The organism is Lentibacillus populi, assembly GCA_014642895.1.
GTDB classification, from domain to species: Bacteria; Bacillota; Bacilli; order Bacillales; family Amphibacillaceae; genus Lentibacillus_C; species Lentibacillus_C populi.
Map to the genome: position 1 here is coordinate 1 of BMJD01000019.1, position 56,362 is coordinate 56,362.

Below are 56,362 nucleotides of genomic sequence, written 5' to 3' on the forward strand. Positions count from 1 at the left end.
GACGGAGCCATCTTTGATTGGACTTTGACTTTTTGACAAAAATCACAGGAATGACATTTGCAGAAAATTATAAATATATTTATGCAACGCTAGTGATTATAAACCTCATCGGCGGTTATTTTTGATTGACTTTTCCTGTGCTGTTATTGTTGCTCTCCTGGAATTGGCTTTTCCGGTAGCTGTACAGTCATTTATTGACAAGCTGTTGCCAAGTGGCGACTGGAATCTGATTGTACTTGTCAGTATTGGGCTGTTGGCAGTTTATTTACTGAGCACATTTTTACAATATATTGTTACGTATTGGGGACATAAGCTTGGTGTCAATATTGAAACCGATATGCGGCAGCAATTATTCAACCATGTACAAAAACAGTCATTTCGCTTTTTTGATAATACAAAAACCGGACATATCATGAGTCGGATAACAAATGATTTATTTGATATTGGTGAGCTTGCCCACCATGGGCCGGAAGACTTTTTCATTGCAATCATGACGTTTGTCGGTGCCTTTTTACTAATGTTTAACATTAACTTTCAACTGTCGGTGATTATTTTAATCATTGTACCGATATTAATTTGGCTGATTGCTTACAGTAATATTAAGATGAGCAAGGCCTGGCGCAAGATGTATCACGATATAGCGGATGTAAACGCACGTGTGGAAGATGCGGTTTCCGGTGTTCGGGTTGTCCAGTCATTTACCAATGAGAAATTTGAGATGAAGCGATTTACAAAAAATAATTACAGTTTCCGCAAAGCAAAAGTCGGTGCCTATAAAGTAATGGCATTCGTCAACTCCAATATCTACATGATGATGCGTTTTATTGTATTAGTTGTTCTCGTTTTCGGGTCATGGCTAACATTTAATGACAAGCTGGAAATGGGTGAGTTGGTAGCATTTGTTCTGTTTGCAAACGTATTATTTAAACCGATTGAAAAAATCAGTGCCTTGCTTGAATTATATCCAAAAGGCATGGCAGGTTTTAAACGGTTTACCGATCTGCTGGCAATTTCCCCGGAAGTAGTTGACCGTGAAGGAGCTCAAAACGTCTCATTTTTAAAGGGCGATATTTTATTTGATCGTGTAACATTTGGCTATGAAAAAACGAAAGCACCGGTGCTAACATCACTCAGCTTTGCCATTAACGCTGGTGAAACGATTGCCTTTGTTGGGCCCTCAGGTGCTGGAAAGACAACCATTTGTTCCCTGATACCAAGGTTTTATGACGTTGACGCCGGCCGCATAACCATTGATGGAATCGATCTTCGCGATATGACCAAAGAGTCTCTGCGCCGCCAAATCGGCATTGTGCAGCAGGATGTGTTTTTATTTACCGGCACACTACGGGAAAACATTGCATATGGGAAGCTTGACGCAACGAACGAGGAAATTGAGGAAGCTGCAAGGCGGGCCCATATGGAAGAATTTATTAATGAACTTCCTGATGGCTATGAAACACAGGTCGGCGAACGAGGGTTGAAGCTATCTGGCGGGCAAAAGCAGCGGATTGCTATTGCCAGGATGTTCCTGAAAAATCCGCCAATCCTGATTTTGGATGAAGCAACATCCGCACTTGACACGGAAACGGAAATGATTATTCAGCAAGCACTAACAGAACTGGCTAAAGACCGAACAACACTTATCATCGCCCATCGTCTAGCAACAATTAAAAATGCGGATCGGATTATGGTTGTAACGAAAAACGGTATTGAGGAGGAAGGAAATCACGAAGAATTGTTAAAACGGGAAGGGATATTTGCGCATTTGCATAGAGTGCAGATGCAGTAATATTGATTGAGGATGCTCCGCGGATTAGGTGTGGAGCGTCCTCTTTTGGTTGGCAGGCTGGGGCGGGGTGGATGCTGAATTTTGTTTGTTGGTGCTTGAGCAATGCGAGAAGACATCACTCTGATTCGTGGCCTGGTCACGGAGGCCCCCTTTTTATGGTAATGGGTACGGTTCCTGGCTGGATACTGAAGTTTGTTCAAAAGGTACTGAAGTTTAGTCAAAATTCACTGAACGATCTGATACTTTCACTGAACTAGGAAGGAAAACCGCCGAATAACTTATAAAAATCACCGAACCCAAACTACATTTTAAAAAGTCATCGAATTAATCCTGAATTATATACGGTGAAAACTGATTTTTCCACACACTTATGCACAAATACCTGTGGATAAGGTGTGCATAAGTTTTTTCCGGTTGATTGGGAGTGATAAGGAGAGAATTTCGCATCTGGATTTGTTAAACTAAATGTAACAGCAACAGCAAGATCGAAACTATAAAATTAGAAAGGAGATGGAAATATGGAACGTTTGAATGAAGAACAAATTAAACAAGAACTTGAACAATTACCGAAATGGAAACGACTTGATGAAAAATGGATAGCCCGGAAATATCATTTCAAAAACTTCCTGGCAGGGGTACGGTTTGTTGACCAAATTGCCGAGTATGCAGAGAGCAAGCAGCATCATCCGTTTATTTCGATCGACTATAAAGCTGTCACATTGAAGATTACCTCTTGGCGGGCAAAAGGATTGACGGATTTGGATTTTGAAATGGTAAACCACTTTGATGTGTTATATGAAAAAGCAGAAAAATAGGAAATAGTTTTGTCGATATTTCCCGGGAAATGTCGACTAACAAAAATAAAGCTCGCTGCAAAGGCGAGCTTTATATATGCAGAACCATGCGGATTGTCTTTAAAATATGGCCATCAAAGTTATCCTCAAACTCGGAAATAATTTTGAACCCTTTTGCCAGATAAAAACTTTTTCCGATTTCATTGTCTTTTTCAACGCTGATATAAACTTCTTTAAAATTCTCCAGTTCCTCTATTCCCCCTTTTCAGCAATGCGGATCCTATGCCGTTTCCCTGGTGCGCTGGAAGTAAATAGATGGCACCAAGCTCAGCCTTTCCCTCTTCATTAACTGGAGAAAATTTTACAAAGCCAGCAATTTTCCCATCAACCTTAGCTACGTATAGAAAAGAACGTTGCAATCGCATTTCCATCCGATCGTCATTATAAGCTGCCTGCAGGAAATTTTCCTGAACTTTTCGTGGTATGATCCCTTCATACGTACTGTTCCAGCTTGTTTTCGCGACATGTTGAACGTAAGGAATATCTTCTTTTTGCATACTACGGATTACGTAATCCATACCATTAACCTCCCCCGAAAATTTCTAATAGTATACCATTGATTGCAGAGGATTTGGCTGTTTTTTCATAAATTATTGGAGGGAAGAAAGAAAATAATCGTCATAAGTGGAACGGTTACGAAATAATGGCGCCAATTGTTTTTCAAGTATAGTATCTGGCCATTGATAATACGTGAAATAATGACGAGTACCTCGACCGCCAATAACATTAACGTATGAACCGCAGTGAAAAGACATGCAATGCCAATTATAAGAAAACAGGTATGGATTAATATAAATAATAGTAATGATAAACTCTGTCTTTGTTGAAGATCCTTGAAATTTTCCCGGAAATAAATCAAATTTCCTGTTATACTAAGAAGAGAATACAGAATTATCAGGATGGTGTGAATCATTTGGTCACCTCCATTCGTATCATTAGCATACATAGTGGGGTCGACCCCATATCAAGAGAAATTTTCAGGAGTGATTTTCCAGTGAAAATTGGTGCATTTGTAAAGGCTGTTGAAGCAACAAAAGACACGGTCAGGCATTATGAAGAATGGGGCATGATTAAGCCGGCCTGGAGCAACAATAGAAGGATTTATGAGGAAAAGGATATCCAGGATTTCTATGCGATTAAAGAGATGCAAGGGCTTGGCATGACCTTAAAGGAAATCCGGCTTATGTTTGACATAAAACGAAACCATGGCTGCGGATCACCTGAGTTGCTGGCAGGGATGATGAAAAAAGTTCAGGAAAAAAACAGGAACAGCTGATAATGGAGGAACAGGCCATTAAGCAGTGGACGGAATATTGGCTGTGCTACGTGAAGTAAATAATAGCTGATACATCGATGCTTTGGAATAAGAATATCAAAAGGAGCACCATATAAAATGACGATAAATATTAAAAAATGCACCCTTGAGGATTTACGGCTGCTTCAGGAAATTAGTTATGAAACATTTCATGATACATTTAAAGATCAGAACTCGCCTGAAAATATGAATGCCTACTTGGAGAGAGCGTTTCATATAAAGGAAGTGGAAAAAGAATTATCCAATCCTTCTTCGAAATTCTTCTTTATTTATTTTCATGGAGAGGCGGCTGGATATTTAAAGGTTAATTTCGGTGATGCTCAGTCTGAGGAAATGGGTGCGGAATCACTTGAAATTGAGCGGATTTATATAAAGAACAAATTTCAAAAACAAGGGCTTGGTAAACTTCTGTTAAATAAAGCATTTGAAATTGCGCAGGAACAGAATAAAAGGAAAATCTGGCTGGGTGTATGGGAAAAAAACGAAAATGCGATTTCTTTTTATGAGAAAATGGGGTTCGTTCAAACGGGTGCCCATGCTTTTTATATGGGTGATGAAAAACAAACGGATTTAATTATGAACAAAACGCTCAAATAAAACTTAGGATGAACAACATACTTCTAACAGTGGCGCAGCAGGAATAACCTGATTAAAAGTGAAAGGGGGTTCTGACATGGGATTTGTCATGGCAATTGTGCCTGTTTTAATAGCGGGAGGGGTTGCAGTATTCGTAATCGGAAGGCTTAAACATAAGTATAATCAAGGCAACTTGGGCAGGAAAAAATCAAAAGGTGCTCAAGTCCTGTTAGATAGTTTCATACCAATGGGAATGCTTTTGGGTTGCACTGTTGGTATAATTCTAGGCATGTTTTTCTCTATTTCTCTACTATCTACAGTCAGCTTAGGAGCTAGTATAGGATATTTAGCTGGATATTTTGCTTATGAAATTTATAGTAAGGAGAAAACGGTTGGGGACGGGTAACCCCGATGAAAACGGAGCTGATTTTAAATGGGACACTACGGACTGCAACCAGGGTTTTGGAAGGAATTTTTAATTATTATGGCAGTAGTTGTTTTTCTCGTAGCTGTAATTCCAGCCTTTCTTCGCCGCTGGATGGGAGCCGATAAAAGGAAGTGGTTCTCGTATAATTATATTAATGAATTTCATAAAAAAGGTGATTGGACATTACGTGTGATTTTTATTTTTTCAGTTATAGCCTGCGGGGTTATTTTTATAGCAAGGCCGCTTATCCTGATTCTGATATCAGCCTTTTTTACGGTAATTCAACTTGGGTTTCAAACATATGTTGAATGGAGATTTTCGGAGAATCGCAGCAATTACAAACTAACGCTAATCGAAATTAGTTTAATCACAGTTACTGTTGTTGGGGTGGTATTATGGCTTGAATAGATAGATGGAACGACATACACTTGTAAGGATATTAAAAGAGAATATGTCATTGAAATACCTAATGAATTTAGCAAAGTCAATGGAAAAATATTAGTTACTGTGGGGCAAAAGAAAAAGGTATTATGGAAAAATCAGCAGTTGATATAGTGAATAATAACCCAAATTGTACTGGTGTAGTAATTTCCGGGGTTGGTCACGGAGTGCCGCTGGCAGAACCAGATTTATTTAATCAAATTATTGAAAAATGGATATACGATGTAATAACCGCAGGAGGAATAGATGGATAACTATAAATTTAATGAATTTTTAAGGATAACCAGAAAATTAAATGAAATTAAAATTACACCATTGCTAATGGGTTCAGTAGGATTAGAAATTGTCACAGAAAGAAATTGGGATGCTCAGGATTTAGATATCCATGTACCTGGTGATGAAAGGGGTTGGGAAGTACCTGCTGAAAAGGCTATTTTTAATTGGAATCGTATTGTGGAGGTTATGGGCTCCTTTGAATATCGTTTAGTAGATTTACATGAACATGAATTTTTTAAAAGAGGATTATCAGTCGGGTTTGGTATCATTGATACTTTACCATCTTTCGCAGGAGTATCGTTAAAGGATTTGGAAATACATCAAAAGGAAGATGTAAAATTTTACTTGTTAACGCCGAATCAATATTTGCAGGTATATGAAGCCTCATATAAGGACAGTTATCGGGCGGAAAACAATAATCATAAGGATATTCGTAAAATCGAGTATTTAAAAACAAAACCATGACTTCTATTCCAATATCGTTCTCTTACCCGGAATAAGGGTCAGAGTCTTACCTTTAAGAAAAGGGCCATTAATTAAGGGAAGCATATTGAACAAACAGGCAGGTTACTAAAAAAAGCCTTACAATGAGTACCTTGACTATCAATGAACTTCAATCCCAAATGGAAATCCTTGATGCTTTTCCGGTAATGAATCAATTACGTACGCATCTTGATGAAAAAGCTTATCTCGATTTGGTAACGGAGGCCAAAGAAAAAGATATGTATCAATTGTATGCTTTGAATGATCAAGGAGAAGTTGTTGCGGTTACAGAATTCAAGCCTATGATCACCCTTTACTACGAGCGCTTTGTTTGGGTATGTGATTTAGTTACGGATAAGAATAAACGTTCCAATGGGTACGGCCATAAGCTTCTGTCGTATGTTCATGAATGGGCTAAAGAAAATGGTTATGAAAGTGTTGCCCTATCATCGGGATTAAAACGTACAGATGCTCATCGATTTTATGAAGAAAAAGCTGGTTATGAAAAAGTAGGCTATGTGTTTAAAAAGCCTTTGGGGTCCTACTCTGTCTGCAACAGGGATAAGACGTGTGTTCTTTCCAAATTAATACCCCCATTTTATGGAAGGAGGTCTTTAAAACGATTAAGGATTCGTGGTTTACCGTTCAGGAAATCGATCGCTTTACATTTGCAATCAGCGAATATGGTCATTGGGAGAAAGTGCATTCATTTTTATTAATTGGGAAGGAAAAGGCAGTGCTAATTGATACGGGTCTTGGTATTGATAATATAAAAAGAATAACCGATCAGCTTACGGACTTGCCCATCACCGTTATTACGACACATGCTCATGCAGATCATATCGGAAGCCATAGTGAATTTAAAAGGATCTATGTCCATGAGAAGGATGCTGACTGGCTAATAAACGGCATTAAGGGATTACCTATAGAGCAAATAAGAAAAAATATAAACCGGGACATTACCATACCTCCTCCCGAAATATTTGACCCTAATACATATACGCCGTATCAAGGAGAGCCAGCGGGATTTGTAGCAGATGGGGATGTTATTGATTTAGGAAATAGAAAGTTGACCATACATCATACTCCAGGGCATTCACCAGGTCATATATGCGTTTTTGATGAGAACAACGGGTATTTGTTTACGGGCGATTTACTTTATGATGAAACTCCTGTGTATGCTTTCTATCCATCAACGAATCCTGTTGATTTAGTTCGTTCCCTGGAAAGAATAGCAGGGATGGGAAATGTTTCCATGGTGTACGGTTCTCATAACACCTTGGGCCTTGATCCGGAAATTTTAGAAGAAGTAAAACTGGCGGTTACGTTTCTAAAAGAAAGAGGCCTTGTTAAATTTGGCACAGGGATTCATCGGTTTAACGGGTTTAGTGTTCAGTTCTAACGCTGTATAACGGGACAATCAAAAAAATGTGGTTTCGGGTAACAAATAAAGTAATGAAGTGGGGGGATCGGTCGTTTATGTTTTGGTTACGTCTTTTATAATTATATTTATGCTTCACAATTTGGAAGAGATTATGACGATTGAAGGATGGTTTAAGAAAATTTATCCTCGGATTAGCAGGAAGATTCCTTCATTTGCACAAAAAGAAATGAAGAAGTTTGAAGACATTACCGCAGCACAGTTTTCTGCCGTTGTTTTTGTGTTTCAATTGCTTCCTCTATCCTGATATTGATAGCGGCGATAACACAATATTATTTTTTGTTTTTCGGGTTAAACCTTTTGTTTGCTATAAATATGTTTACACATCCGTTACAAGCTTTATATTTATTATTCCTGATCATCCCCTATAATATTGTATTTTTTAATTACTTTTCCAAAGCCGGATTTTTAACCATGAATACGATTTTAGGTTCATTATTGGTTATGTTATTTCTTATTTCAGTATTCTTTCTTAGTCATAAAGTTGGGGAGAAATGGGGTTAGACAGACTGTTAGAACCTTAAAGGGCGCTTTTCCCTAATTATAAAGAAAAGTGCCAATATCGTATGTAATGGTCATATTGTTCAGCTATTATCTTTTGGCTAGAAGGGAGATGTGATTTTTGAATTGGCCCCTTCCTACAGGTTTAACAATCGGAACTTTTATAGGTACTTATATAGTAACGCAATCTTTTGTGCAAGCACTCTTTGGAGCAATAGGTGCATTAGCTGCTGGAATCGTGATTTCATTTTTAATGCGAAACAAAAAACGAAATTAACCGCCTGACAATAATCTAGTGCTTTTAATAAGGGTATTAGAAGAAATCGGCACTTCCGATTTATAGCAGCTAATTAATGCGATGTTGAAACATTTCCCGTGTAAGAATCGTATCTCTACAGATGTTGGAACAAATATTTGGAGTAGAACAATTGATTGAATCTAAAAGTGGTTATGCAAGGTATGAACCTCATGATTCCCCGGAACATGACGTAAGTAAAGCCGCCGTTATAAGATTAACAACTTCCCTATCAGATACGCTGTCACAAGGATGAAGAGAAAGACAACTTTCAGGAAAAGGGGGTAAAAAAGGTTCCGATCATCAAAAAACGATAATCGGAACCTTTTTACGTTATTTTGGCATGTCCCAGCCTTTATGCGTTTTGCTATTTAATTTCTTGTACAAGTTGTTTACATTGTGACCACAGACAGCAGATAGATGCACGTACCAATTACAGCTGCGCCACCGGACATCCATAGAAATTCAGCTTTGTCCATTGTGCTTAGTTATTTTCCGGGTTTTCAGTTTTCTGAGTGCGGGGGGTTGAATGAATAGTTTCTTCTTTTCCGTTATGCAAGATTGCGACGTTATGAATGTGTCCTTCCATTTTGCATCCTCCTAATAGCTTATGTTAAATTTTATAATCATTATTACGAATTCGTTACAATATTACGATTATGTTACATTTATTATCTCATTTTGAAATAAATTTGTAAAGGTTTATTTGAAATTGATTGATAGAACGGAATAAATGCTATATTCGAATTGGATTAAATTGTGAAATCAATAGAATCGAAAAAGGAAGCACCTATTTAAGGGGGGTTTTTGAATGCTGAAATGGTTTAAAAGCGATGGACAATAAAATGGATATAGTTGTCAGTTTCGGGGGTGTCGGTAATTATCTGTTCATTGTCAACAGGATGTATAAAGCATCTTGTTGGTGAAAACGGCTTTTGAGTGGATAATCACATCAGGTTGTTTACCAGATAAAGATTGCCTTTCATATTCCATATGAGGGCTTTATTTGTTGAAAATTAAAATACTTCTTTAAACTCCCGAAACAAGTGATATAATGAAAACAAGCAATGATCGCGTTTTCCTCAAGGGAGGTCGGCGCATTCCTGACGGTTGTAGTGCCATACGATACGCTGCAACGAAAGGGGGTGTTGCCTATGTCTGTTTTTGAGACAATGGTTTTAATGATCGCTTTCGCAACACTCGTTGTGACGATTATAGACCATAAAAAATAGACCTCCCTCGGATTACCAGGCCAGTGAGGTCTATTCCTTACTTGCGCCGACCCCTCTTGAAGGGGAGCGATTCATTGCCGACCGAAGATATTCGCGTATCTTCGGTCTTTATTAGCTTATGCCTTTTTCTTGTGTCTATGTTTATTATAACACGAAAAAACGATTTGCAAACAAAAAATATGTTGTTGTATGTGTGTACGTTCTTAACAGCCACAATAAAGCTAGGAAATGGATTTTGAAGAAAATTTGTAATTTATCCTGACTTTTCTATAATTAATGGGAACTTTTTTCGGGCACGGACGTTATACAATTAATAAACTAAAATTGGACCAAATGCTAAAGTGGGTTTATCGGATATATTGTGACTGGTAAAGTAAAAAAGGAGATTTCATTATTATGTTTAAAAGGTTTTTAATGGTTTTTCTAACTTTAATCATTGCTGTTGCGGCGGTTTTGCTGGCTGCCAAACATCCCACAGGTCCTAACACAGTTTCATTCGATGAGCCTGCTGGTTTATGGATATCGATTGGAATGATCATAGCACTCTTTTTACCGCCATTGATTTTATCGTTATTCACCAATCGTATTGTGATAATTCTTTCTGCAGTGTATCAAGCATTTGTAGTGATTGCATTTTTGGGAATTATACCAATCGGATTTCTTTTTCCTAATAATCTTGGAGTGAGTATTATTGTGGTATTAGGAGCTTTAGTTAGTATAGCCAGTGTTGTTGTAACCTTAAAAACTAATTCGGGTAAAGCAGTCAAATTTTGAATTACCGTAAACAGGCGCAATAATGGGCTTTCCGGGCGGTCCGTTTTCTATATCCTGTATTATAGCGTCTTATATTCACTGCCATCGCTATTTGTTGGCTCAACAACAACGCCCTTTTGAAGGGAATCTCTCAACATGTGAAAAATACTGCACCCCAAAGTTTTGCAAAATTTGCAATGGAATGAACAGTAAACAATATTGGAGGTTTGTTTGGTGTCTAACGTGATAATATTAGAAAATGTATCGAAGAAGTTTGGTAAAGTTCAAGCAGTAAATAATGTTTCTATTTCCATTGAAAAAGGGTCAGCAGTAGCGATTCTTGGACCGAATGGAGCGGGAAAAACAACAACTATTTCGATGATGTTGGGACTGCTTGATCCAAATGAAGGAAAAGTGGAACTCCTTGGGAAAAGTCCAAAACAGGTAGCTGTTCGAAATAAAATTGGTGCGATGCTGCAGGAAGTAAGCGTAATGGATATGCTCAAGGTTCATGAAGTTTTAACAATGTTTCGGAGTTATTATTCATCGCCGCTCTCTATGGAAGAACTGATCGCTCTGACAGGACTGGAGAAAGCTGACCTAAAGAAAAAGGCGGATAAACTATCTGGCGGGCAAAAAAGGAGATTAGGTTTTGCGATTGCCCTTGCAGGAAACCCGGATGTCATTTTTTTCGATGAGCCTACTGTTGGATTAGATACAACGGCTAGAAGGAAGTTTTGGAATAAGGTAGAATCATTGAAGGAAAAGGGAAAAACGATCATTTTTACAACACATTATCTTGAGGAAGCGGATGATTTCTCGGAGCGGATTATCCTGTTTAATAATGGGGAAATCATTGCCGACGGTGAGCCGGAAGATATTAAGCGCAATCTTACGACAAGGAGCGTTTCCTTTGAAACAGAGGATCAAGATGCCATTGCGAAAATGGAAACAGTAGATACCGTTATGCGATGCTATGAAAAAGATGGCGTGGTCTATGTCGTCACAGAGGATACAGACTTTGTCTTATCGGAATTGTTTCGTTTAAACATTTCCGCTAAAAATATTCGTATTAATCAAGGCAGACTGGATGATGTTTTCGAGCAATTAACAGGAGATAAAGAGGAGGCGGAAGCAGGGTGAAAGGAATTCTGACACAATGCAGGTTTGAAGTAATACGTATATTTAGAAATCCATATTATGTATTTTGGTCCTTAATGATGCCGATCGCATTTTATTTTATCTATACGAATGTTTTCAACACGGAACTCCCAGATCAAGATGAATGGCAGGCACACTTTCTAATGTCTATGACCACCTTTAGTGTAATGGGTTCAGCGGTCATGAATTTTGGCATCCGTATGGTTCAGGAGCATACGCAAGGGTGGGCGAGGTTCATGAAAATCACCCCGTTTCCTTCCTGGGCATACTTTTCAGCAAAGATGTTCGGTCAAATGATCATGCACTTATTATCCATCATCGTCATTTTTACTGTTGGGTCTATTATCAATGGAATTGCGTTAACGGCAGGACAGTGGATAGCTGCGGGCGCCTGGATACTCATTGCCTCCATCCCATTTTTAGCATTAGGATCATTAATTGGGACAATGAAAAAGGTGGAAACCGCAAGTGGTGTTAGTAACATTCTGTATTTAGGTTTGGCTATTTTAGGAGGTATGTGGATGCCAATGGAAGCATTTCCGCCGCTCTTACAAAATATTGGTGAGTGGTTACCGTCCTATTACTTTGGCAGCGGCGCATGGGAAATTGTACTTGGAAACCCGCCAGAATTGCTTAGTATTGCTATGTTAATTGTATATATGGTTGTTTTTATGTATTTGGCTATATTTATCCGGAGGAAGCGGCAGGTGTAGGAGCGTTCACATGACTTATGGGATTATTTACATTGTTTTGGTAGATTAAGCCCTGCTTGTTTTAGGGCAACAAAGTACTGTCCTTAATAATTTGGATGTTGTGCTGCAGTGTTTAGTATTCCTTCCTACTATATATTCTTTGCCCATTTACATGCCTATTTCTAAATGAAAGGCTCATACGATAATAGAAATAAAACAGACCCTGAAATCCCCCAATCATATAGGATCTTCAGGGTCTGTTATGGAAATACTGTCTTAGTGTGGGTGTTTCGTCAAAATGTTGGCGAGACCCAAACTCTAATAATACAAATTTAATTTACGAAACTATCTAGAAATTTACTCGCCTCACTATTAAATTTCCACATTACACCAAATTTATCGACTAACATTCCAAAACTTGCTGACCATGGCGTAGAAGATAACGGCATGATCACAGTACCACCTTCTGAAAGCTTTTCAAAAATTTGTTTATTCATTTCTGGTTCAGCATCAATGATACTGATTAAGACGGTATTCCCCTTTGTGACTTCGCCTGTCACAGCTTGCATAGAAGGCAGTACATCAGAGAGCATTAAAATATTCCCTGAAAACTCAATACGAGATTCCATAATCATATTTTGTTCCTCTTCCGTTAATGGAGTGTTTGGATCTTGACCAAAAGCACCAAATCTCACCTTTTTTACACTTGTTACTTGTAATGCCTTTTCATAATAGGTTAACGCTTCTTCTGCCTTCCCATCAAATTGTAGATAAGCTATTGCTTTCATAATTTATTTCCTCCTTTTCATATTTGAAGTATAATAGAACATAGGCGACAAGTGTATGTCGTATATGGGAGGATAATATGAAAAAAATTGAGAGACTTGTCTCGATAGTTATGATCTTGCTACAAAAGGAAGTTGTTTCGTCATCAGAATTTAGTCGACTTTTTAATGTAACTAGACGAACGATTCAGCGTGATATGGAAACATTAAGTTATGCAAACATCCCTATTTATGCGAAATATGGTGCTGAAGGAGGATATGCGCTAATGGAAGAGTATAAATTCGATAAACGATTATTAAATAACAAAGATATTGAAAATATACTCATAGCTTTAGGTGGTTTTGAACAACTGATTACGAATCAAGAAATTCAAACCACTATTCAAAAAATCAAAGGAATGACCAGCGCAGATATTTCTCCAAAACTTGATTTAACTTTTTATGATTGGCCAGGAAGAAGTCAAATCAAAGAAGATATTTTATTTATCAAGCAAGCAATTGAGAATAATTGGTTAATAAAGTTTGATTATGTGGATCAAAAAGGAAACAAAACGTATAGAGTCGTAGAACCCTATAAGATACATTTAAGCGAGATGCATTGGTATCTATTTGGTTATAGTTTAGAACGGAAGGACTATCGAACGTTTAAATTGACGAGGATATTAAATATCCAAAAAGACGGTTTTTTTGTCCCAAGGTCTGATAAGGAATTTAAAGAAGAAAAACAACACAATGAACAACAAAATTTGGTTAGTGTACAGCTATTGGTAGATGTTGCTGTAAGAGATCAATTTATTGAGAGATACGGAAAAAATGCCGTTACAAAAGCGACTACAAGAAGTTACCTTACGACAATTGAATTGCCTAAGAATCAATTTGCCTACCAGTTTTTAGCCGGCTTCGGTAATAAAGTTAAAATTATGAAGCCAAAAGGTTTTATTGCTAAATATTTAAACTTTTTGGAGGAAGCAGCGAAGCTTTACAAATAAAGTGTTCATAGATCGGCTTCGAAGAGTACTAGATGGATATCAAACGTTCTAAATTCAATTCTCATTTCCTTTCCTCAATAATTGATTAGGCGCTTTTTGGCATAGGAGCAGCTGGTGTAATTGTTGCAGTTGTAGGATTTGTTATCCTTATTGCAGAAAAAATTATGAGCCAAAAAAAGTGATGCAACAAAAAGTTAACGATCTTGAAAAGGAAATTAAAACTTAAAAAATAATAAATGCTGAGGTGCTTGTACCGATCGAGTGCCATTCTAAATACGATCGAACCATATAATGGAATAATAACGTCAGATTTAAAAAAGGAATTAAGTTGTTCCATAACGAATTATGTTTAAAATGGGTTTTTTACGTTCAGATGGAAGACCCAATACGAGGGAGGAAATAATATGGGACAAGCAAAGCAAATGATGAATGAATGGTTGCAACATCGGCATGTGTTGGAGGAATTACTGGAATCCATCGATGACGAACATATTGACTTCAGGCCATGGGGAGGGGCAATGGCACTTGGTGAACTGGCATTGCATATTGCTGGATGGAATGACGTGTTCGTTTCAATGGTCAAAACAGAAGAGTTTGCTTCACCGGACATTCCTGAATGTAAGACGATGGGAGACGTGCGCAAAGCTGTAAAGGACTTCACGAAAAAAACAAAGCTTACATACGAATCATTGACTGATGCAGAGTTGGAAGCCGAAAATAATTCATCGCACCCGAAACTTCAAGGGTCTAAGAAAAGGTATCTTACTGCAATGTATGATCACGAGATTCACCATAAAGGCCAAATGTTTGTTTACGCACGCATGGCAGGAGTGAAAGAAGTCCCGTTTTTTCGCTAATTATTTTTAACCTGTAATTGGAAGGATGATTTGGTGAAGGAGATATAATAATTGAAGAAGAGAAAAGCGGAAATATTACTTTATGATTATGCGGGTTTTAGGTTTTGCCGACCTGGCTTGTGGGAGGTAAGCATGTGACCACGATCCTTATTATAGAAGATGATAACGACATTCACCGAATGCTGGCAGATCTGCTGTATAAAAATGACTATCGTACCGTGTCCGCGTTTTCCGGCACCGAAGCGTTAAGACTTTTTGAAACCAATTCCTTCGACCTCGTGCTACTCGATTTAATGCTGCCGGGTTTACCAGGGGAGGATGTATTACAAAAAATACGGGTTATCTCTAAAGTGCCGATTATCGTGATAACTGCAAAAAAGGATAAGGAAACGACCGTACATCTATTAAAATTAGGTGCCGATGATTATATCGTAAAGCCTTTTTATCCTGATGAACTGCTGGCAAGAATCGAAGTCCGCTTTCGGCAAATTGAATCGGTACACGATAAGGATAAATTGAGCTACAAAGATATAACGCTAGATCCTGAAACACATATCGTCACGGTGAACGGAACGCAACTTTCATTCACCCGGCGCGAATTTTTAATCCTTAAACTGTTTATGCAACATCCACATAAAGTCTTCTCCAAGGCTAATATTTATGAAACTGTATGGGGAGACGAGTACTTCGGCGATGATAATACTGTCAGTGTCCACGTTAGTAAAATTCGCAGTAAACTGGAGCAGGCAAGTCCTGAATCGGAATATATTAAAACGGTTTGGGGAGTTGGTTTCAAGCTGGCAGATGACATTTAAGACTTTTTTAAAGGTTTCTTTAAAGTGTTTTATAAAATTTCCCATATCTTAAAGACATCACATCAAAAGGAAGGTGTCTTTCCATGCAGAACCACGTATTACGGACGTTTGATTTAACTAAAAAATACCGCGAACAGGTTGCACTTAACCATGTCAATATGACGATTGAAAAAGGAGATATTTATGGATTGATCGGGCGAAACGGCGCTGGGAAAACGACATTGATCCGTATGATTACCGGCCTTGTCGCGCCCAGCGAAGGATCAATGGAATTATTTACACAAACAGTAGAGAGTGCAATCCGCCATCATCGCCGAAGAATAGGGAGTATCATTGAATCCCCCTCTCTGTATCCGTCATATACAGCTTATCAAAACATGAAAGTTAGACAGCTAACGTTAGGAATACCTGACGAGAAGCGTATCACAGAGGTTTTAAACACAATTGGCTTGGCGGATACTGGCAATAAGAAGGTGAAGAACTTTTCACTGGGGATGAAGCAGCGACTTGGACTTGGTCTTGCCCTGCTTTCCAATCCGGACTTTCTCATTCTGGACGAGCCGACGAATGGACTTGATCCGGAGGGCATTAGGGAAATGCGCCATTTGCTTAAAGAACTAAATGAAAGCTACAACATTACTATACTGATTTCCAGTCACATTCTAGGCGAATTGTCCAAGATTGCAACACGTTATGGTGTGATTCATAACGGAGACCTTGTCGATGAATTTACGAAGAGAGAACTTGAAACACGCTGCCGTCAATATTTACGTGTACAGGTAGATCATATTGAAAAGGCGACCTTCGTTTTGGAAAATAAATTACAGATAACCGATTACGAGGTGATGGATGAGGAGACCCTTCATATTTACGAGCTTCTTGACAGGTCAGGAGATATTTGTCTTGCTTTTGCTCAGGATGGGGTGAAGGTAACTACAATTGAATCAAAAGGGGACGATCTGGAAAGCTACTTTTTAAACCTGATGGGAGGTCTTCAACATGCTTAATGTCATACGTGCGGACCTTTATAAACTCAAACATCTGAAGTCTTTTTACGTCGTCATAGTCCTGAGTGCATTTTTTGATTTTGTGATTCTTGCTGATCTGAGCAGCTATCCGGACAGCTACCAATCAACGTATGGCAACTTCCTGCAAATTGTATTCTATCCTTTTACTGTATGGCAGTTTATGCCGATGGTTTTACCACTTGCACTTGGTATATTAATTTGCCTTTTTGTTACCAATGATTTTTCGTATGGAACGATGAAAGATCCGGTGACACTCGGCCATAGCCGTTTTAGTGTATTTTTTTCAAAATGTCTTGTAGCAAGTATGGCAACAGTCATTATCCTTATCATCTGCATGATCGTGTCGATATTCACAGCCTTCTGGATGTTTGATGGATTAAGTAGTATACCCGGCATCCAAGACATTGTTCAATTTGGTACGCGTACCTTGCTTGAAATCGGATTATCAGTTGCTTTGGCTGTCCTGTTCACAACGCTTGCATTTGTCATTAAACATACAGCAGTTGTGATGGCTGTTCATTTCAGTGTTGCTCTGTTTGTTACGATGATTATCGGCGCCGTCTTTTTGCCAGGCAGTTCTTTTTTCTATGCATGGCTCGCCACTGCTATGGTAAAAGTCAGCAATGGCATTAGTATTGAAATGGCGGGAACAACACTTGCTGTCACTGTCATTTATCTGATGGTTTCATTTGTGGTCGGATATAGCGTTTTTGCAAACCGTGATATGAAATAAAGAAGGGAGGCGGATAACATGCTATTTGTCATCATTGTACTTGTGACTGCACTTGGGGTATTATCCGCCTACATATTGGTGTATAAAAAGCAAATAGAATCTCTTTCCAAGCAGCTTGATTTTGTTCATCACAACGATACGAACCAGCATCTCGAACTTTTCCTGCAAGCGAATGAACTGCAAAGGCTGGCGAAGCGCCTCAACGCCGTTTTGATACATTCACGGGATGAAAAAGTGACGCTATACAAAGCAGAACAAGCTTTTAGAGAGGCAATCACCAATGTTTCGCATGATTTGCGGACACCTCTTACCTCTGTCGTTGGATATATTGATATGCTTCAGGACGGAAAAATAACAGATGTTGAACGGGATGAATATTATCAGATTGTAAAAGAACGGATTCACCATCTCGTGCAAATGCTTGATAACCTGTTTGAGTTTGCCCGTATCGAGTCCGGGGAACACGCACTGGCATCTGAAAAAATCGATGTCGGTCAAACATTTCTGGAAACGATCTATCCTTTTCATTACGATTTTGCTGACAAAAAGGCAGAACCCCAGCTAATTCTTCCAGATGTTCCAATTTACATCATCGGTGATGCGGAGGTACTGCGGCGTATATTCGAAAATGTAATCCGGAACGCCTTAACTCACGGAGAAGGTGATTTTAAAGGGAAAATTGAAAAAGCAAACGGTAAAGCGGTGATTCATTTACAAAACCATGCTCCCAACTTGCAAGAACAGGAAATCCAAAATCTGTTCAAACGCTTCTATACAACTGATCCATCTCGCCATCGAAAGACAACTGGATTGGGACTGTCAATCACGAAAGGTTTGGTTGAAATGATGAATGGGGAAATCAAAGCAGAAAAGCAAGGGAATGAATTCGTCCTGACGATCCGGTTTGATCTCTTGTCTAGTCACAATGGCCACGTTCGGTTCTAGTGTTCAGTTGCTATTGTGCAGTACCTGCGTTCAAATGATAAGTCAACATCGGTTACTGGGGTTGATATAATTCTGTACGTGTTAAGATTCCGTGCAAGGGTTGAAGTTTTGCACACGGGTTGATAGTTTCCTGCACAGGCTGATGTTTCCCATACGCGTTGATATTCCCACACGACAGCTGAAATTTCCCTCTCCAGCCCAAGGAAGTCCCACTACAACCGCACCCTTGCACCTTTATTCCTCCTACACCAATCCAATCGTGGAAATAAAATCATCCTTCTTCCCGTGAAATCGTTCCACACCTTTAACAAAGTAAAATGAGGGGCAAGAGACGGGATCAAGCGCTTCTTCAGAATAAATGTAGACGCGCTTCCCTAAAGCAAGTGCAATACCAAGCTCGGTATGGCTCCCTTTGCCACCGGGAAGCAGCAGAATAAAAATATCACTGGAGGCAACGGCGTTTTTCTCTAGCTCGCCTGTCGACTGCAATGTAGCGGGTGTGTCGGCACGTACATTTTTCGTCCAGTCGTATGTTTGACGGAAGCCTTTTATAATAAGCTTTTGTGCTATATACCTGACCAAATTCTTATTCGAAAAACTTGACGCTATATAGAAATCCATCGAAAAAGCATCCCTTCTCTACTGTGCTTCCCACTCACTTGCCAGCATCCCGTAAACAACGTGGTCGACATAATGGTCATATAACCATTCAGCCTGACGAATCAGTCCTTCCTCCATGAACCCCAGCCGTTCAGGTATTGCCCTGCTTTTCTTATTTTCATATGCGGCACGGATCTCAACCCGATTCAAGCTTAATTCTGAAAAAGCGTAATCAATTAGTGACCGGACTGCCCGTGACATAATCCCTTTCCCTTGGAAATCCGTGGCCAGCCAATAACCAATCTTGCCAATTTTATTTGTCCAATCAAAGCTATTAAAACCAATAATACCTGCAAGTTCATGTTGATACATAATTCCTGCGTGAAGTCCTTTTTTGTCGTCGTATACCTGTAGTGTATGTTCAATGAAGGATCGGCTATCGTCAACTGTTTTTGTATTATCCACCCAGCCAAGCCATTCCCGCAAACTTTCCCGGGATTGATCCGTTAATTGAAATAATGCCTGTGAATCCGTTAATACCAATAATTTTAATGTAATTTCCTCATCAACCTCTTGATAAAACATGGAAACACATCCCTTACGAATAAAATAGGTTATATGATATTGTATCACAAAGTCCAGGTAAGATATTACTTTAATTTTCAAGATTGATGCCACTTCCTTTGGTGCTGTAAACGATTATATAGAAGAAGGCTTTTTATCTTTATGGCATTTCTTGCAGGAATTCCTCGGTGGTATGTAGTAATTGTATTGGAATGGCCAAATTTTGATGGTGACAGCAGGGGATTAGTTGGATATCGTTTTTGAAATGGGTAGAACAGTATTTTGTTATCGGGTAGCAGGATGATTGTTTATTAATGAGGTGGGGGCTATATGGGTTTTGATTTCAAGCTAATGACACAAAAACAAGCAGAAATTATAGCCTACCAGTGGCATTATGATGGTATTTATTCATTTTATGATATGGAATCGGATGAAGAGGATTTAGAGGAATTTCTCGACCAGGATAAGCGTGGGGAATCTGTATTTGCAGTTCAAAAGGGTAATGACTTAATTGGTTTTTTCAAAGATAAAGAAAGTATATAAATTTAGGCTCTATTCTGTTCTCGGCAGAGTAGGCCACGTCCGGCTCCAGCGCCCAGCGACTAGTGGACTTCCCTCGCCTCCGTACGATAAGTCAACATCGGTTCGGGGAAGGAGGAAGGCCGACTAAGAACGGACTTTGCGTCCAACGTCGGCATACCCCTATGAAGGGGCATGTTTCCTTTATCTCCTACGGCTCAGTCCAGTCCATACGTCGCTAAACGGGCGCTTGCGCCTTTGTTCGTTTTAACCAGGTTGATTCAGAGACCCTTTATATAGGATTGGGTATGAGACCAGATCTAACAGGAAATGGAAACGGATATGATTTTCCTTGTTGAAGGTCTAGAATTTGCAAATCACAGATATTCACCTGAAAAAATTACATTATCTGTTGCAACATTTAATCAAAGAGCAATTAAAGCTTATGAAAAGACAGGTTTTAAACCCATTGGAACATTTATGCAGGAAACGAATGGCAGCAAGTATGAGTTTCTAAAAATGGTTTATGAATGTTAGTGCCTAAGAAATTCATAGAACTTGATAAACTTTTAAATTACTGAAAGAAGATTATTTTTACTTTTTAAGGTGAGGATTAAATGGACCACATAAAAAACAGCTCACGACAGCAAATCGTTAAGGAAGAGCTGAAACAGCTGGAAGAAGCGCAATACATATCACCTGAATTATATACCCAAGTTGTAGAAGCACACAATCAATATTATGCAGATTTGGAAGCAAGGGAAGCAGAGACGTTTGCAGAAATGCAAGAGGCTGAATTGTTTGACACAGATGTCCCTTTGGAAAAGTTACCCGAGAAAGAACCTGTTATCGAAAAGAAAGTATTATCGCCACAGGAGATTCGGGAGCGGAATATTACCTGGTCACTAAATCTGGGGGTCGTTTTGCTTTTGATTGGCGGCCTGGTTCTTGCTACAAGCACATGGGAAACACTTGCCAATTGGATGAAATCCGGATTAATTGCACTCGTCTCCTTGCTGTTTTTTGGGCTTGCCCTATTTACGATGCGCATTTTGAAAATCAAAAAGACAGCATTTGCATTTCACGTACTTGGCGGTCTGTTCCTGCCGATCACTATCTTGTCTGTAGGCTTTTTTGAATTACTAGGCCCCTATTTTTCGTTTATCGGTGAAGGGCGTTATCTGTTTGGGGCTGCTGGCAGTGTCGTCATTCTGCCAATCTACCTTTTGCTTGCGAAAAAACTAGTATCACGGCTTTTTGTATGGTTCTCGTATGTTACGGTTACCGTTTTTACAGGCTTCTTGCTAGCGGCATTGTATTTGCCTGTGGATGGGTTTTATCTTGGCATTATGTTGTTTAATGCATTGCTTATCGTACTATACAAACGGCTTAAGGATAACCAGCGTATACAGCTGTTTATCAAAGAATTTGTACTTTATATCCAATTCAATTTGGTTTTCTCCACATTGCTGATGCTCGTTTTTTACAATCATGAAGTCGTTTATGGTTTTAATTTGCTGTTAACGGCGATTCTTTACTTTGCAATGGTATATGTAACCAAGCATAAGGAGTATCATTTTGTCTTCAGTGCCATGCTTGTTTACGGTGCATACCAGCTAATTGAATATTCCATTTTGCATGTGGTTGGGGCCATCGTCTACGCGCTATTAGGGTTTGTCTTTTTAGCGATACCGAGATTCATAGCGGATGATCATTCACTAAAAATTTCCTTTCGTTATACAAGTGCAGTCGTGTCTGCTTGTGCTTTTGTGTATATCAGTTTTGAAGGGATTATGATGAGGATGCATGAGCCGTCGTTAGTCATGCTACTGGCGTATGTGCTGATTGCCTTGAATTTTACGTTTCTTTCCAACATGCCAAAACAGATATTGTTTGCTTATTTAAGTCCTGTATTTTTGATGAGTGCTTTATATGAGGTTGTTTTGTTTGGTCAGGATTGGTTTGGTTATGAGGGATTAATACTGCCGTTATTTTTAATGGGTTTAATCATTTATATTGTCTTTGGTTGTTTGATGAAAATGTCCTTTTTCCAAACGATTAAAGAAAGCACGCGAGATGTCGGTGGAGTTATAATGCTATTATGCGTTTTGGTTGATTATCTGTTGATGAACTGGTGGCAGGTTGGGATTATGCTCCTGCTTGTAAGTATGACCGCATTAACCATGGAACGTTTTGAAAAAAGAGCGGTATTTACAGAAGGCGATTCTCCTTCTTGGGTCCATGCGCTATCATTGGGTCTTGCCGTTATGATGTTTTATGCTGCTATTGAGAATCAGGTAACAATCGAACACTATACTGGACCATTGCAAGCGGAGAGCTTTGTTCTGGCAGGCATTGTTGTTCTGTTGGCAAGCTTTGTGTGGTGGCAGCTGAAACGAAAGCCGTATGAGGAACATTCCTTTTATACTGCAAATGGCTTTTATTTGCTAGGGATGGTATTAACAGTAACGCTTGATTTTGATGCTGTGATACGTGCTGTAATTATGCTAGGTGGAGCAGTAATGGCTTATTTGCTGTACCGAAAAACAAACTCGACTTCTGTCTCGTATGTTGTCAGTGGCATATCTCTAACGTTTTATATAGCAGTACTTTTTGCTATTCACTCGCAAATGGATATCCAATCTGACCTTTTCAATTCACTACAATTCGTTATCGGGGCGGTGCTGCTCTTAATAGTGGGATATATGGCCCGAAAATATGACAGCAACCTGACGAACAGTTTCTGGTGGGCAGGACACTCTTTCTTGCCATTTGCTTTGCTTGCTAGTTTTTTACTTTTTGAGGAAAAAACTGTCTGGGCATTTTTCGTAGCTACAGTTGTTTATGGACTTAGTCTTCGGTTGGCAAAAGCGGAATGGATGATCTTAAGTTTTTTATATGCCGGATTTTCAACGTTTTGGATCGGTCTCAGTCTATTGTTTGTCTTGTTGGATCTGGACGAACACATTCATTATGCTGGACTTCTTACAAGCATCATGATTGCAATTGGATGGTACTTCAGTAAGGGAGCGTGGACAAGACGGATCGCATTTTATGTCATTCCTTTTTCCGTATTTGGCATTTTTGTATTCACGTTAGTGCGGGATTTTGACATTACGCTATTTCTCGTTACAGTGCTTTACGCAATGTTGACGCTATTCATGATGCATAAGGAAAAATGGGATATCTTTAATGTTGTCCCACTCATACTTGTCTACTATGTGCTATGGATTTATGAAGATGCGTTTCTATCGCCAGATTATAGCATGTTAGTTAGACTTGTCGTGTTTGCTGGTGTACTTATGGTGGTTGGTTTGTTATCGTATCCGGTTATTTATCAAGAACAAAAAGACAAGGAAATACCTTACATGATTGATTGGTATTCGATCATTGGCCTTATCGCACTATGTAATTTGTATATGGTTACAACAGAAATGTTATGGACAAAACTGTTGCCTGGGCTGCTCATTTCCCTTTATTTGCTGCTGCAACGGAAACGTATCCCATCTGTTCCGGTAAAATGGGTAATCTTTGCAGCATGTGCTTATCTGCTGCAGCCATATTATGTATTACTTGGAAATATTCGATTACCTAATTTAATCGAGCGGGAATTATATGTTTTACCGTGGGTGGTTGTTGTTATTTTCCTGAAAAAGGTTGCAGACAGGGAGTATAAAACGGTCGTAAATTATATACAGTGGGCTGTTCTGGTCATCGTTTCGCTGTTACTTATCCAGGATGCACTGGCAAGCTCGACTATCTATGATGCGTTAATCATGGGTGTGCTGTCTCTTGCCTCGATGCTTGGCGGCATGGCTTATCAGCGAAAGGCATTTTTCTTTGTCGGAGCAGGGGTATTACTGCTGAATGTTTTCTTGCAAACAAGGCCATACTGGGGAAACCTGCCATGGTGGGCATACCTTTTAATTGCCGGATCGATTTTAATTGCGGTGGCAAGCTATAATGAATGGCATAAGCAAAAAACGGCAGATGGGAAAGAAACATTAGCCTCTATTTTTTATAAAAAGGTTATTCAGAGGATAAAACGGTGGGAATGACAGGCACAAGTCTTAATTAAATTGTCAAATTATTTCCTCGAGGCTCGTGGTATAATAATATAAATTGTGTTATCCCATATTAAAGGAGTGGAGCAATGAATTGTCCAGTTTGTGATAATGTACGTATGCGCGAGGTTGAGAAGGAAAACGTGTTGATTGATATTTGTCCGAATTGCAAAGGTGTATGGCTGGATCGTGGTGAACTGGAAAAAATCACACAAGGCTTACGAGAGGACGAACAGTATAACGATCGGTCCCACAAATCTGATGATCGATACTATCGGGATGATCGTGATTATTCCCGAAAAGATTACGACTCGAAATACGATAGGCATGGTTACCCACCAAAGTATAAAAAGAAAAAAAGAATGACAGATATTCTTAGTGACTTGTTGGGATAGTTAAATATACTCTACTAAAGAGACAGGCAAGTAATCCCTGTCTCTTTATCATGATTCACTTGTTTTTAGACGCTTTAATTAAAACGCGTATCCATGAAGCGAATGTTGGATACGCGTTTTAAAATTAATAACCAACTTCAACAGCTGCGTTGACAATATACATCAAATCATTCTTATCCTGTTGGTCCTCAAGGAAAATACCACTTGTTGTTGCCATGCCGCCATCGACGACTTCAACCGTCACGGTGCCATATGGAATCATCATTTTGATTTTCTCCTCGTCTAATTTGTCATGATCGGCAGGGATTGCCAATTTGACATTTACTTTCATATTTTCTAAATTCTCATCAGGAAGCATTTTTGCAATCCCTGGCATGGAATTGTAATGAATTGCGTCTTCCACTGCCCGTTGTGAGGCGGTGGTAACATCCTGACCATGTACATCAAGGCCTGTCCCGGTTTGAATAAATAGTAGTTGCTGCATGTTTATCGCTCCTTATTGTGAGTCTGATAATGATATTCCCTTAGGTAAGATTATACAAACACGATTAGATAAATGCACATATAGTTTGGTAAACTATAGTAAAGAAATTTAAGGGGGATTGTACATATATGTAACCGAGCATAAGGAATATGACTTTGTCTTCAGTGCCATGCTGGTTTATGAAAGGACTTTATATATAGCTAACTTTACTTAGGAGTGGGAAGATGAGAGATATTTCGATATTAATTGCTGATGACGAGGAGGAGATTGCTGATTTGATTGCCATTCATTTAGAAAAAGAAGGGTACCATGTTATGAAAGTATCGAATGGACAAGAGGCTGTTCGTGTTGTTGAGACACAGGTCTTTGATTTGCTGATTTTGGATATTATGATGCCGAAAATGGATGGATATGAAGTAACCCGCCGCATTCGTGAACAGCATAATATGCCTATCATATTTTTGAGTGCTAAGACATCTGATTTTGATAAAGTACAGGGACTTGTAATTGGAGCAGATGATTATATGACTAAACCATTTACCCCGATAGAATTGGTCGCTCGTGTAAATGCTCAGCTCCGACGTTTTATGAAACTAAATCAACATAAAACAGATACAAATAATTACACTAGCGTGGAATATGGTGGATTAGTTATTTCTCCAGAGCAACGTACAGTTACTCTATATGGCGAAAGCATCGAGCTAACACCGAAAGAGTTTGATATTTTGTATTTACTGGCGAGTCATCCAAAAAAAGTTTTTAGTGTGGAAAGTATTTTCAGGCAAGTGTGGGGTGAAGCATACTTTGAAGGGGCTAATACCGTTATGGTTCATGTACGTACGCTTCGGAAAAAACTTGAAGAAGATAAACGGAAAGACAAATGGATTAAGACAGTCTGGGGAGTAGGGTATACATTCAATGGTTAAAATGATGCGCAGTTTTCGTTCAAAGATGGTGTTGTTATTTGGTTTTAGTATGTTTCTCTCTGGCACTATAACTTATATAATCTTTAAAATACTTCAATATTATTACCATACTTGGGTTGATTACGGCGATCCATTGACGCATTTCCGTTCATTTATGTACAAAATTGGCGATATTAATTTCTTTTTACTTATATTTATTCCACTTTCAATATTGTTTTTCTTTCTCTTTACGAAGCGCTATTCCACTTATTTCAAAGAGATTTCAAGGGGAATTCACTACCTTGCCCGTGGCGACTTTCAACATCAGGTTACAATCCAATCAAATGATGAGTTTAACGACATTACGAACGACATTAATCTTGCTAGTAAAAAGTTAAAAGAAGCCATAGAAAGAGGTGATTTTTCGGAAAGCAGTAAGGATCAGCTAGTAGTAAACTTAGCACATGATTTACGAACTCCACTTACCTCTGTTTTAGGCTATTTGGATTTGATCCTTAAGGATGAAAGCTTGTCTAAAGAACAAGTCAGACACTTTTTAACGATTGCCTTTACCAAATCCCAACGTTTGGAAAGGCTGGTTGATGAATTATTCGAGATAACTAGAATGAACTATGGAATGCTGCCAGTTGAAAATAAGAGAATAAATTTAACTGATCTACTTAACCAATTAAAGGAGGAATTGTATCCTTTATTCGAAAAAAGTCATTTGATTGCTCGGATGAATAGTACGACCCATTTACCCATTCTGGGCGATGGAGATTTGATAGCACGTGTGTTTGAAAATCTTATTACTAATGCTATTCGTTATGGATATGACGGCCAGTATGTCGATATTAACGGTTTTATTGATACAGATGAAGTGGTAGTTCAAGTTGTGAATTATGGAGATAGCATTCCTCCGGATGAACTTCCGCATCTCTTTGATATGTTCTATACCGGGGACAAAGCACGAACTAACCAAGAAGATAGCACAGGTCTTGGCTTGTTCATTGCGAAGAATATTGTGGAGCAGCATAATGGATCGATTACTGCCAAAAGTAGCGTCATACAGACAATTTTTGAAGTCCGTTTACCAAAGGAAAGTGAACGAAATAATTAAGATAGAAACTTCAAGCAAGTACATGATTTAAGAAAAATTTAAGATTTACCCCACTATTTTTTTAAATAGTTTTAGTTATTCTTTTGAGTAAAGAAGAATAAGGAGGAAACGTAAAAAATGAAGAAATGGGGATGTTTATTTTTATTACTATTGTGCTTGTGTCTAACCTATATATATATTGGACCGTTTTTTGAACCAAAAGCAGATTTGCCAAATGTAGAAGTACAAGAATATGATCAACATGAAAATGATAAAGCAGGGGATGGAAGGACTTCTGAAAGTGTCCAAATAGATCTTACAAAAGATCAAATCTATCAAGGAAATCTGCTCTTGGTCAACAGTGAGTATCCGGTTGACCGCGAAAGTATTAAATCAGATGTTGTCAATCTATTTAAGCACAATGAATTGGTAAAAGGATACGGATTGTTAGATAACGACACTTATTTGTCAGAGGATATAGCACGTAAATTTTCAGATATGATTGCTGCTGCGGAAAAAGAAGGAGTTTCTAATTTCTTCATTACTAGTGGATTTCGAGACTTTGATGAACAACGTGTACTTTATCAAGAAAAGGGCTCTGCCTATGCCTTGCCACCCGGCTATAGCGAACACAATTTGGGTTTATCGCTTGATGTAGGAACTACTCAAATGAAGATGGCTGAAGCACCTGAAGGAGAGTGGATAGAAAAAAACGCTTGGAAATACGGGTTCATTTTACGCTATCCAGAGGATAAAGCTGACGTCACAGGTATCAACTATGAACCCTGGCACATTCGCTATGTTGGTTTACCGCATAGTGCGATTATGAAGGAAAATAATTTTGTTTTAGAAGAGTATTTAGATTATCTCAAGGAAAAAAAGAAGGTTTCTGCTAAGGTTGATGGTCAAAAATATACTGTTTCTTATTACGCTTTTTCTGAAAACACGACCATTAATATAGCGGAAAATCACGAGTATGAGATTTCAGGTAACAATATGGATGGAGTAATTGTGACCGTTTATGAATGATAAGTGAAAAAAGAAATAGCTAATCGAATAAATGTAAGAGTAAGGTTAAAAGTAAAAGCTTATCCTACAATCGTATGCTTACCTAATATAGAAAGAGGCTTGTTGTAGGCCTGGTCTTTAAACGCTTTTAAGAAACAAAATTATGTTGGGTTGTACAAGTTATTGTGAGGAATTGCACTTAATTGGTGAATTCGTTCATATTCAGTTCCAAAATAATAGAATCGCATCTTCTACTGCACGCTGGGATGCTTGTATCACATCTTGTCCTTGCAAGTCAAGACCTGTTCCGGTTTGAATGAATAAGAGTTGCTGCATGGTATCGCTCCTTGTTAGAGATTTATGTAATAATGTTTCCCTTAGCTAATATTATACAAACTTGCTTAGCAAAATGCAGTATCAATGGTAAGCGACAACTGCCTCCTGCCCCAAGGAATGCCTGCGAAGAAAAATGAGTTAGGTGTATCTTCAGTTTAATTAACAGCCAATTTGTACGGGAATTTTGCTATGATAGGGTTAACAGTTTTTTTACGTATCGAGGTGTTTTCATTGGCATGAAGTTAAATCGTGATACACAGTATGTTAAAAACGTAACATTGAAAAAAGAAATGATACCTTCGTATGACACGTTTCCGTTCCATTTGCCTGTCATTAACATGTTTCAGGAATTGGTTCTTCATCCGAATGTGACGTATATTATTGGGGAAAATGGAATGGGAAAGTCAACGTTGCTTGAGGGCATTGCCGTGGCACTTGGATTTAATCCGGAAGGCGGCACACGCAATTTCAATTTTTCCAGCTATGACTCCCACTCCAGCCTTGATCAATACTTAAGGATAGCAAAAGGTGTCCAGCGACCAAAGGATGGCTTCTTTTTCCGTGCCGAATCATTTTATAATGTGGCGACGAATATTGAAGAAATGGATGCACAACCTGCCCCGGCTCCAAGGATTGTTGATTCCTTTGGTGGAAAATCACTTCATGAACAATCACACGGCGAATCCTTTTTCGCTGCTTTTGTCCACCGATTCCGGGGTGGAGGGTTATATATTTTAGACGAACCGGAAGCGGCACTATCACCACTCCGGCAGATGTCTTTACTTGCCCGGATCCATGAGCTGGTCAACGAGGGATCACAGTTCATCATATCAACCCACTCGCCGATTATCATGGCGTACAGTCAGGCAAAAATTATAGAACTAACAGAAGATGGTATGACAGAAAAAGCCCTGGAGGACACGAATCACTATTCAATTATGAAGCAGTTTTTCGAAGATCGGGAGCGCTTGCTGCATCATTTGTTCCAGTAGTCTTAGGAAAAGGAATGGTTGAACATGAAAATATCCATCGTAGCAGTGGGAAAGCTAAAGGAAAAATATTTAAAGCAGGGAATCCAGGAGTATTTAAAACGGCTCTCTGCATATGCAAAAGTAGATATTATCGAAGTTGCCGATGAAAAGGCGCCAGAAAACATGAGTGAGGCAGAAATGGCGGAAGTGAAGCGGAAGGAAGGAGAGCGGATCCTTGGTGCGCTTTCACCTGATACATATGTGATCACACTTGAAATCAATGGAAAAATGCTGACTTCCGAGCAGCTGGCAGCCAAAGTGGATGAGCTTGCAACATACGGGAAAAGCAAAATTGCCTTTATAATTGGCGGTTCACTTGGGATTAGTGAAACGGTGCAGAAGCGGAGTGATTTGGCGCTGTCGTTTTCTAAGATGACCTTTCCACATCAGCTTATGCGGGTGGTGCTGTTGGAGCAGGTTTATCGGGCGTTTCGGATTGTTAGGGGGGAACCGTACCACAAGTGATGGTAAAACAAAAAATAACAATGAACATTAACGAAAAACAAATAAATAAACTATTGAATTAGAAAAATTAAATTTAAAAAAATGGCAACTATATACTAAGTTGTCATTTTTTATTTGATTGCTTTACTTTTGATAATAAATTTAGATTTACTTAATTGAAACACCGTTAGAGAATATCCAAACAAGGTATTTAATCACAAATATACGAAAAAAGCAAATTAATAATTGATTATACCTCAAATTTAAAATATGATATAGGTGGAATACTTTTATATGATGTTGAAGAATTAATTTTGATTGTGATATTATTAAGGGTTGCCGAAAATACATAAGTTTTAGAGGTGTAATCATGAGTGAAGAATTAATACAAACTGAACCTGTAAAAATAGGAAGATATTTATATTATAAGTTGGGTAATACGACATTAAATCAGCTTAAAAAGTCGAATATTATTAGTAAGCAGAAGAAAAATTTGATGAATAAGAAACCTGACGGCTTAATCGTGCTTCCAGGTGGTAATGTAAAGGCAGTTATTGAATATAAAACTGCTGAGGAATTAAGTACTCCTAAACAGATTCAAAAAGCTATAGATCAGGAAATAGACGTCGCAAAATTGCTATGTAAAATATTGATTGTTACTGATGGAAATAAGAGTTTCTGGATAAATGCTTTGAACGGTAAAGAAATATTCAAAAATGGCGATCCTATCTCAATTGTATTTAACAGTAAAAACCTTATATCAGGTAATATTACTTCTGAGGAAAAGGTGGACTTGGAGAACTTAATAGATCAAGCAGAATATTCTTTAAATGAAACCAACAACAACATTATGGAACCAGAAGTTCTAGACCCAACGCCTCTAGCAAAAGAAGTATGGCAGAAAATATGGATCAATACTGGCAAAGAACCGGAAAAGTGTTTATATAACGTGGTAGAAATATTTGTGTTCAAGTTTTTAAGTGACATACGTGTTTTAAAATCTAACAACAATTTTCAGAGCGTATATCAATTAAAAGAAGAATTCTCTAATGAAGAAGCATTAAAGCACTATGCTGATAGGTGTAGAAAAGATATACAAGAAATGTTTCCCAAGGGGGAAGATGGTACCACAGTTATTAATGGTACCATCTTTGTGAATGAGAGCGGGGAACCTAATCTTTCACAAGCTACTTTATTTGGGCAAGTATTAGAAAGTTTCCAGAAATATGATGAAGAAAATGGTTCTTTCAAATATGTAAGAAAAGAATTTAAAACTAGACTATATGAAACATTTTTGAGACAAAGTGCTGGCGTAAAAAAACTAGGGCAATATTTCACACCAAGGAATGTTGTCCAAGCAATGGTTAAGATGTCAAATGCCAGTAATCTTAGAAGTGGAGCTAGAGTATGTGATCCTTTTTGTGGTGTAGGAGGGTTCCTTCTAGAATCAATTTTACTAAATAAAAATATATCTAGAGAGTTTGAACCAAAAAACCAAAAGGTTCAACCTGAAATTTCTCTAGTTGGATATGATAAAGGTACAGATGAAAAAGATGATGAGCGCACAATTATTTTAGCAAAAGCAAATATGCTAATTTATTTTTCTGACTTACTTTCTAGTTACCATTCAGAAGAGTTATTAAAGCAGTTTAGCACTAATGCTTTTAACAAAGTATTCAACTTAATAAGGTCTAATCTAGGTACTTTTGAATTAACTGATGAAGAACCATATGACCTAATAATCACCAATCCGCCATACGTTACCAGTGGTTCTAGTGCTCTGAAAGAAGCTATACAAGGCAGTGAACTAGCTGATTATTATTCAGTTTCAGGCAGAGGAACTGAATCTATTGCTATAGAGTGGATAATTAAAAACCTGAAACCTGGCGGACAGGCACTGGTAATTGTACCTGATGGTCTACTTAATCAGAAATCAATGTTAAAATATATAAAAAATCAATGCATTGTTCAAGGTATAGTATCATTACCAGTTCGAACCTTTTATGCTACACCTAAGAAGACTTATATTTTAATATTAGAGAAAAAACACGATAACCATATGCAAAATGAACCAGTTTTTCTATATTTAGCTAGCGAAATTGGCGAGACTCGAGATACAAAGAGGTTTCCAATAGAAGAAAATGACCTTGAAGAGGCAGTCAAATTATTTAATCTTTTTAAAGCAAATGTAGAGCTTCCGAATTCTTTAAGATTGAAGATAAAAGACTTCGATGATTTTAACAATTATAATCATTGGATGATAGATAGGATGTGGAGTGAAGAAGAAAAGCAAGTGTTAGGTATATCAGAGGAAAAGGAAGAATTATCAGAGGAAGAGTTCTTTTCCTTAGCAGAAGAAATTAGAGAGTTTTTAACAGAATATGTAGTAGGGGGAGATAGTGGTAATGATCAAGAAAACTAAATTAGTTCCATTATCTGAAATCTTCCACTTCCCTGCTATTAGAGGCGTGACCCAAGAATTTATAAGAAATCACGAAGGGAACATACCTGTTTATGGCGGAAGAAAAACTGAAACTCCAATTGGGTTTATAGGTGATGATATACCAGAGGTAACGTACTTTAATAATTGTTTAGGGTGGAACAGAGAAGGTTCAGTAGGTTATGTTTTTTGGCATAAGCATAAATTTACTACAAATGACCATCACAGACCCATGGTTTTAAAAGAGGGTTACCAAAACTCAATTCATCTTGGTTATATGCAAATAATTGTTCAAAAGAAATTACTAAGCTTGGGTTTTGAATGGAGTAAAACTGCTAGCAAGGAAAAAGTCAAAGAGATTGAAGTGGAAATACCAATTAACGATAAGGATAATTTTGATTTTGAAGTTCAAAACGATATATTTCTAAAATATAGAAAAATACATGGGATACAAAACCAGTTGAGTCAATACTATGAGACTTTAAAAGATGCCTATATTATTATTAATGATGAAAGCCCAAAGGCATCGGTTGCGTTATCAGATGAAAAGCTATTTTCTTTAGCTATAGGAAAACGTGTATTAAAGAGAGAAATAATAGATGAGGGTGTGCCTGTTTATAGTGCAAATGTATTTGAACCATTTGGCTTTGTGAAAAAAAGTAGCAATGTAGACTTTTCAACACCTTCTCTTATCTGGGGAATTGATGGAATATTCGATTGGAATTACTTGCCTCAGGATTATCCTTTTTATCCCACTGACCATTGTGGGGTATTGAAAATTTTGGAACCAACTATACTACCTGAATATCTTCTGTATGCACTACGAGCTACCAAAGAAATTTATGGATTTGACAGGACTTACAGAGCTTCCTTAAAGAACATTAAAGAAAATGTTACGGTGGACATACCTATCACTTCTAATGGCGAGTTCGATACTGTTAAACAACAAGAGGTTATTCAAAAATATAAAAAAAATGAAATGATCCGTACTACCTTATGTTCTCAGCTAGAGAAAATGTCCAGTGTAACAGTAGAGTTTGAAAATTAACATATATTATAGGAATGAAGCGTTTAGTGAAGATGTGTTAACAAAAACCAAATATGGTGTTAGTATATTTTTATACAGATAAAACAAGTATATATAATTTTTTCTTGTTTTATCTGTTCTCCTTTGGAACAGATTTACACTATCTGCATTTCTAGTTTGGTTGCCTTGGTAAAGCACCAGACAATACTTAAAAACCTTTTAGAAAACTTATAAGCCTTATCTCGCTTTATTAACTTTTAGCGAGGTAGGGCTTTTTTATTTCAATAATACTCTAGGAGGTTCTATAAATGGCAAAAAAGAAAAATACACTAGGAAAAATTCAAGCAGCAGAACTACAAGTTGAAGCGATTCGAGAAAAAATTGATGCGAATACGAAGCAATATAAGGAACTGTGGAAAAAGCATGTAGAGGCTTTAGAACACGGTGATGTTATAGAAGCTAAACAGTTGGAACACCGTTACTATCACCTTCAAGGTACAGTAGCAAACCAATTAGATCGCGAACGAGTAGAGGCACTTAATAAGCTAGAAGATTTGCAAGGCTATAAAGCACGATTAGAACAAAAGCTACCACGTGAAAAACGCAGTCTAGAACGTAAAAAAGAAGAATTGGAATCTGTAAAGGCGGAAGCAGAAAGTATGATACAACACCAAGAACAGTTAATTGTTAATGCAGAGCAAGTAGTAGCAGACACAGAACAGCAATTAAATGAACTAGGTGAAGAATAATGGCTATGAGTGAAAAGGCTAAAGAAGCTAGACGTAAGTATATGCGTGAGTATTTAAGAAAGTGGCGCCAGAAACCAGAAAACAAAGTTAAAATGCGTGAATATCAAAAACGCTACCGAGAAAGTATAAATGGCTTAGAAAAACAAAAGCAAGCACAAGAAAGGTTTTATCAACGTAAAGCTGAGGAGGAACAGTAATGCCTAAAACAGTTGAACAACTAGAAAAAGAGTTAGAGCAATCAAATGAAGATTTTGAACAAGTAGCAGATATAGCAGAAAGACGCTTGTTATCAGAACTAGCATTTAGAGCATTTCTAAGCAAAAAAGGACTAATAGAGGAATATAAGCAATACGAAAAGCACTTTAAAGAGAACTTTCAAGCATTTTTAGATGGAAAAATAGAAATATGATATTTATTGCATATAGGAAGTGTTGGAGCGATAACTGCTCCCCCTTTATTTGAAAAACGATACTCTATGCGCATGAGGAAGGGGGATAATAAGTGACTAAGAAAAATATTTGCGGTGCTAAAAAGAAAAAGAACGGAGAACCGTGCCAAAATAAAGCTCTTAAAAATGGTCGGTGTAGGTTTCATGGCGGTTTAAGTCGAGGACCAATAGACAAGAAAAAGCATAGTAATAGTCTAAAGGGAAATAAAAATGCAGTAAAAACTGGTGAATATGAAACAATTGCTTATGATACATTGACTGATGAAGAAAAAGAACTGTTTGGCAGTGTACCAGAAGAAGTAGAAAAGCAAGTAAAAGGGCGTTACAAGTTGCTAGAAATACGGACAAGGCGACTAATGCAACGCTATAACGAAGAATTGAGCAAGGAAAAGCCTAATTATAAATTTATTGATCGTTTAGAGGAAGCATTAACACGTATTGACGCTAGAGCATATGAACTTATAAGGGAAAACAGAGAGCTGTCAGCTAAGGAAACTAGCGAAGATACAAGTTCATTAGATGAGTTAGTAGATATTATTTCAAAGGCAAGGGAACAACGTAAACAGGCTTAAATGGTTGAATTTGCAATTTTAGGACTGTGAAGTATAAAACTACTCGCAAATAAAAATAAATACGCAGATGAAGGGACAACCACTTTTAAATGGTTGTTCTTTTTATTTTTTTATATTTTTACTTAAAAAATTCGCAGTTTGTTTTATAAGTCGTATGAAAGCAGAATTCAGATTTTAAAAAAGTGAGGTGAGAATAATGCAATTTGTCCGTTAGTATCACGGTAAAAAACTATGTCAGAACTTAAATAATTAAAAATTCAGGAGGTATATGTATGGCAATTGACACTATTACTCTACGTTCGCCATTTATAAGTGAGAATTTAGCGCATTGTATAGAAAATCAAAGTATCAGAAGACAAGGTTGGAGTATGGAATCGGGTGAGGTTTTGTATTCATTGACTACTGCAAAATTACAAGGTTCATATGATGCTCGTATTTCTGTGAAAATAGAACGTATGCAGAAAGGGTTTGAAAATAATAAACCATATAATAAGCCTTGTCAGCCGTTTATTACTTTGGAATGTAGTGTTCATAAAGCTATGGTAGGTCATAACGTCTATGGCGGAACAGAGGATTTTAAAGCTTCTGTTAGATGGTTGATTGATTTAGTTAGTGAGTTATTAAATCTCGAAATGCCAAGAGCGGAAGATTGGGAAGTTAGAAGAATTGACGTAGCCGAAGTTTTTGAACTTCCTTCGAAAGAAGCTATATTTGAGTGGTTTAATGGTCTTCAAATAGATACAGTAAGCAATAGTCATAATGTTCATAGATATGGTACACATGGTGTTCATGTTAATAAAACCGCTACATGCCTCAAGTTTTACCATAAAGGGACTGAATTTAAAAAGCATGACGCTAAACGTATTAGTCGGTTTCTTTCTTATAATACACAGGTTTTACAGGATAAAGCCGACAAGATACTGCGTGTTGAAGTAGAGCTAAAATCACGTAAATTAAAGCAAGATTTTGGCTTTTATCCAATGGTTGATGACATTAGCCAGGATTATCTTAGAAAGGCTTACAATGAGCAAATTAAAGGGTTTTTAAAAGAAACCGGAAATAATAAGGACTTAGTAAGGACAATAAGTAATGTGCAAGATAGGTTATGGCAAATGTACGGTAAAAAACGGTCAATAAGTCTATTTAGTACATGGTACCAAATGGCAACGTTAGGAGAAGCTTTTGTTAAGAAAAGCTTAAAACCATCTACCTTTTACGAGCACGTAAGATTACTAAAAAAAGCGGGTTGTTCTTGGCATAACGCAAAACCAAATAGTAATAGATCGATGCCAGAAAGTTTTACACCGATTAGAGATAACAAATACAGATTAGATAAAGAGATTCAAGTTATCACGCAAAAATTAAGTAAATACAGATTTTCTTACAACAGTATTAATGACGAAGAAAGCATTATTTAGAAAATCATTCTGCGTTGCATTATAGCTTTAATTTGACCGTTGTAATATCTGGCGGGAAGGTCGTATAGTGTTATTCATGCTAAAAAACGTTACACAAATTAAAGTTTTTGTAACGCAGGAGGTATCTGTAATGGAAAAAGTGGTGGGGTATGTTCGTGTATCTACCAAAGGACAGGTAAAAGACGGTTATAGCTTAGATTATCAAGTAGAAGAAATTAAGAAATTCTGCAATTTAAAGGATTTAGAACTAATTCACATCTATAAGGACAAGGGCATAAGCGGAGCAAAAGTTGATGAAGAAGCAATGACAATTGAACGTGATGGATTACAAGAAATGCTTTCAGATTTAGAACATCTGGACACGACAAAGGTTATTGTATTAAATACTTCAAGACTTTGGCGCTCGGATATTGTAAAGGTGCTGATTCAAAGGGAGTTAAAGAAAAATAAAGTTGACATTAACTCGATAGAACAGCCAAATTACAGCATTTTCAACCACGATCCAAGTGACTTTTTTATTAATGGCATGATGGAGTTGTTAGACCAATATCAAAGGTTAGAAATAACACTGAAGTTAAGCAGAGGTAGAAGACGTAAGGCTCAAAATGGTGGTTATGCTGGTGGAAGAGCAACTTTCGGATATGACGCTAAAAAAGGAAGCAAACAATTAAGGGTCAATAATAAGCAAGCGGAAGTTGTACGTGAACTATATAAGTTGAGAAGCGATTTTCCCAGTTGGTCATTATCAGAGTTGGCGGAAGCTTTAAATGATAAAGGGTACACCACTAGACACAATAAGAGTTTCACGAAAGTACAAGTAAAAAGAATACTCGATAAAGAGGACTTTTATAAAGGTTTTTACAAATACGGACAAGTTACATCAACTGGTCAGCACGTCTCTATATTAGATACCACAAGAGGTGAATAAATTGGAAGACAGAACAAGCACAGTAGTAATACCGACAGAAAAAGAAGTGAAAAAGAACGAAGCCATAAAGTTGTTAGCAGAAATGATTAGAAAATATAGTTTGTCTTTAAATACCAATAAAGAAAGCTAGGGGTGAAAATCCTCTAGCTTTATTCCAAGGGAGAGGTACAAATGAGTAAAGTCGCTGCTATATATACAAGAGTTTCGACAGAAGAGCAAAAAACTGGTTATTCATTAGATGCTCAAGAAAATACATTAAAAGAATATGCAAAAAATAAAGGGTACGAGGTTTATGATGTTTATAGGGATGGTGGATACTCAGGTAAGAATTTTGACCGTCCAGAAGTTCAAAGGATGTTCAAGGATTTAAGCAAGGATAGAGTAGATGTCATTTTAATCTGGAAAGTGGATAGATTATCCCGTAATAATACGGATGTTGTAAATTTGATAGATAATGAGTTAACACCAAATAATAAGAAGTTGGTAGTCACATCAATAGAAATGGATTCGTCTAGTCCAACTGGTTACATGTTTATTTCTTTATTAGGTACGTTTGCTCGTTATGAAAGAGCTACAATAATTGATAGGGTCAATTCAGGAATGAAGCAACGAGCAGAACAAGGGTACTGGAATGGAGGAGTGATTTTAGGGTACAATTCAAAGGATAAAAAATTGGTGGTTAATGAGGAAGAAAGCAAAATAGTAAAAGAGATATTTGAGTTAAGATCAATTGGTAAAGGCTACAAGGTAATAACTAATATACTGAATGGCAAAGGACTTAAAACCAAGAAAGGCAAAGATTTCAGCATAGCTGGTGTAAAAGCAGTATTACACAATCATGTCTATAGAGGTAAACTTGTTTGGAGGAAACATGCAGAGTGGAGCACTAAAAGAAGAAAAGGTAAAACTGACCCAATAATCGTGCAAGGTCATCATGAACCTATTATATCTGAAGAATTATGGAACAAGGTACAAACAGTAAATGAAGCACAAAAGAAATCATTTACCACTAATCGCAATTTTAATGGGAATCTGTTTTTAACTGGTCTTTTAAAGTGTCCTAAATGCGGTGCGGGAACAGTAATGAGTAAAGCTAAAGGGAGAAAAGGCGATTACATATACTACTATATGTGCCAAGCCTTTCACACAAAAGGGAAATCTGTTTGTACTTCCAACTTGATTAAAAAAGAAGTGATAGAACCAAAGGTATTAGAAGTTATTAAGCGAATGATTAACAATAAAGAGTTCATCAACGATTTGATTGGTGAATTAAAAGATAATCAGAACAACGAAAGCAGTATATACACCAAAGATATAAAAATCTATAAGCAACAGTTGCAGAAACTATATGATAAGCGAACTAAACTTGATGAGGACTATTTTAATGACGATATTGAAACTACCACTTATAATCGGTTAATGAACGGCTTACAAGAAAAAATTAATGAAGTTGAACATAGTCTAAGGTCATTAGAAAGCAAACTGGATAGCCATAATGTAGAGTTAGATGAAGAATCAATTATATATACTTTGAAAAATTTTAATGAGTTATTCGACCAAGCGGATGGAAAAGAGAAAAAGCTTTTAATAAGGTCTCTAATAAAAGAAATACATGTTGAGGATAACCGGAAGGATATTAAGAAGATAACCTTCTGGTTTTCTTCTGTAGATGTTTTACCAGCTAATAAAACACGCAGAGCCGTATCATAAGTCAATAAGGTTTGTGTTAACTTTCTTCATCACAGGTTTAACTGAACCAATTGAATTTTCATTCATGTTCATTGCTCAGTTATAAGGAATACATGCACTATTGACAAGTCTCTATGAAGGAATGCTGTAACTTGTCCCAAGTATTTTTTATTTAATTGGTAAAGCGTGTATAATAGTATTATGAAAAGAAAGAAATGGGGTAGATCAAATGGTCCAATCAATCAACACAAAAGTCGATTTAGTTATTGATGCAACCTCACATATAAGAATTTCAGATTATGGTAAGATTATGATTGGAGACAAAGGATTTGAATTCTTCAATAATCGTGATGCTCGTAAGTTTATTCAAATTCCTTGGGAAGAAGTTGATTATGTGATCGCTTCAGTCTTGTTTAAAGGGAAATGGATCCCGCGTTATGCTATCCAAACGAAGCGGAATGGGACATATACATTTTCCTCAAAAGATCCGAAAAAGGTCCTTCGAGCAATTCGTGAATACGTTGATCCGAATCATATGGTCCAATCATTAGGTTTCTTTGATGTCATCAAACGCAATTTCAAGCCTAAATCTAAAAAGTAATAGTTTTACATCCAAGACAGGTTGGAACTTGTCTTTTTTTTGTTGGGACATCTTCATAATTGGTAACGGAGAAACTGTTACGGAGGTGTGAACAAATAACTGTTTTCTTGAAAGAGGAAAACCGGTGTGTTACTCTACTTTATAGAAGCTTATTAAAGTAGTTCGGTTGATGGTTTGTTTAACGCTATTATTAAAGCCTTTTCAAAAAAATAACCATCGCAAATATTTTTTACGTGTTACTGATTCGATCAGGCATGAGTAAAAAGTAGTGATTAAAACGAAGAATGTAGGTCTTTTTATCCCGCCCTGCTTTCATTTAACTCACTAGTCTACTTTTGCTCATGCTTTTTTTATTACGAAATGTAATCGCCTCAGATGAGCTGAAAAAAATACTACTTTAGGAGCTTACCATGTTTATAGAAGCCTTAACAATAATAGAGGAGGTAAAAAGATGGTAGGAATTATCATTGCTAGTCACGGTGAATTTGCAAACGGTATCTTGCAATCTGGTGCGATGATCTTTGGAGAACAAGAAAATGTAAAAGCTGTTACATTGATGCCGAGCGAAGGACCTGATGATGTAAAGGCAAAAATGAAAGAAGCAATCGCTTCTTTCGACAATCAAGACGAAGTATTATTCTTAGTCGATCTTTGGGGTGGAACTCCTTTCAACCAAGCCAACAGCTTGGTGGAAGAACACAAAGATAAATGGGCAATTGTTGCTGGTTTGAACTTGGCAATGTTGATCGAAGCTTATTCATCGCGCTTCTCAATGAACACAGCGCATGAAATTGCTGCTCATATTCTTGGCACAGCTAAAGAAGCGGTTAAAGTAAAACCTGAAGAATTAGAACCAGCAGTTTCTGCAGCAGAAACTGCTCAACCAGCAAGTACAGGTGCTCCTGGTAAATTTGAATATGTGTTAGCGCGTATTGACTCTCGGTTACTTCACGGACAAGTTGCGACATCCTGGACCAAAAATACACTGCCTACACGTATCATCGTTGTGTCTGATGAAGTAGCGAAGGATGAACTTCGTAAGAAATTGATCCAACAGGCTGCTCCTTCAGGTGTAAAAGCACACGTTGTTCCTGTTAATAAAATGATCGAACTTGCTAAAGATGATCAACACTTTGGCGGCCAGCGCGCGTTACTTCTTTTCGAAAACCCGCAAGATGCGCTTAGAGCGGTTGAAGGTGGTGTTCCACTGGAGACAATCAACGTTGGTTCTATGGCACACTCACCTGGTAAAGTTCAACCGAATAAGGTGTTGGCCTTTAGTCAAGATGATATTGATGCTTTTACTAAGTTAAAAGAAGCTGGTTTGAATTTCGATGTACGTAAAGTTCCGAACGATTCACAAGGCGACATGGATGAAATTATTAAAAGGGCTCAAGCGGAGTTAAACAAACAGAAATGATCCTGATTACCAGAAAAAGGAGGATTAATAATTATGGATTTGACTATTATTCAAATAATATTGATTGTTATCGTAGCATTTTTAGCTGGTATGGAAGGCGTATTGGATGAATTCCACTTTCACCAGCCAATCATTGCTTGTACGTTAATCGGCTTGGTTACAGGGGATTTAGCGGCATGCCTTGTTTTAGGTGGTACCTTGCAACTGATAGCTTTAGGTTGGGCAAACATCGGAGCTGCCGTGGCGCCAGATGCTGCATTAGCATCTGTTGCATCTGCAATTATTTTAGTTTTAGGTGGTCAAGGTCAAGCCGGTGTATCTTCCGCAATTGCGATTGCAGTTCCACTTGCAGTTGCAGGTTTATTATTGACAATCGTCGTCCGTACCATTGCAACAGGAATAGTACATTTAATGGATGCTGCAGCGAAAGAAGGGAACTTTAGGAAAATTGAAATGTGGCATGTTATCGCTATCTGCCTGCAGGGGTTACGTATTGCAATTCCAGCTGCATTGATTGTGGCTATCGGTGCAGGTCCGGTTAGAGACATGCTCGAAGCAATGCCGAGCTGGTTGACAGACGGTTTAGCAGTCGGCGGGGGAATGGTAGTAGCCGTTGGTTATGCAATGGTAATTAACATGATGGCAACAAAAGAAGTATGGCCATTTTTTGCAATTGGTTTCGTATTAGCGACTATTCCATCTATCACCCTTGTGGGTCTGGGCGGTATCGGTGTAGCTCTTGCACTTATCTATTTAGCGCTTACTAAACAAGGCGGTTCGGGTAATGGCGGAAACGGAAACACTGGTGATCCATTAGGCGATATTATTGATAACTACTAAAGAAGGAGGAGGACATTAAAATGGCACAAGAATTGAAATTATCAAGAAGAGATCGTATTTCTATTTGGTGGCGTTCCACTTTCATTCAAGGTTCTTGGAACTATGAGCGTATGCAAAACGGTGGTTGGGCATTTTCCATGATCCCCGCAATCAAACGATTATATAAATCAAAAGAAGATCGTGCTGCTGCACTGGAACGTCACTTAGAGTTTTTTAATACCCACCCTTATGTGGCTTCCCCTATTATTGGTGTAACTTTAGCACTTGAAGAAGAACGTGCAAATGGTGTACCGGTTGACAACAAGGCAATTCAAGGGGTTAAAGTCGGAATGATGGGGCCTTTAGCAGGTATCGGGGATCCAATGTTCTGGTTCACGGTTAAACCAATCCTCGGTGCATTAGCGGCTTCTCTTGCTATGACCGGTAACATACTTGGACCAATTCTTTACTTCGTTTTATGGAATATCATTCGTATGGGATTCATGTGGTATACACAAGAACTTGGCTACAAAGCTGGTTCTAAAATTACGGATGACTTATCTGGCGGATTACTTCAGGATATTACAAAAGGTGCAGCAATACTGGGGATGTTCATCCTTGGTTCATTAGTTAACCGTTGGGTATCTGTAGCATTTACACCAACGGTATCTAAAGTTCAACTTGACGAAGGTGCTTATATTGATTGGGATAAATTACCTGCTGGGTCTGAAGGAATTAAATCTGCAATGGAACAGCAAGCTGAGGGCCGATCATTAAGCGAATATGAGGTAACTACTTTACAAGACAACTTGGATAGCTTAATTCCCGGTTTAGCTGGATTGTTGCTAACACTTCTTTGTATGTGGCTGCTTAGGAAGAAAGTTTCTCCAATTGTCATGATACTTGGATTGTTCGTGGTTGGTGTCGTCTTCCACGTTATACACTTGATGTAATAAGTAAAGATACTTACCCGAGCTTTTTTAAAGATTTAATATAAGTCTGTATCTAAATAACGTATATAAATAGAGAAGTGCCTCCTAGTATGATAAATTTATCCATATAAGGAGGTGCTTTTTCAACGATTCAATGAAAGAAGTCGAAGAAAGCCTTTCACTTGGCGTTCGGATAGGTACAGACTGTTTCTTCGGTATTAACAGAAGATATTGCATATAAATACATTTCAGGAGGCTGCTATGCTTACTATCGGTTATATTGGAAATGGGAAAAGTACGAACAGATATCATCTGCCATTCGTACTGCAAAGAGAGAATATAAAGGTAAAAACAATTTATCGAAGAAATCCTGAACATGATAGCTGGGATAGGATTGCAGGAGTAAATTATACTTCTGATTTAGATGAATTATTAAATGACAAGGACATTCAACTCATCGTGGTTTGCACAAGACATGACAGCCACTATGAATACACAAAAATCGTATTAGAACATAATAAAAACTGTTTGGTCGAAAAGCCTTTTATGGAAACATCAAGACAGGCAAAAGAAATATTTGCATTGGCAAAAGAGAAAGGATTAATTGTTCAGGCGTACCAAAATAGACGATTTGATAGTGATTTTTTAACCGTTCAAAAGGTCATTGAAGAAGGAAAAATGGGGGACTTGTTGGAAGTGGAAATGCATTATGACTATTATCGTCCCGAAGTACCTGAGTCTGTTCATTCCTTTGATCCTGCTTCGTCATTTTTATATCAACATGGCTGTCACACACTAGATCAGGTCATCAGCTATTTTGGCAAGCCTGATCATATACATTATGATGTAAGGCAATTATTAGGACAAGGAAGAATGAATGACTATTTCGATTTGGATTTATATTATGGCAGGTTAAAGGTATCTGTAAAATCCAGTTATTTTAGACTTAAAGAAAGACCCAGCTTCGCCGTTTATGGTAAAAACGGGTGTTTTGTGAAACAAACCAAAGATCGTCAGGAAGAACATTTAAAGTTATTTTACATGCCTGATAACAAGGATTTTGGTATAGATACAATAAAACATTATGGTGTACTGACATATATCGATGAAGAAGGTACAATCCGCGAAGAAAAAGTGAAATCCGTAAATGGTGATTATGGCAGAGTATATGATGACTTATATGAAGCCGTCATAAATGGTAAAGATAAAACCATTACAGATGAACAGACACTGCTGCAAATGGAAATATTAGAAACGGGAGTTAAAAACTTAAAGTAAAATGAAAGGCAAGGCTGATTCTGTTATAGACGTTCTTGATACATGCCTTTATTTATGCGTACGACTTTGCGAAGTTCTTCCAAAAGTGAGATAGTGTGTATTTTCTTTTTCATGAATAATGCCCACTTGTACGAGTTGTTCGGCTTCTCTCCGTAAAGCCTGCTTATAAACGAAGTAGCGATTAATGATGCCGTATTTTGGATATTCCCTTAAACCGCTGAAATTCCGATATTAAAAAGCCCAATTTCTTAGTATTATATTAAGAAATTGGGCTTTTTTCAACTACGAAAAGGACCGGGCGGGGTTTGCCCAGTTTTTCTTAAAGATTGCGATATTTTTGGATAGGATTAGCTGCCTGTGTCGGACTTTCCCGTATTCGGGGTAGGTGTTCATTATCCAGGAGATGTCCTTGCAGCAGCAATTCTAGGTATTTTTGCATCTGCAGTTGCTTGCCGATTTGTATCTAAGCTAATTTTAGTCAAGAAACTATTAGGGATTTATGAAAAAGGGGAACAAATCATTTTGCCATCCAAAAAGAAGGCGAGAGGAGCTTAACGAATAGATCGATTCACCAACTAACGGATAAAGTCCCCCTTCCAAGAAAAGAATAAATATTATTTGGATAAAGGGGGAAATTATGTATAATAATTATCTATGTCAACCTATTGGAGAAAAGGTGAGGCAAGTAAAGAGTCAAGGTTACCAACCGGTGTTCAGTGCATACTAATACTCCGAAATTTTCCATGCAACGACTAAGGGGAAAATAATTAGCAGTTGCAGACATTTAAGGAAATGTTGTATAATTAATTTGTGAAATAAATCACATATATTTTATCTTAAAAATAGGTTGGAGTAATTTCCCTTATTTTTGACTCACCTATGTAAATATTATCACAAATAAGTTTTGCTGGAGGGAACAATATGGGTATTACAGTTGGAAACAAAGTAGTTTTAGTTGGAACGGGAGCTGTGGGTTCAAGTTATGTATATGCGTTAATGAATCAAGGTTTATGTGATGAATTGGTGCTTGTGGACGTAAATCAAGAAAAAGCAAAAGGCGATGCGATGGATTTAAATCATGGAGTTGTCTATGCACCTAGTACGATGACGATCAAATATGGTTCTTATGAGGACTGCCAGGATGCTGCAATTGTGGTAATAAGTGCAGGAGCGGCCCAAAAACCAGGAGAAACAAGATTGGATCTCGTAAGCAAAAACATGAAGATATTTGAGTCGATTGTAGGAGACGTTATGAAATCTGGCTTTAATGGCATTTTTCTAGTGGCAACGAACCCAGCAGATATTTTGGCGTATGCTACTTGGAAGTTTTCTGGTCTACCAAAAGAAAGGGTAATAGGATCAGGGACAATATTAGATTCCGCGAGACTGCGTTTTTTATTGGGTAAAGAGTTTAATACGGCACCGACAAGCGTTCATGCTTATATTATTGGTGAACACGGGGATTCACAGTTTCCAGTTTGGAGCGCGGCTAACATTTCTGGAGTATCGATAGCGTCCAGGCTAACAGATGAAAGAAGAGAGGAACTTGCTGTAGAAGTGCGTGATGCAGCCTATAAAATTATTGAATCAAAAGGAGCCACCTTCTACGGAATTGCCATGGGATTGGCTCGGATCACGAAGGCAATTTTAAAAAATGAACAGGTTGCATTACCGGTTGGTGTGTTGTTAGAAGGCGAGTACGGACATCAAAATGTATATATCGGTACGCCTGCTGTTATTGATCGTTCTGGTGTGAAGAATATTGTTGAACTTGACTTGGATGACGTTGAAAAAGAAAAATTTAATCGTTCTGTTGATACGCTTAAAGGTATTCAAGCTCATTATTGGAAATAATGCCAGAATCCTGCTTAAGCGAATTACTACACAGCTAGCAGTAACGTGGAGAACGGTTTAGCGATGCCTTTAAAATCTTATCGTTTTATGTGAAAACACAATTTTTTGATACTCGGGCCTTTGCTTTAGAAAAGAGTTGAAAGGCCCTTTTTAACTGGTTTTGGTTGCTTTTATTTTGCGGCGTTATGGAGTAGCCTTCTTGAGTCCTATTTTGACAAATTAATGTCGCATTAACCGTTGTTCATGCCCGTATCATTTGATAATTTTGAATAACCTAAAATAGGCCAATTCACCAATTTACAGATAAATGTACCCCCTTTCCGGGATATTGAATAAATTATATTGTGACGGAGGGGGGTAACTATGTATAGTCATTATCCGTATCAACCAACTTCAGACTACGAGGGGAAAAGGGAGACCGGTAATGCGTTACGGCGTCCAACCGGAGTTCAAAGTGGATACAATGTACCTTCATCAAGCAGCCAATTTTCTGAAACACCTAATCATCAACAATACCCTAAAGGTCTCCATAAAACACCTAATGGCTACGAAGGATCTCATACATTCACCGGACAGCATAATGGAACAAATGCAAATGGTTACTATTATAACCCAATAACGTATACACCATATAGTGAACCTGGGTTCGATATGAAAACGCAGTTAGACCATATGCAACATCTGCTTGTGCAATTAGTAGAACAAAACAATGAGATAATCCGGCACCTGCAAAATCCGCCAGAACAAACTCAAACTGTTTCAACCCCGTCTGGAGGAGGGGCGGTTATTGTACGCATGTAATTGCTAATTTATTTTTGGTCATACTAGACATCATTTTAGAGTTGTAACTATATATATGAAAAACTCATTTATGAAGCATAAAGCCCTTGGTACCCTATTTTGGGAATACCGAGGGCTGAAGTATTTATTTCATGAAACCTTGAATTGACCTCAGATAAAACTATCACAAACGGTGAAAAGGTTAGTCATTCCTCCTGCCCGACTAATATGTCACTAGTACATACTTCCTGCTAAATGATGTGACTTTAGACAGCATACGAACGGAATAAACGGCAGTACAAGAAAACGAACAGTCATGCAAACGACATCTATCCAGCGAAATCTGGTTCGGAATATTCCGCCGGCCGGTCCACAATTACAACTGTAAAAACAACGAAAATTTATTGCAGGTCAAACAAGCCGAAAAAAATGAATATAGAATTTTTTGTTGATATACAAAAGGTGGAAGCTGTAGGATACCGCCCTTGTAAAAGGCGTCAGGCAGAAACTATTCATCAAAAATATAAGCTCATTTACATTATTCACTTTGTCTTAGCAAATAATAGTAATAAAAAATGTGAGTTGAGCTAGATGTATTCGCTTCTTTTTGTTTACCTGACAATCCTATATATCATCGCCTTTTCTGTTTCCGGGAAAAAGTTAAACGTGTTTGAGAATTTGTTTATCTTTATGGTATTGGAGTTCTTGATCACAAGCTTTTCTGCAATTTTATACGTTAATCTGCAGGTATGGGATATTACGGGGAGCCTTGAACTGTTTTTTGTTTACCGTTTATACGAAGTTATCGTTCTTCCATTACTATACCTGACATATTTTAATTTGCTGGCAGCAATTCGCGGGCGATTATGGAAGGTTATGTTTACGTTTTTTTCCATTGCTGTTATATATGGTACAGAGCTTTTGCTTGTAAAAGGAGAAATAATAGCTTATCGGGACTGGTCTTTTTGGCAATCACTTATCGTTATTTCGTTGGTTTTATTCTCAACGTATATATTATATCGGTGGTTTAGACGCGTTTTACGGAAGGAGGGAATCGGCTAATGACTTTTTTACCAATAGCTTTCGATGAAAATGAAGTCTTTATCATCATTGGGCTAATCCTTTCTTTTTCCCTCTTTTTTTTACTCCCCAAAAGGTTTCCTTTAAGTATTACCATTGTTATGATGCTTTTGGGAGCAGTCATTGCCAGGCTGTTCGATCATTTGTTGTCATCGCCCGATTTGAATTTTTACAATTTGATGGACACAGATAAATATGAATTGTTTGATATTATCGCCTATTGTCTATATGCACCGTTTTCCTATTTTTTTATCTATTTTTTTGAAAAATTTCACATTCGCGGGGTGGGGATTTTCCTGTACATTTTGGTCTGGTCATTATTCGGGATGATGTTTGAAGGGATATCCGTCATCTTTCATTTTTTTAATTACCATGGATGGAAGTTAGCTTATTCGTTTGGTGTGTATCTAATTACACAATTATTGACCTTGCTTTTGTACCGTCTTCTTATGCATGTTCACCAGCGGGAAACAAGGACGAAAGCATAACTATTGTACGGTCAGATAAAGTAATACTTCATCCAGAGGGGTTCCGACAAACAGGCGAGCTAATGCAGGCAAAGGCATACGGACTCTGCACGCTTTAGGGTGATTACAGCCCGTTAATGCCTAATAAAATTATGGACTGTGGTAAAATAATCACAAGAAATTTTAGGAAGAGAAAAACTGTTAAGAGGTAGATAGAGATGAAAAAAGTTGGATTACTGATGCGGAAAATACAATTTGCCGAAGCACAGGGACCTCGTGTTTTTGCCGATAGACTAAAGCAAATCGGAAAGGAATTGGGGATCGACATCGTTTTTATCTCCCCGGAACGGCATGTTAGCGGGTATGACCACTTGTCAGGCTACGAGCACGAAAAAGGGGATTTGGTAAACTACGACATTGTGCTTGATAAAATTTACGCGGAAAATATTGATCATGTTATTTATACCGTTTCAGGCTTTACCTATTTAAAAATGTTCATTAAAAATAGTGTGCTTTTCCCGCACAGTTTTCCGGATCCGGCACTAACCGGTTACGAGATGATGAAACCATTTTATTACATTGTGGATAAGGCTATCGTCCAAACCGAATATTTAAAAACGCAATTACATACAGTATTTGGAGTTGATGATGTTACGGTAATCCCGATTGGTTTTAATGAAGATTTAGCTGACAAGCATTTTGACCCGATGCAAATCGTTCCCAACCGCGTGCTCTGGATTGGCAGGGATGAAGCAAATCGCAGGCCCGAGCTGGTTCTGGAATATGCCCGGCAAAATCCGGACAAGGAGGTATTTATGGTATTCGGGGGAGAGCGGTACAGGGAAAGTATGAAACGATATTCCATACCAGACAATGTGAAATTACGGTTTGCCTTAACACAGGATGAAATATTCTTGCTCATGAATAGTGCCAAAGTATATTGGAGCTGTTCTATATTTGATACGTTTGCCATGCCGCTGACGGAGGCATTGGCAATGGGAAAAATCATCGTTAAACCGGAGCATCCGTGTTACGATCATATCAGTTCCAAACATGCATTTTCCGGTAATGAAAAGAACTGGTTCGAGCTGGTGAATATGGCTTTGGCATCAGCAAATAAGGTGTCGCGGGAAAATAGGCAATATGCATTCAACCATTTCTCAAGTACAGTTATGAAACAGGGTTATCGGGACTTTTTCGATAAGTGGCTGCGAAATTAGGGAAAGCTCCTTGTCGAGTAATAATCATAGCACCTGTACTGATCTACCTGTCAGGATGGTGAATTGGGCCTTATAGGACAAGCATGAAGCAAAATACTTTTCAAAGAATACTAGAAAGTGTAATATAGACTCTTCTAGTATATTTTTTAATCCCCTTTTATTAGAAAGAAGTGTCATCATTGTTGAAATTATTCAAAATATTTTTACAAATTGCAATTTTATACGGCGTTTGTTTAATTGGTAATGGAATTCAGCATGTTTTCCATTTATTTATACCGGGAAGTGTCATCGGCATGATCCTGTTGTTTGTTCTGCTTTCAATGAATATAGTGAAGGCAGCATGGATTGAGGATGGTGCAAATGTCATCATTAAAAATTTAACCCTGTTCTTTATCCCCGCTACGGTTGGGATCCTGGATTACATGGATGTTTTTACCGGTAAAGGATCTCTTCTCATTTTTATTGTTCTTGTCAGCACGGTTTTGGTAATGGCCGGTTCAGGTTTTGTAAGTCAATGGATGATGCAGCGGAGGGAAGTTAACCATGATTAATGTACTAATCGGAATGGCAGCAATTGGTGGTACACTACTTATGTATTTGGCAGCGGTAAAGGTTCATCAACATGTTGATTTTACATTTACTCTGCCAGTCATTATTGCAACATTTATGATTGTTGTTGTGCTGTTAACGTTCCATATTCCTTATGACACATACATGATTGGCGGTGAATGGATCAATAAACTGTTAGGTCCGGCCGTGGTTGCACTCGCTTATCCACTTTACCAGCAACGTACTATCCTAAAGGAACTGATTCTTCCCGTTTTCAGTGGAACGATGGTTGGTGCAGTAGTCGGGGTGTCCACAGGTATATTGCTTGCCAAATGGGCAGGTTTTGACGACTTGATTATCTATTCGCTCAGTCCAAAATCAGTAACTACGCCAGTCGCCATGGCCGTCGCCGATTCAACCGGAGGAATAACTCCGTTGGCAGCAGTATTTGTCATGATTGCCGGAATTGGTGGCGTGATGGTTAGCACAATCATTTTGCGGTTTTTTAAAATCAACCACTATCTTGGACGGGGTGTTGGCATGGGCTGTGCATCCCATGCCATCGGAACAGCAGCTGCGATGGAGCATAATCAGCTTGAGGGATCAATCAGTACCGTTGCCATGGTCGTAAGTGCAGTAGTGGTATCAATTATTACACCAGGGCTGATTGTTTTGTGGTTGTAGATAGAACGGAAACGGCTAGCCTGCCTATGTTATGGTAAAAAGCTGTTCGTTGATGTGTCAGTTTACCTTCACCGTAGTAATGTAGCTTATTTACAGCATCCAGCGTTTTCCACTTGTATACATGTTAATACGGAATGGTATTTCTTAATAACATTTAGCATAATAAGAAAAAGTTATCTCATTGCGAAAAAGTATACCGTATGGCTTCTTATGAAGTGAATCGCTACGTTTGGGGAAATATAGTATTATATCGGATAAGATAAAGGTGGTAGGTGTAATTGGATATTAAACATTTGCAGTATTTTGCTGAAGTAGCTCATACTGGCAGCTTTACCCATGCGGCGGAAAATTTGTACATTACCCAGCCTGCCTTAAGCAGAATCATTAAGTCATTGGAAGACGAACTTGGTGTTCCGCTTTTTATACGTTCCCGGAAGGAATTGATTATTACAGATGCTGGCCATATCTTGTATAAACATGCCAAATTAATTGAAAAACAAGTTCGCCTTCTTGAGACAGAACTTGGTAATTTATTTACATTGAAAAAGGGTCATATCCGTATTGGACTGCCAACGATCATCAATTCCTTTTTTTTCTCCCAGTTGATCGCATCGTTTCATAACGAATATCCTGAGGTGACGTTTCAGTTGGAAGAGGACGGTTCCAAGCGGATTGAAGAGAAAATCGTCAGTGATAAATTGGATTTTGGTGTCGTCGTGTTGCCTGCCAAACATGATGTTCTCGACTATTTTACATTTGTGAATGAAAATCTGAAGGTTGTCGTACCACCATCGCACCCACTTGTAAACAAAGCAGAAATATCCTTAAAGGAGCTTAAAGACGAGAAGTTTATACTATTTAACCAGGATTTTTCTCTCAGAAATCTTATCTTGACCGCTTGTGATAGTACTGGTTTTCGACCAAGAATTGTATCCGAAACATCACAATTGGATTTTATTGAGGAAATGGTGGCTTCCGGTTTAGGTATCACACTACTACCTGAAAGTATAAGTCAGGAATTGACAAGTGATGTACAAACGATTGCGGTGGCTAATCCAATCATTGAATGGAACCTTGCAATTATTTGGAAAAAGGATGCATACTTATCTCAGATAAACAAGGAATTTATTCGCTTTGCTAAAAAGAAATTGATTCGAAATATTTAAAACCGTGGTTGAGGCTCCCTTTAATAGGGGAAGCCTTTTTGTTTTACCATGGCGAAGCGTTTCCATAACAATTTGTTATGCAGGCTATGTACGATTAGCATTGTACAGCATTGAGAGAGGGGCGTATACTATTTTCTGTAATAAAATAAGCTTGGAAACAAATGAACGAATAGATAAGGTGATGGGACATATGAAGTCAAAAACAATTAAAGATACACGTGTTGTTCAAACAGATCAAGTGCTGATTAATGATTTGAATAATTACCACACATTGTTCGGCGGTGTACTGATGAAAAAGCTTGATGCATGTGCGACGCTTTCTGCCCGAAGGCATGCGAGGGTGCAAGAATGTGTTACCGCATCAACAGATTCCGTTAATTTTATCGAACCAATCCGGCAAAGTGACTCTGTTTGTATCGAATCATGTGTTACCTATACAGGAAAAAGCTCTATGGAGATATTTTGCAAAGTTATTGCAGAAGACATGATAACGGCAGAACGTAAAATTGCAGCTACAGCATTTCTTACCTTTGTAGCTTTGGGCGATAATAAAAAACCAATTACTGTACCTGAAGTTGTCCCGGAAACAGAGGAAGAAAAATTTCTTTATCAAACAGGTGCAGAACGGGCAAAAATGCGTCGGCTTAAAAGACAGCAAAATAAGGAACTAGTATCCAAACTTACCTTGGAAAAACCTATTTTGTAAGTAAAGAAAGTATAAAAATTTAGGTTCTATTCTGCTTACGTCAGAGTTGGCCATGTCCAGCTCAAGCGCTAAAGCCTAGCAAACTTCACACTCCTTCACTACGATAAGTCAACATCGGTTCGGGGAGAAGGAAGGCCGACTAAAAACGGCCTTTGCGGCCAACGTCGGCATACCCCTGTGTAGGGGCATGTTTCCTTTATCTCATTGCGGTAGGTAGGAGTGTTCGGTTAAAACCGCTGCTCCCGGCAGCAACACCGAACCACCCGCGTTGCGCGGGCGCAGTTTGTACGTTGCTAAACGGGCGCTTGCGCTTTTCTTATAAGGAGGGATAATATGCTAGTAACGCCGAGTATCAGTGATTTACTAAGTGCACAACAGGCGATTGAAAGTTTTAAAAGGACAAAACCGATGTTATATCGGAGGTTTATGAACGTTATTCATTTGACACGTCAGCTGCAGTATGGATATCAATATATGGGTTGCCTGATTATGAATGAAGACCCAAGCAGGTTTCGGCCAATGTCACAGGATGACTATGTATTGGCTGTTTATCAACAAGAAATTGAAAAACTAAAAGAAGATAGAAATGCCCAAGACTTGAAGCAATTGCTGGATTCCTACAGGCAGATTGGTTATCCTGCTATTTGCAAGCTAATACTTGGGACAAATCCGAAAATATTAGTTGGACCGGTAGTAATCCGTTAAAGAAGCATGTTTTTGACGGTTAATATAATGATGAAACCATAGGACTCCCCTGTGGTTTTTTCTTTGAAGAATAGGAAAGCAAAGAATTGGCAGGCGGTAAAGATATTGAAATCGGCGAGGCAGCCGATTTCTTCCAATCCGACATCTGGCCATAAAAATGCGTCAGCGTTTTTCTTATAAAGGTCCCAAACGGATAGGCCGCTAACAGAAATTAGACTTTTGTCACGCATTAACGTGCTGTAATTCTCCCGCCTCCGGGAACCCCTCATTGAACGAAATTTTCACTTAATGCTTAAAAAATCATTCTGCTACGAATACTAGTAATGGATTCTCAACAACTATCGAAAGCGGGAAGTGGAATGATTCAGCAATTGTTAGATTGGCTCGGCGCGATTGGAAAGCCAGGATTGTATATTGTCATGCTCTTGGAAGGTTCATCACTGCCATTTCCAGGGGTTATTTTGGTGCTTTCTTTTGGTTATATATTATCCCCCGGTTATTGGAATACTGCTTTATTAGCGGTTGAAATGAGCATGTGTTATAGTCTGGCAAGCCTGGTTCCGTATTTTCTGGCGATGAAGCTAGAGGGCTATTTTCCTGAAAGGTTTAAAAAGGGGCTTGATAAAGCAAAATCATTTTTCAAACAATACGGAATTTGGAGTATTGCATTATCCAGACCGTTCGGTATCGGGAATTATATTTCCTTTGTGGCGGGTATGAGTAATGTAAGTGTCGTCAAGTATGCTATCCTCACGTTTGTAGGAATCTATCCATGGGCATATGTCATGATTATGCTGGGGGATTATTTTAACGGCAACTATGAACGATTTAGAAGCTTTTTTAGCTCCAGCAGTGTGTATGTATACATTGGTTTAGTCATTGCTGTTATCGGAATTGCGTTTATTTTATATTATAAAAAGGTAAGAAATTGAATCCCTGCAACGTGAAAAACGGCTATTCTTACCGGATGAACGAAGATAGCCGTTTCCAGGGGTATACTAACGCCAGCGAAGGGACATAGCCAGTTTACAGCAATCCACTTTTTCGACCTTGGAAAACATGTTAAATGTAATTCCATCCGGATTGTAGTCTACATCTACTTTTTCTTTGATTCCGGTTGACTGGATCAGCTGTTTAACCTTCTCTTTATCACCACGCTGTGCTGCGTCCATTACTTGCTGAGCAAATTCCTTTGATGCGGTAAGTTTGTTTAAAAGGACAGTACCAACCTTCATTAATTGCTTAAACGCCCCAGCTGATTCATGAAAAAGTGTTGGATCAGCTTCCGGATATTGTTGTCTGATTGCTGGGAAGTGTCGCTGCCCGGGAATAGCATAGTGTCCGGGAACCTGATAAACTGCTTGACCTGAGGGCAGACGATATACTGGATAGAGAGGAAGGGGATAATACATCAATATGACGCCTCCTGGTTTTAAATTCTATACACTATATGTCTGTTATTTTGTAACGTGTTTGAAAAAATCACTTCCCTAAATTGTTGGCAAGTGATTTTTATCCTATTCAATGACTTGATTAAAAAGCAATCCGTTGTCAAATTCTATAAGCTTCATTCTCCCTGTTTTCTTAATGAAGATGCTTTTGTATTTTTCTTCACCCTGCTTATTTTTCAAAATGACGATTCGTTTGTGTGGATTATCCTCTTTGACGTCAAGCTTATATGCTGACATATCGATATTATCGTTTAAGATTGGATACTCAGGAATTTGTTCCGTATTAGCAGCAGTAGTATTTTCGTCTTCACTTGAATTTCCAGTTGCATTTTGTGCCATACTTCCATTAGCATTTGTTTGTCCGTTCTACCCGATATTGTCACTGGTTGTCCCGCATGCTACAAGTAAAAGTAAGCCCATAAGTAAAACAATTAATTTTTTCATCGCTTTTCTTGTTCCTTTCTTTTGATCTAACTATATAGTAACGCTGTCAGGTAAGCATAGCTTGTGAAAGAAATCAAAATTTGATGAGAATATCAGGTGAATATTTTTATACCTTGCACGACATTCCAAATTAGAAAAATGACATATAAAATACCGGCAATTAGGTACCCTGAAATAATTGTGCCCGTTGCTAATCCGAATGAATTGGAAAAGCTGAAGGCAATACCCAAACCGATAGCTAACAGGAGAACCACAAAAGGGACAATATGTGATAGAAAAGCTCGCTTAGCATGATATTTAACATCGTACTCAGTAACTACAAAATAAACGATAATGGGAAATAAAAAGGGTGCAAAAAAGATACTAAAATAGTTTAGTGATGCTAATATTTTACTGCTGGAATCCATGGTGGTCATCCTTCCTGTCTCAGCTGTCCTTAGTATAGTTTACCGCATTAAGAAAAAATTATAAATAAGGATGTAAGTCCATTACATATGGGAGTTCCCGAAAATTTTTGCATTGAAACAGTTGACATTTTGGGAATATTTATTATATATTGTATTCAACAGTGTTGAATCAAAATAAACTAAATTGAATATTATGATATGAAGGTATAACCAACGTATATGTTACGCACACACAAAGCTGTTTTCGGATATGTAAATAGTGAGCGTTTTATATGCTTACCAGTTGTTTGGAAGCGCATTCAATAAATGGTGATTTTTAAAAGAACTACAATGATGTTCAAAATAGAAGTGGAGGGGGAAAATTATGCGTTGGCCAAATGATGTGCAGATTAAGGAAGTTGGACCACGTGACGGCTTGCAAAATGAAAAGAAACGTTTAGCAACAGCTGACAAGGTAAGTTGGATCAACATGTTATCCGAATCAGGAGTCAGGGAGATTGAGTATTCTTCGTTTGTTCATCCGAAATGGGTACCACAATTGTCTGATGCACACGAAGTTGGCAGGAAAATTAAACGGAACCCAAATGTTCGCTACTCTGCACTTGTCCCAAACAGGAAGGGACTGGAACTTGCACTCGAGGCAGGAATTGATGGAGCATCGGTATTTATGTCCGCAAGTGAGTCACATAAC

The 56,362-nt window shown here is 38.0% G+C and carries 68 protein-coding genes and 3 pseudogenes (1 of these 71 cut by a window edge); 60 read left to right on the forward strand and 11 right to left on the reverse strand.

All coding sequences use genetic code 11. The features are described 5' to 3' along the window. Positions 1-73: 73 nt before the first annotated feature. Both IEX12_RS12165 and IEX12_RS12170 read left to right on the forward strand, forming a co-directional pair. Positions 74-1,789, forward strand: coding sequence for an ABC transporter ATP-binding protein (locus IEX12_RS12165; protein WP_188725282.1), 1,716 nt, complete (start codon positions 74-76; stop codon positions 1,787-1,789). Between the two features lie 518 nt (positions 1,790-2,307). Beyond that, on the forward strand, positions 2,308-2,604 hold the full coding sequence (locus IEX12_RS12170) for a 4a-hydroxytetrahydrobiopterin dehydratase (protein WP_088051664.1): 297 nt from the start codon (positions 2,308-2,310) through the stop codon (positions 2,602-2,604). A gap of 70 nt (positions 2,605-2,674) precedes the next feature. Here IEX12_RS12170 and IEX12_RS12175 read toward each other — a convergent pair. After that, positions 2,675-3,161 (reverse strand): annotated as a pseudogene (locus IEX12_RS12175) (GNAT family N-acetyltransferase). Positions 3,162-3,637: 476 nt separating this feature from the next. On the opposite strand from IEX12_RS12175, the gene IEX12_RS12180 reads away from it, so the two are divergent. The 14 genes and pseudogenes from IEX12_RS12180 (at position 3,638) to IEX12_RS12240 (ending at position 12,257) form a co-directional block, all read left to right on the forward strand. Further along, a complete protein-coding gene (locus tag IEX12_RS12180) occupies positions 3,638-3,919 on the forward strand; it encodes a helix-turn-helix domain-containing protein (RefSeq protein WP_159457802.1) in 282 nt (93 codons plus the stop codon). A 117-nt stretch (positions 3,920-4,036) separates the two neighbouring features. Beyond that, positions 4,037-4,555 (forward strand): spermidine/spermine N(1)-acetyltransferase, encoded by a 519-nt coding sequence (gene paiA, locus IEX12_RS12185; RefSeq protein ID WP_088051662.1) that lies wholly within the window; start codon positions 4,037-4,039, stop codon positions 4,553-4,555. Between the two features lie 76 nt (positions 4,556-4,631). Further along, positions 4,632-4,940 carry a hypothetical protein gene (locus IEX12_RS12190; RefSeq protein ID WP_102416230.1) on the forward strand — a complete coding sequence of 103 codons (309 nt, stop codon included), beginning with the start codon at positions 4,632-4,634 and terminating at the stop codon, positions 4,938-4,940. A gap of 27 nt (positions 4,941-4,967) precedes the next feature. Further along, positions 4,968-5,369 (forward strand): DUF4181 domain-containing protein, encoded by a 402-nt coding sequence (locus IEX12_RS12195; RefSeq protein WP_102416229.1) that lies wholly within the window; start codon positions 4,968-4,970, stop codon positions 5,367-5,369. Positions 5,370-5,491: 122 nt separating this feature from the next. Then, a complete protein-coding gene (locus IEX12_RS12200; RefSeq protein WP_123057238.1) occupies positions 5,492-5,656 on the forward strand; it encodes an alpha/beta fold hydrolase in 165 nt (54 codons plus the stop codon). Beyond that, positions 5,649-6,143 (forward strand): phosphoribosylanthranilate isomerase, encoded by a 495-nt coding sequence (locus IEX12_RS12205; protein WP_088051659.1) that lies wholly within the window; start codon positions 5,649-5,651, stop codon positions 6,141-6,143. Before IEX12_RS12200 ends, IEX12_RS12205 begins: the two co-directional genes overlap by 8 nt. 122 nt (positions 6,144-6,265) lie before the next feature. Beyond that, positions 6,266-6,697: pseudogene (locus tag IEX12_RS12210) on the forward strand (GNAT family N-acetyltransferase); the annotation flags it as partial. Between the two features lie 86 nt (positions 6,698-6,783). Then, positions 6,784-7,563, forward strand: coding sequence for an MBL fold metallo-hydrolase (locus IEX12_RS12215; protein WP_088053468.1), 780 nt, complete (start codon positions 6,784-6,786; stop codon positions 7,561-7,563). A 133-nt stretch (positions 7,564-7,696) separates the two neighbouring features. Further along, positions 7,697-7,849 (forward strand): hypothetical protein, encoded by a 153-nt coding sequence (locus tag IEX12_RS23460; protein WP_235000430.1) that lies wholly within the window; start codon positions 7,697-7,699, stop codon positions 7,847-7,849. 375 nt (positions 7,850-8,224) lie between these two features. Next, the gene (locus IEX12_RS12225; protein WP_159457800.1) at positions 8,225-8,380 is read left to right on the forward strand and encodes a hypothetical protein; all 156 of its coding nucleotides are present in this window, start codon (positions 8,225-8,227) and stop codon (positions 8,378-8,380) included. Positions 8,381-9,552: 1,172 nt separating this feature from the next. Then, positions 9,553-9,630: a putative holin-like toxin gene (locus IEX12_RS23855; RefSeq protein WP_371871315.1), complete on the forward strand. Its 78-nt coding sequence runs from the start codon at positions 9,553-9,555 to the stop codon at positions 9,628-9,630. A gap of 396 nt (positions 9,631-10,026) precedes the next feature. Next, positions 10,027-10,404 (forward strand): YdeH family membrane protein, encoded by a 378-nt coding sequence (locus IEX12_RS12230; RefSeq protein WP_155554619.1) that lies wholly within the window; start codon positions 10,027-10,029, stop codon positions 10,402-10,404. 213 nt (positions 10,405-10,617) lie between these two features. Then, on the forward strand, positions 10,618-11,526 hold the full coding sequence (locus tag IEX12_RS12235) for an ABC transporter ATP-binding protein (protein WP_155554618.1): 909 nt from the start codon (positions 10,618-10,620) through the stop codon (positions 11,524-11,526). After that, positions 11,523-12,257 (forward strand): ABC transporter permease, encoded by a 735-nt coding sequence (locus IEX12_RS12240; protein ID WP_088051655.1) that lies wholly within the window; start codon positions 11,523-11,525, stop codon positions 12,255-12,257. The genes IEX12_RS12235 and IEX12_RS12240 overlap by 4 nt, the downstream gene beginning before the upstream one ends. A gap of 311 nt (positions 12,258-12,568) precedes the next feature. Here the strand turns inward: IEX12_RS12240 and IEX12_RS12245 are convergent, their stop codons facing one another. Next, positions 12,569-13,024: a VOC family protein gene (locus IEX12_RS12245; RefSeq protein WP_088051654.1), complete on the reverse strand. Its 456-nt coding sequence runs from the start codon at positions 13,022-13,024 to the stop codon at positions 12,569-12,571. A gap of 77 nt (positions 13,025-13,101) precedes the next feature. Between IEX12_RS12245 and IEX12_RS12250 the strand changes: the two genes are divergently transcribed. The 6 genes from IEX12_RS12250 to IEX12_RS12275 all read left to right on the forward strand — a co-directional run bounded on the left by IEX12_RS12250 (position 13,102) and on the right by IEX12_RS12275 (position 18,388). Next, positions 13,102-14,010 (forward strand): helix-turn-helix transcriptional regulator, encoded by a 909-nt coding sequence (locus tag IEX12_RS12250; RefSeq protein WP_088051653.1) that lies wholly within the window; start codon positions 13,102-13,104, stop codon positions 14,008-14,010. A 404-nt stretch (positions 14,011-14,414) separates the two neighbouring features. Continuing rightward, entirely contained in the window at positions 14,415-14,867 is a 453-nt protein-coding gene (locus IEX12_RS12255; RefSeq protein WP_088051652.1) for a DinB family protein, read from the forward strand. A gap of 134 nt (positions 14,868-15,001) precedes the next feature. Then, entirely contained in the window at positions 15,002-15,682 is a 681-nt protein-coding gene (locus tag IEX12_RS12260) for a response regulator transcription factor (RefSeq protein ID WP_200809530.1), read from the forward strand. 83 nt (positions 15,683-15,765) lie between these two features. Then, positions 15,766-16,689 carry an ABC transporter ATP-binding protein gene (locus IEX12_RS12265; RefSeq protein WP_102416227.1) on the forward strand — a complete coding sequence of 308 codons (924 nt, stop codon included), beginning with the start codon at positions 15,766-15,768 and terminating at the stop codon, positions 16,687-16,689. Further along, the gene (locus IEX12_RS12270; RefSeq protein ID WP_088051650.1) at positions 16,682-17,443 is read left to right on the forward strand and encodes an ABC transporter permease; all 762 of its coding nucleotides are present in this window, start codon (positions 16,682-16,684) and stop codon (positions 17,441-17,443) included. Before IEX12_RS12265 ends, IEX12_RS12270 begins: the two co-directional genes overlap by 8 nt. 18 nt (positions 17,444-17,461) lie before the next feature. Continuing rightward, positions 17,462-18,388, forward strand: a complete 927-nt coding sequence (locus IEX12_RS12275) for a sensor histidine kinase (protein ID WP_088051649.1) — start codon at positions 17,462-17,464, stop codon at positions 18,386-18,388. A 243-nt stretch (positions 18,389-18,631) separates the two neighbouring features. Here the strand turns inward: IEX12_RS12275 and IEX12_RS12280 are convergent, their stop codons facing one another. Then, positions 18,632-19,009, reverse strand: a complete 378-nt coding sequence (locus IEX12_RS12280) for a group-specific protein (RefSeq protein WP_088051647.1) — start codon at positions 19,007-19,009, stop codon at positions 18,632-18,634. Between the two features lie 18 nt (positions 19,010-19,027). Next, on the reverse strand, positions 19,028-19,573 hold the full coding sequence (locus IEX12_RS12285) for a GNAT family N-acetyltransferase (protein WP_088051646.1): 546 nt from the start codon (positions 19,571-19,573) through the stop codon (positions 19,028-19,030). 309 nt (positions 19,574-19,882) lie between these two features. Here IEX12_RS12285 and IEX12_RS12290 point away from each other — a divergent pair, with 309 nt between their 5' ends. The 4 genes from IEX12_RS12290 (at position 19,883) to IEX12_RS12305 (ending at position 24,530) form a co-directional block, all read left to right on the forward strand. Beyond that, positions 19,883-20,095 carry a hypothetical protein gene (locus tag IEX12_RS12290; protein WP_188725264.1) on the forward strand — a complete coding sequence of 71 codons (213 nt, stop codon included), beginning with the start codon at positions 19,883-19,885 and terminating at the stop codon, positions 20,093-20,095. A 306-nt stretch (positions 20,096-20,401) separates the two neighbouring features. Further along, on the forward strand, positions 20,402-20,608 hold the full coding sequence (locus IEX12_RS12295) for a GNAT family N-acetyltransferase (RefSeq protein WP_188725265.1): 207 nt from the start codon (positions 20,402-20,404) through the stop codon (positions 20,606-20,608). Between the two features lie 80 nt (positions 20,609-20,688). Beyond that, a complete protein-coding gene (locus tag IEX12_RS12300; RefSeq protein WP_088051645.1) occupies positions 20,689-24,129 on the forward strand; it encodes a hypothetical protein in 3,441 nt (1,146 codons plus the stop codon). Between the two features lie 95 nt (positions 24,130-24,224). After that, a complete protein-coding gene (locus IEX12_RS12305) occupies positions 24,225-24,530 on the forward strand; it encodes a TFIIB-type zinc ribbon-containing protein (RefSeq protein WP_088051644.1) in 306 nt (101 codons plus the stop codon). 124 nt (positions 24,531-24,654) lie between these two features. Here IEX12_RS12305 and IEX12_RS12310 read toward each other — a convergent pair whose 3' ends face one another. Further along, entirely contained in the window at positions 24,655-25,014 is a 360-nt protein-coding gene (locus tag IEX12_RS12310; RefSeq protein ID WP_088051643.1) for a Lin0512 family protein, read from the reverse strand. Between the two features lie 224 nt (positions 25,015-25,238). On the opposite strand from IEX12_RS12310, the gene vanR reads away from it, so the two are divergent. The 3 genes from vanR to vanY all read left to right on the forward strand — a co-directional run bounded on the left by vanR (position 25,239) and on the right by vanY (position 28,047). After that, a complete protein-coding gene (gene vanR / locus IEX12_RS12315) occupies positions 25,239-25,940 on the forward strand; it encodes a vancomycin resistance response regulator transcription factor, VanR-F/VanR-M family (protein ID WP_088051642.1) in 702 nt (233 codons plus the stop codon). Beyond that, on the forward strand, positions 25,933-27,039 hold the full coding sequence (locus tag IEX12_RS12320; protein ID WP_088051641.1) for a sensor histidine kinase: 1,107 nt from the start codon (positions 25,933-25,935) through the stop codon (positions 27,037-27,039). The genes vanR and IEX12_RS12320 overlap by 8 nt, the downstream gene beginning before the upstream one ends. 117 nt (positions 27,040-27,156) lie before the next feature. Further along, positions 27,157-28,047 (forward strand): VanY-A/VanY-F/VanY-M family D-Ala-D-Ala carboxypeptidase, encoded by an 891-nt coding sequence (gene vanY / locus IEX12_RS12325; RefSeq protein WP_088051640.1) that lies wholly within the window; start codon positions 27,157-27,159, stop codon positions 28,045-28,047. Positions 28,048-28,248: 201 nt separating this feature from the next. Here vanY and IEX12_RS12330 read toward each other — a convergent pair whose 3' ends face one another. Beyond that, the gene (locus IEX12_RS12330; protein WP_106427350.1) at positions 28,249-28,362 is read right to left on the reverse strand and encodes a Lin0512 family protein; all 114 of its coding nucleotides are present in this window, start codon (positions 28,360-28,362) and stop codon (positions 28,249-28,251) included. 236 nt (positions 28,363-28,598) lie between these two features. Here IEX12_RS12330 and IEX12_RS12335 point away from each other — a divergent pair, with 236 nt between their 5' ends. From IEX12_RS12335 to IEX12_RS12410, 17 genes are all read left to right on the forward strand, one after another. Further along, positions 28,599-29,354 (forward strand): AAA family ATPase, encoded by a 756-nt coding sequence (locus IEX12_RS12335; protein WP_088051639.1) that lies wholly within the window; start codon positions 28,599-28,601, stop codon positions 29,352-29,354. A gap of 24 nt (positions 29,355-29,378) precedes the next feature. Next, a complete protein-coding gene (gene rlmH, locus IEX12_RS12340) occupies positions 29,379-29,858 on the forward strand; it encodes a 23S rRNA (pseudouridine(1915)-N(3))-methyltransferase RlmH (protein WP_088051638.1) in 480 nt (159 codons plus the stop codon). Positions 29,859-30,207: 349 nt separating this feature from the next. Further along, positions 30,208-32,259, forward strand: coding sequence for an HsdM family class I SAM-dependent methyltransferase (locus IEX12_RS12345; protein WP_188725266.1), 2,052 nt, complete (start codon positions 30,208-30,210; stop codon positions 32,257-32,259). Continuing rightward, complete coding sequence (locus IEX12_RS12350; protein WP_188725267.1) at positions 32,243-33,325, forward strand: restriction endonuclease subunit S; 1,083 nt, start codon at positions 32,243-32,245, stop codon at positions 33,323-33,325. The genes IEX12_RS12345 and IEX12_RS12350 overlap by 17 nt, the downstream gene beginning before the upstream one ends. A 287-nt stretch (positions 33,326-33,612) precedes the next feature. Further along, the gene (locus IEX12_RS12355) at positions 33,613-34,053 is read left to right on the forward strand and encodes a hypothetical protein (RefSeq protein ID WP_188725268.1); all 441 of its coding nucleotides are present in this window, start codon (positions 33,613-33,615) and stop codon (positions 34,051-34,053) included. Next, positions 34,053-34,250 (forward strand): hypothetical protein, encoded by a 198-nt coding sequence (locus IEX12_RS12360; RefSeq protein ID WP_286171125.1) that lies wholly within the window; start codon positions 34,053-34,055, stop codon positions 34,248-34,250. Before IEX12_RS12355 ends, IEX12_RS12360 begins: the two co-directional genes overlap by 1 nt. Next, positions 34,250-34,462 carry a hypothetical protein gene (locus IEX12_RS12365; RefSeq protein ID WP_188725269.1) on the forward strand — a complete coding sequence of 71 codons (213 nt, stop codon included), beginning with the start codon at positions 34,250-34,252 and terminating at the stop codon, positions 34,460-34,462. Before IEX12_RS12360 ends, IEX12_RS12365 begins: the two co-directional genes overlap by 1 nt. A 92-nt stretch (positions 34,463-34,554) precedes the next feature. Then, positions 34,555-35,073: an HGGxSTG domain-containing protein gene (locus IEX12_RS12370; RefSeq protein ID WP_188725270.1), complete on the forward strand. Its 519-nt coding sequence runs from the start codon at positions 34,555-34,557 to the stop codon at positions 35,071-35,073. Between the two features lie 272 nt (positions 35,074-35,345). After that, positions 35,346-36,491: a phage/plasmid replication protein, II/X family gene (locus tag IEX12_RS12375; protein ID WP_188725271.1), complete on the forward strand. Its 1,146-nt coding sequence runs from the start codon at positions 35,346-35,348 to the stop codon at positions 36,489-36,491. A 130-nt stretch (positions 36,492-36,621) separates the two neighbouring features. After that, positions 36,622-37,419 (forward strand): recombinase family protein, encoded by a 798-nt coding sequence (locus IEX12_RS12380; RefSeq protein WP_188725272.1) that lies wholly within the window; start codon positions 36,622-36,624, stop codon positions 37,417-37,419. 1 nt (position 37,420) lies between these two features. Then, a complete protein-coding gene (locus IEX12_RS23465) occupies positions 37,421-37,549 on the forward strand; it encodes a hypothetical protein (RefSeq protein WP_286171126.1) in 129 nt (42 codons plus the stop codon). Between the two features lie 41 nt (positions 37,550-37,590). Further along, positions 37,591-39,129 carry a recombinase family protein gene (locus IEX12_RS12385; RefSeq protein WP_188725273.1) on the forward strand — a complete coding sequence of 513 codons (1,539 nt, stop codon included), beginning with the start codon at positions 37,591-37,593 and terminating at the stop codon, positions 39,127-39,129. Between the two features lie 208 nt (positions 39,130-39,337). Beyond that, positions 39,338-39,709, forward strand: a complete 372-nt coding sequence (locus tag IEX12_RS12390) for a DUF956 family protein (RefSeq protein ID WP_088051585.1) — start codon at positions 39,338-39,340, stop codon at positions 39,707-39,709. Positions 39,710-40,160: 451 nt separating this feature from the next. Continuing rightward, positions 40,161-41,129 carry a mannose/fructose/sorbose PTS transporter subunit IIA gene (locus IEX12_RS12395; RefSeq protein WP_088051584.1) on the forward strand — a complete coding sequence of 323 codons (969 nt, stop codon included), beginning with the start codon at positions 40,161-40,163 and terminating at the stop codon, positions 41,127-41,129. A 33-nt stretch (positions 41,130-41,162) separates the two neighbouring features. Then, a complete protein-coding gene (locus IEX12_RS12400) occupies positions 41,163-41,969 on the forward strand; it encodes a PTS mannose/fructose/sorbose transporter subunit IIC (RefSeq protein ID WP_088051583.1) in 807 nt (268 codons plus the stop codon). 20 nt (positions 41,970-41,989) lie between these two features. After that, positions 41,990-42,901 carry a PTS system mannose/fructose/sorbose family transporter subunit IID gene (locus tag IEX12_RS12405; RefSeq protein WP_088051582.1) on the forward strand — a complete coding sequence of 304 codons (912 nt, stop codon included), beginning with the start codon at positions 41,990-41,992 and terminating at the stop codon, positions 42,899-42,901. Between the two features lie 240 nt (positions 42,902-43,141). Next, positions 43,142-44,158, forward strand: a complete 1,017-nt coding sequence (locus tag IEX12_RS12410) for an oxidoreductase (RefSeq protein ID WP_088051581.1) — start codon at positions 43,142-43,144, stop codon at positions 44,156-44,158. A gap of 35 nt (positions 44,159-44,193) precedes the next feature. Here the strand turns inward: IEX12_RS12410 and IEX12_RS23470 are convergent. After that, positions 44,194-44,386, reverse strand: a pseudogene (locus IEX12_RS23470) (hypothetical protein); the annotation flags it as partial. Between the two features lie 129 nt (positions 44,387-44,515). Here IEX12_RS23470 and IEX12_RS12415 point away from each other — a divergent pair. The 12 genes from IEX12_RS12415 to IEX12_RS12470 all read left to right on the forward strand — a co-directional run bounded on the left by IEX12_RS12415 (position 44,516) and on the right by IEX12_RS12470 (position 53,369). Further along, a complete protein-coding gene (locus tag IEX12_RS12415) occupies positions 44,516-44,713 on the forward strand; it encodes a hypothetical protein (protein WP_088051580.1) in 198 nt (65 codons plus the stop codon). A 366-nt stretch (positions 44,714-45,079) separates the two neighbouring features. Beyond that, complete coding sequence (locus IEX12_RS12420) at positions 45,080-46,012, forward strand: L-lactate dehydrogenase (protein WP_088051579.1); 933 nt, start codon at positions 45,080-45,082, stop codon at positions 46,010-46,012. A 363-nt stretch (positions 46,013-46,375) separates the two neighbouring features. Beyond that, entirely contained in the window at positions 46,376-46,813 is a 438-nt protein-coding gene (locus IEX12_RS12425) for a hypothetical protein (RefSeq protein WP_155554789.1), read from the forward strand. Positions 46,814-47,167: 354 nt separating this feature from the next. Continuing rightward, positions 47,168-47,383, forward strand: coding sequence for an Ada metal-binding domain-containing protein (locus IEX12_RS12430; RefSeq protein WP_371871316.1), 216 nt, complete (start codon positions 47,168-47,170; stop codon positions 47,381-47,383). After that, positions 47,384-47,854 carry a hypothetical protein gene (locus IEX12_RS12435; protein ID WP_088051576.1) on the forward strand — a complete coding sequence of 157 codons (471 nt, stop codon included), beginning with the start codon at positions 47,384-47,386 and terminating at the stop codon, positions 47,852-47,854. It begins immediately after the preceding gene. Then, positions 47,854-48,360: a hypothetical protein gene (locus tag IEX12_RS12440; RefSeq protein ID WP_088051575.1), complete on the forward strand. Its 507-nt coding sequence runs from the start codon at positions 47,854-47,856 to the stop codon at positions 48,358-48,360. The genes IEX12_RS12435 and IEX12_RS12440 overlap by 1 nt, the downstream gene beginning before the upstream one ends. A 197-nt stretch (positions 48,361-48,557) precedes the next feature. Further along, positions 48,558-49,559, forward strand: a complete 1,002-nt coding sequence (locus tag IEX12_RS12445) for a glycosyltransferase (RefSeq protein WP_188725274.1) — start codon at positions 48,558-48,560, stop codon at positions 49,557-49,559. 170 nt (positions 49,560-49,729) lie between these two features. Further along, positions 49,730-50,110, forward strand: a complete 381-nt coding sequence (locus IEX12_RS12450; protein WP_286171127.1) for a CidA/LrgA family protein — start codon at positions 49,730-49,732, stop codon at positions 50,108-50,110. Further along, on the forward strand, positions 50,103-50,792 hold the full coding sequence (locus IEX12_RS12455; RefSeq protein WP_088051572.1) for an LrgB family protein: 690 nt from the start codon (positions 50,103-50,105) through the stop codon (positions 50,790-50,792). Before IEX12_RS12450 ends, IEX12_RS12455 begins: the two co-directional genes overlap by 8 nt. Positions 50,793-51,070: 278 nt before the next feature. Beyond that, complete coding sequence (locus tag IEX12_RS12460) at positions 51,071-51,958, forward strand: LysR family transcriptional regulator (protein WP_188725276.1); 888 nt, start codon at positions 51,071-51,073, stop codon at positions 51,956-51,958. Between the two features lie 190 nt (positions 51,959-52,148). Beyond that, positions 52,149-52,664 carry an acyl-CoA thioesterase gene (locus tag IEX12_RS12465; RefSeq protein WP_088051570.1) on the forward strand — a complete coding sequence of 172 codons (516 nt, stop codon included), beginning with the start codon at positions 52,149-52,151 and terminating at the stop codon, positions 52,662-52,664. Between the two features lie 333 nt (positions 52,665-52,997). Continuing rightward, positions 52,998-53,369: a hypothetical protein gene (locus IEX12_RS12470; protein WP_088051569.1), complete on the forward strand. Its 372-nt coding sequence runs from the start codon at positions 52,998-53,000 to the stop codon at positions 53,367-53,369. Here the strand turns inward: IEX12_RS12470 and IEX12_RS23475 are convergent. Further along, complete coding sequence (locus tag IEX12_RS23475; RefSeq protein ID WP_088051568.1) at positions 53,366-53,599, reverse strand: hypothetical protein; 234 nt, start codon at positions 53,597-53,599, stop codon at positions 53,366-53,368. The genes IEX12_RS12470 and IEX12_RS23475 overlap by 4 nt on opposite strands. 129 nt (positions 53,600-53,728) lie before the next feature. On the opposite strand from IEX12_RS23475, the gene IEX12_RS12475 reads away from it, so the two are divergent. Beyond that, positions 53,729-54,301 carry a DedA family protein gene (locus tag IEX12_RS12475; protein WP_196406327.1) on the forward strand — a complete coding sequence of 191 codons (573 nt, stop codon included), beginning with the start codon at positions 53,729-53,731 and terminating at the stop codon, positions 54,299-54,301. A gap of 66 nt (positions 54,302-54,367) precedes the next feature. Here the strand turns inward: IEX12_RS12475 and IEX12_RS12480 are convergent, their stop codons facing one another. From IEX12_RS12480 to IEX12_RS12490, 3 genes are all read right to left on the reverse strand, one after another. Beyond that, positions 54,368-54,781, reverse strand: coding sequence for a YuzC family spore coat inner layer protein (locus IEX12_RS12480; protein ID WP_088051566.1), 414 nt, complete (start codon positions 54,779-54,781; stop codon positions 54,368-54,370). A 105-nt stretch (positions 54,782-54,886) separates the two neighbouring features. Continuing rightward, positions 54,887-55,159 carry a hypothetical protein gene (locus IEX12_RS12485; RefSeq protein ID WP_088051565.1) on the reverse strand — a complete coding sequence of 91 codons (273 nt, stop codon included), beginning with the start codon at positions 55,157-55,159 and terminating at the stop codon, positions 54,887-54,889. A gap of 197 nt (positions 55,160-55,356) precedes the next feature. After that, the gene (locus IEX12_RS12490) at positions 55,357-55,671 is read right to left on the reverse strand and encodes a DUF4870 domain-containing protein (protein WP_088051564.1); all 315 of its coding nucleotides are present in this window, start codon (positions 55,669-55,671) and stop codon (positions 55,357-55,359) included. Positions 55,672-56,032: 361 nt separating this feature from the next. On the opposite strand from IEX12_RS12490, the gene IEX12_RS12495 reads away from it, so the two are divergent. Further along, on the forward strand, positions 56,033-56,362 hold the 5' portion of the coding sequence (locus IEX12_RS12495; RefSeq protein WP_088051563.1) for a hydroxymethylglutaryl-CoA lyase. It continues 576 nt past the right edge of the window; 330 of the gene's 906 nt are visible here — the first part of the coding sequence; the start codon lies at positions 56,033-56,035; the stop codon falls past the right edge of the window.

Bases quoted from the DNA above. Each gene is read 5' to 3' on its own strand.
- IEX12_RS12335 (WP_088051639.1), top strand. From the start codon at position 28,599: ATGAAGTTAAATCGTGATACACAGTATGTTAAAAACGTAACATTGAAA.
- IEX12_RS12375 (WP_188725271.1), top strand. From the start codon at position 35,346: ATGGCAATTGACACTATTACTCTACGTTCGCCATTTATAAGTGAGAAT.
- IEX12_RS12265 (WP_102416227.1), top strand. From the start codon at position 15,766: ATGCAGAACCACGTATTACGGACGTTTGATTTAACTAAAAAATACCGC.
- IEX12_RS12200 (WP_123057238.1), top strand. From the start codon at position 5,492: ATGGAAAAATCAGCAGTTGATATAGTGAATAATAACCCAAATTGTACT.
- IEX12_RS12275 (WP_088051649.1), top strand. From the start codon at position 17,462: ATGCTATTTGTCATCATTGTACTTGTGACTGCACTTGGGGTATTATCC.
- IEX12_RS12435 (WP_088051576.1), top strand. From the start codon at position 47,384: ATGTATTCGCTTCTTTTTGTTTACCTGACAATCCTATATATCATCGCC.
- IEX12_RS12310 (WP_088051643.1), bottom strand. From the start codon at position 25,014: ATGCAGCAACTACTATTTATTCAAACCGGGACAGGCCTTGATGTACAT.
- IEX12_RS12380 (WP_188725272.1), top strand. From the start codon at position 36,622: ATGGAAAAAGTGGTGGGGTATGTTCGTGTATCTACCAAAGGACAGGTA.
- IEX12_RS12420 (WP_088051579.1), top strand. From the start codon at position 45,080: ATGGGTATTACAGTTGGAAACAAAGTAGTTTTAGTTGGAACGGGAGCT.
- IEX12_RS12350 (WP_188725267.1), top strand. From the start codon at position 32,243: ATGATCAAGAAAACTAAATTAGTTCCATTATCTGAAATCTTCCACTTC.
- IEX12_RS12360 (WP_286171125.1), top strand. From the start codon at position 34,053: ATGGCTATGAGTGAAAAGGCTAAAGAAGCTAGACGTAAGTATATGCGT.
- IEX12_RS12465 (WP_088051570.1), top strand. From the start codon at position 52,149: ATGAAGTCAAAAACAATTAAAGATACACGTGTTGTTCAAACAGATCAA.
- IEX12_RS12475 (WP_196406327.1), top strand. From the start codon at position 53,729: ATGATTCAGCAATTGTTAGATTGGCTCGGCGCGATTGGAAAGCCAGGA.
- IEX12_RS12440 (WP_088051575.1), top strand. From the start codon at position 47,854: ATGACTTTTTTACCAATAGCTTTCGATGAAAATGAAGTCTTTATCATC.
- IEX12_RS12245 (WP_088051654.1), bottom strand. From the start codon at position 13,024: ATGAAAGCAATAGCTTATCTACAATTTGATGGGAAGGCAGAAGAAGCG.
- IEX12_RS12355 (WP_188725268.1), top strand. From the start codon at position 33,613: ATGGCAAAAAAGAAAAATACACTAGGAAAAATTCAAGCAGCAGAACTA.
- IEX12_RS23460 (WP_235000430.1), top strand. From the start codon at position 7,697: ATGACGATTGAAGGATGGTTTAAGAAAATTTATCCTCGGATTAGCAGG.
- IEX12_RS12290 (WP_188725264.1), top strand. From the start codon at position 19,883: ATGGGTTTTGATTTCAAGCTAATGACACAAAAACAAGCAGAAATTATA.
- IEX12_RS12480 (WP_088051566.1), bottom strand. From the start codon at position 54,781: ATGTATTATCCCCTTCCTCTCTATCCAGTATATCGTCTGCCCTCAGGT.
- IEX12_RS12295 (WP_188725265.1), top strand. From the start codon at position 20,402: ATGGAAACGGATATGATTTTCCTTGTTGAAGGTCTAGAATTTGCAAAT.
- IEX12_RS12425 (WP_155554789.1), top strand. From the start codon at position 46,376: ATGTATAGTCATTATCCGTATCAACCAACTTCAGACTACGAGGGGAAA.
- IEX12_RS12305 (WP_088051644.1), top strand. From the start codon at position 24,225: ATGAATTGTCCAGTTTGTGATAATGTACGTATGCGCGAGGTTGAGAAG.
- IEX12_RS12455 (WP_088051572.1), top strand. From the start codon at position 50,103: ATGATTAATGTACTAATCGGAATGGCAGCAATTGGTGGTACACTACTT.
- IEX12_RS12255 (WP_088051652.1), top strand. From the start codon at position 14,415: ATGGGACAAGCAAAGCAAATGATGAATGAATGGTTGCAACATCGGCAT.
- paiA (WP_088051662.1), top strand. From the start codon at position 4,037: ATGACGATAAATATTAAAAAATGCACCCTTGAGGATTTACGGCTGCTT.
- IEX12_RS12395 (WP_088051584.1), top strand. From the start codon at position 40,161: ATGGTAGGAATTATCATTGCTAGTCACGGTGAATTTGCAAACGGTATC.
- IEX12_RS12390 (WP_088051585.1), top strand. From the start codon at position 39,338: ATGGTCCAATCAATCAACACAAAAGTCGATTTAGTTATTGATGCAACC.
- IEX12_RS12230 (WP_155554619.1), top strand. From the start codon at position 10,027: ATGTTTAAAAGGTTTTTAATGGTTTTTCTAACTTTAATCATTGCTGTT.
- IEX12_RS12270 (WP_088051650.1), top strand. From the start codon at position 16,682: ATGCTTAATGTCATACGTGCGGACCTTTATAAACTCAAACATCTGAAG.
- IEX12_RS12470 (WP_088051569.1), top strand. From the start codon at position 52,998: ATGCTAGTAACGCCGAGTATCAGTGATTTACTAAGTGCACAACAGGCG.
- IEX12_RS12190 (WP_102416230.1), top strand. From the start codon at position 4,632: ATGGGATTTGTCATGGCAATTGTGCCTGTTTTAATAGCGGGAGGGGTT.
- IEX12_RS12280 (WP_088051647.1), bottom strand. From the start codon at position 19,009: ATGGATTTCTATATAGCGTCAAGTTTTTCGAATAAGAATTTGGTCAGG.
- IEX12_RS12485 (WP_088051565.1), bottom strand. From the start codon at position 55,159: ATGGCACAAAATGCAACTGGAAATTCAAGTGAAGACGAAAATACTACT.
- IEX12_RS12330 (WP_106427350.1), bottom strand. From the start codon at position 28,362: ATGCAGCAACTCTTATTCATTCAAACCGGAACAGGTCTTGACTTGCAA.
- vanY (WP_088051640.1), top strand. From the start codon at position 27,157: ATGAAGAAATGGGGATGTTTATTTTTATTACTATTGTGCTTGTGTCTA.
- IEX12_RS12195 (WP_102416229.1), top strand. From the start codon at position 4,968: ATGGGACACTACGGACTGCAACCAGGGTTTTGGAAGGAATTTTTAATT.
- IEX12_RS12300 (WP_088051645.1), top strand. From the start codon at position 20,689: ATGGACCACATAAAAAACAGCTCACGACAGCAAATCGTTAAGGAAGAG.
- IEX12_RS12445 (WP_188725274.1), top strand. From the start codon at position 48,558: ATGAAAAAAGTTGGATTACTGATGCGGAAAATACAATTTGCCGAAGCA.
- IEX12_RS23475 (WP_088051568.1), bottom strand. From the start codon at position 53,599: ATGCGTGACAAAAGTCTAATTTCTGTTAGCGGCCTATCCGTTTGGGAC.
- IEX12_RS12320 (WP_088051641.1), top strand. From the start codon at position 25,933: ATGGTTAAAATGATGCGCAGTTTTCGTTCAAAGATGGTGTTGTTATTT.
- IEX12_RS12410 (WP_088051581.1), top strand. From the start codon at position 43,142: ATGCTTACTATCGGTTATATTGGAAATGGGAAAAGTACGAACAGATAT.
- IEX12_RS23855 (WP_371871315.1), top strand. From the start codon at position 9,553: ATGTCTGTTTTTGAGACAATGGTTTTAATGATCGCTTTCGCAACACTC.
- IEX12_RS12170 (WP_088051664.1), top strand. From the start codon at position 2,308: ATGGAACGTTTGAATGAAGAACAAATTAAACAAGAACTTGAACAATTA.
- IEX12_RS12385 (WP_188725273.1), top strand. From the start codon at position 37,591: ATGAGTAAAGTCGCTGCTATATATACAAGAGTTTCGACAGAAGAGCAA.
- rlmH (WP_088051638.1), top strand. From the start codon at position 29,379: ATGAAAATATCCATCGTAGCAGTGGGAAAGCTAAAGGAAAAATATTTA.
- IEX12_RS12250 (WP_088051653.1), top strand. From the start codon at position 13,102: ATGAAAAAAATTGAGAGACTTGTCTCGATAGTTATGATCTTGCTACAA.
- vanR (WP_088051642.1), top strand. From the start codon at position 25,239: ATGAGAGATATTTCGATATTAATTGCTGATGACGAGGAGGAGATTGCT.
- IEX12_RS12365 (WP_188725269.1), top strand. From the start codon at position 34,250: ATGCCTAAAACAGTTGAACAACTAGAAAAAGAGTTAGAGCAATCAAAT.
- IEX12_RS12285 (WP_088051646.1), bottom strand. From the start codon at position 19,573: ATGTTTTATCAAGAGGTTGATGAGGAAATTACATTAAAATTATTGGTA.
- IEX12_RS12400 (WP_088051583.1), top strand. From the start codon at position 41,163: ATGGATTTGACTATTATTCAAATAATATTGATTGTTATCGTAGCATTT.
- IEX12_RS12205 (WP_088051659.1), top strand. From the start codon at position 5,649: ATGGATAACTATAAATTTAATGAATTTTTAAGGATAACCAGAAAATTA.
- IEX12_RS12345 (WP_188725266.1), top strand. From the start codon at position 30,208: ATGAGTGAAGAATTAATACAAACTGAACCTGTAAAAATAGGAAGATAT.
- IEX12_RS12405 (WP_088051582.1), top strand. From the start codon at position 41,990: ATGGCACAAGAATTGAAATTATCAAGAAGAGATCGTATTTCTATTTGG.
- IEX12_RS12490 (WP_088051564.1), bottom strand. From the start codon at position 55,671: ATGGATTCCAGCAGTAAAATATTAGCATCACTAAACTATTTTAGTATC.